General features: G+C 69.3%; 48 protein-coding genes and 1 pseudogene. 34 read left to right on the top strand and 15 right to left on the bottom strand.

The features are described from left to right. Positions 1 to 120: pseudogene (locus IEX49_RS16770) on the top strand (IS110 family transposase); the annotation flags it as partial. Between the two features lie 51 nt (positions 121 to 171). Here IEX49_RS16770 and IEX49_RS05610 read toward each other — a convergent pair. The 4 genes from IEX49_RS05610 to IEX49_RS05625 form a co-directional block, all read right to left on the bottom strand. Next, positions 172 to 1,206 carry an ABC transporter substrate-binding protein gene (locus tag IEX49_RS05610; RefSeq protein WP_229672298.1) on the bottom strand — a complete coding sequence of 345 codons (1,035 nt, stop codon included), beginning with the start codon at positions 1,204 to 1,206 and terminating at the stop codon, positions 172 to 174. Positions 1,207 to 1,208: 2 nt separating this feature from the next. Beyond that, a complete protein-coding gene (locus IEX49_RS05615) occupies positions 1,209 to 2,972 on the bottom strand; it encodes a thiamine pyrophosphate-binding protein (protein WP_229672299.1) in 1,764 nt (587 codons plus the stop codon). After that, positions 2,969 to 4,066, bottom strand: a complete 1,098-nt coding sequence (locus IEX49_RS05620; protein WP_188805091.1) for an ABC transporter substrate-binding protein — start codon at positions 4,064 to 4,066, stop codon at positions 2,969 to 2,971. Before IEX49_RS05620 ends, IEX49_RS05615 begins: the two co-directional genes overlap by 4 nt. Positions 4,067 to 4,134: 68 nt before the next feature. Then, positions 4,135 to 5,043: a LysR family transcriptional regulator gene (locus IEX49_RS05625; RefSeq protein WP_188805093.1), complete on the bottom strand. Its 909-nt coding sequence runs from the start codon at positions 5,041 to 5,043 to the stop codon at positions 4,135 to 4,137. A gap of 529 nt (positions 5,044 to 5,572) precedes the next feature. Here IEX49_RS05625 and IEX49_RS05630 point away from each other — a divergent pair. The 3 genes from IEX49_RS05630 to IEX49_RS05640 all read left to right on the top strand — a co-directional run bounded on the left by IEX49_RS05630 (position 5,573) and on the right by IEX49_RS05640 (position 8,209). Beyond that, positions 5,573 to 6,319 (top strand): ABC transporter permease, encoded by a 747-nt coding sequence (locus IEX49_RS05630; RefSeq protein WP_373286692.1) that lies wholly within the window; start codon positions 5,573 to 5,575, stop codon positions 6,317 to 6,319. A 140-nt stretch (positions 6,320 to 6,459) separates the two neighbouring features. Next, on the top strand, positions 6,460 to 7,227 hold the full coding sequence (locus IEX49_RS05635) for an ABC transporter permease (protein WP_188805515.1): 768 nt from the start codon (positions 6,460 to 6,462) through the stop codon (positions 7,225 to 7,227). A 169-nt stretch (positions 7,228 to 7,396) separates the two neighbouring features. After that, complete coding sequence (locus tag IEX49_RS05640; protein WP_373286693.1) at positions 7,397 to 8,209, top strand: ABC transporter ATP-binding protein; 813 nt, start codon at positions 7,397 to 7,399, stop codon at positions 8,207 to 8,209. Between the two features lie 87 nt (positions 8,210 to 8,296). Here IEX49_RS05640 and IEX49_RS05645 read toward each other — a convergent pair whose 3' ends face one another. Beyond that, a complete protein-coding gene (locus IEX49_RS05645) occupies positions 8,297 to 9,172 on the bottom strand; it encodes a hypothetical protein (protein WP_188805097.1) in 876 nt (291 codons plus the stop codon). 510 nt (positions 9,173 to 9,682) lie between these two features. Between IEX49_RS05645 and IEX49_RS05650 the strand changes: the two genes are divergently transcribed. The 15 genes from IEX49_RS05650 to IEX49_RS05720 all read left to right on the top strand — a co-directional run bounded on the left by IEX49_RS05650 (position 9,683) and on the right by IEX49_RS05720 (position 27,894). Continuing rightward, positions 9,683 to 13,786, top strand: a complete 4,104-nt coding sequence (locus IEX49_RS05650) for a Pls/PosA family non-ribosomal peptide synthetase (RefSeq protein ID WP_229672302.1) — start codon at positions 9,683 to 9,685, stop codon at positions 13,784 to 13,786. Beyond that, entirely contained in the window at positions 13,783 to 14,805 is a 1,023-nt protein-coding gene (gene dapA / locus IEX49_RS05655; protein WP_229672304.1) for a 4-hydroxy-tetrahydrodipicolinate synthase, read from the top strand. The genes IEX49_RS05650 and dapA overlap by 4 nt, the downstream gene beginning before the upstream one ends. 47 nt (positions 14,806 to 14,852) lie before the next feature. Next, positions 14,853 to 16,034, top strand: coding sequence for a heparan-alpha-glucosaminide N-acetyltransferase domain-containing protein (locus tag IEX49_RS05660; protein WP_188805100.1), 1,182 nt, complete (start codon positions 14,853 to 14,855; stop codon positions 16,032 to 16,034). A 34-nt stretch (positions 16,035 to 16,068) separates the two neighbouring features. Then, positions 16,069 to 16,338, top strand: coding sequence for a hypothetical protein (locus tag IEX49_RS05665; protein WP_188805102.1), 270 nt, complete (start codon positions 16,069 to 16,071; stop codon positions 16,336 to 16,338). 30 nt (positions 16,339 to 16,368) lie between these two features. Further along, the gene (locus IEX49_RS05670) at positions 16,369 to 17,250 is read left to right on the top strand and encodes an IclR family transcriptional regulator (protein ID WP_188805104.1); all 882 of its coding nucleotides are present in this window, start codon (positions 16,369 to 16,371) and stop codon (positions 17,248 to 17,250) included. Between the two features lie 169 nt (positions 17,251 to 17,419). Further along, complete coding sequence (locus IEX49_RS05675) at positions 17,420 to 18,670, top strand: 4-hydroxybenzoate 3-monooxygenase (protein ID WP_188805105.1); 1,251 nt, start codon at positions 17,420 to 17,422, stop codon at positions 18,668 to 18,670. A 206-nt stretch (positions 18,671 to 18,876) separates the two neighbouring features. Next, positions 18,877 to 19,641, top strand: coding sequence for a protocatechuate 3,4-dioxygenase subunit beta (gene pcaH, locus IEX49_RS05680; protein WP_159555139.1), 765 nt, complete (start codon positions 18,877 to 18,879; stop codon positions 19,639 to 19,641). Further along, positions 19,631 to 20,272 carry a protocatechuate 3,4-dioxygenase subunit alpha gene (gene pcaG, locus IEX49_RS05685; RefSeq protein WP_188805107.1) on the top strand — a complete coding sequence of 214 codons (642 nt, stop codon included), beginning with the start codon at positions 19,631 to 19,633 and terminating at the stop codon, positions 20,270 to 20,272. Before pcaH ends, pcaG begins: the two co-directional genes overlap by 11 nt. 160 nt (positions 20,273 to 20,432) lie before the next feature. Further along, positions 20,433 to 22,037 carry a lyase family protein gene (locus IEX49_RS05690; RefSeq protein ID WP_188805109.1) on the top strand — a complete coding sequence of 535 codons (1,605 nt, stop codon included), beginning with the start codon at positions 20,433 to 20,435 and terminating at the stop codon, positions 22,035 to 22,037. Beyond that, positions 22,034 to 22,840, top strand: a complete 807-nt coding sequence (locus IEX49_RS05695) for an alpha/beta fold hydrolase (protein ID WP_188805111.1) — start codon at positions 22,034 to 22,036, stop codon at positions 22,838 to 22,840. Before IEX49_RS05690 ends, IEX49_RS05695 begins: the two co-directional genes overlap by 4 nt. Beyond that, the gene (gene pcaC / locus IEX49_RS05700) at positions 22,837 to 23,286 is read left to right on the top strand and encodes a 4-carboxymuconolactone decarboxylase (protein WP_188805113.1); all 450 of its coding nucleotides are present in this window, start codon (positions 22,837 to 22,839) and stop codon (positions 23,284 to 23,286) included. Before IEX49_RS05695 ends, pcaC begins: the two co-directional genes overlap by 4 nt. An 11-nt stretch (positions 23,287 to 23,297) precedes the next feature. Further along, positions 23,298 to 24,566, top strand: coding sequence for a thiolase family protein (locus tag IEX49_RS05705; protein ID WP_188805115.1), 1,269 nt, complete (start codon positions 23,298 to 23,300; stop codon positions 24,564 to 24,566). A 109-nt stretch (positions 24,567 to 24,675) separates the two neighbouring features. Next, positions 24,676 to 25,437: a 3-oxoacid CoA-transferase subunit A gene (locus IEX49_RS05710; protein ID WP_188805118.1), complete on the top strand. Its 762-nt coding sequence runs from the start codon at positions 24,676 to 24,678 to the stop codon at positions 25,435 to 25,437. 2 nt (positions 25,438 to 25,439) lie between these two features. Further along, a complete protein-coding gene (locus IEX49_RS05715; protein ID WP_229672307.1) occupies positions 25,440 to 26,117 on the top strand; it encodes a 3-oxoacid CoA-transferase subunit B in 678 nt (225 codons plus the stop codon). A 337-nt stretch (positions 26,118 to 26,454) separates the two neighbouring features. After that, a complete protein-coding gene (locus IEX49_RS05720) occupies positions 26,455 to 27,894 on the top strand; it encodes a trimethylamine monooxygenase (RefSeq protein ID WP_188805120.1) in 1,440 nt (479 codons plus the stop codon). 138 nt (positions 27,895 to 28,032) lie between these two features. Here IEX49_RS05720 and IEX49_RS05725 read toward each other — a convergent pair whose 3' ends face one another. Both IEX49_RS05725 and IEX49_RS05730 read right to left on the bottom strand, forming a co-directional pair. Beyond that, positions 28,033 to 29,388 carry an MFS transporter gene (locus tag IEX49_RS05725; RefSeq protein ID WP_188805122.1) on the bottom strand — a complete coding sequence of 452 codons (1,356 nt, stop codon included), beginning with the start codon at positions 29,386 to 29,388 and terminating at the stop codon, positions 28,033 to 28,035. A gap of 237 nt (positions 29,389 to 29,625) precedes the next feature. Beyond that, the gene (locus IEX49_RS05730) at positions 29,626 to 30,192 is read right to left on the bottom strand and encodes a MarR family winged helix-turn-helix transcriptional regulator (protein ID WP_188805123.1); all 567 of its coding nucleotides are present in this window, start codon (positions 30,190 to 30,192) and stop codon (positions 29,626 to 29,628) included. Between the two features lie 222 nt (positions 30,193 to 30,414). On the opposite strand from IEX49_RS05730, the gene IEX49_RS05735 reads away from it, so the two are divergent. From IEX49_RS05735 to IEX49_RS05755, 5 genes are all read left to right on the top strand, one after another. Continuing rightward, positions 30,415 to 31,344, top strand: coding sequence for an SDR family NAD(P)-dependent oxidoreductase (locus IEX49_RS05735; RefSeq protein ID WP_188805125.1), 930 nt, complete (start codon positions 30,415 to 30,417; stop codon positions 31,342 to 31,344). An 8-nt stretch (positions 31,345 to 31,352) separates the two neighbouring features. Continuing rightward, complete coding sequence (locus IEX49_RS05740) at positions 31,353 to 32,330, top strand: amidohydrolase family protein (protein WP_188805126.1); 978 nt, start codon at positions 31,353 to 31,355, stop codon at positions 32,328 to 32,330. Next, positions 32,323 to 33,516, top strand: a complete 1,194-nt coding sequence (locus IEX49_RS05745; RefSeq protein WP_188805128.1) for an acyl-CoA dehydrogenase family protein — start codon at positions 32,323 to 32,325, stop codon at positions 33,514 to 33,516. Before IEX49_RS05740 ends, IEX49_RS05745 begins: the two co-directional genes overlap by 8 nt. Before the next feature lie 107 nt (positions 33,517 to 33,623). After that, entirely contained in the window at positions 33,624 to 34,097 is a 474-nt protein-coding gene (locus tag IEX49_RS05750) for a MaoC family dehydratase (protein WP_188805130.1), read from the top strand. 63 nt (positions 34,098 to 34,160) lie between these two features. Continuing rightward, positions 34,161 to 35,168 carry an ABC transporter substrate-binding protein gene (locus tag IEX49_RS05755; RefSeq protein ID WP_188805132.1) on the top strand — a complete coding sequence of 336 codons (1,008 nt, stop codon included), beginning with the start codon at positions 34,161 to 34,163 and terminating at the stop codon, positions 35,166 to 35,168. Positions 35,169 to 35,273: 105 nt separating this feature from the next. On the opposite strand, the gene IEX49_RS05760 is transcribed toward IEX49_RS05755, so the two are convergent. After that, positions 35,274 to 35,723, bottom strand: coding sequence for a MarR family winged helix-turn-helix transcriptional regulator (locus IEX49_RS05760; RefSeq protein ID WP_188805134.1), 450 nt, complete (start codon positions 35,721 to 35,723; stop codon positions 35,274 to 35,276). Positions 35,724 to 35,891: 168 nt separating this feature from the next. On the opposite strand from IEX49_RS05760, the gene IEX49_RS05765 reads away from it, so the two are divergent. The 3 genes from IEX49_RS05765 to IEX49_RS05775 all read left to right on the top strand — a co-directional run bounded on the left by IEX49_RS05765 (position 35,892) and on the right by IEX49_RS05775 (position 39,753). Continuing rightward, entirely contained in the window at positions 35,892 to 36,893 is a 1,002-nt protein-coding gene (locus tag IEX49_RS05765; RefSeq protein ID WP_188805135.1) for an ABC transporter substrate-binding protein, read from the top strand. Between the two features lie 78 nt (positions 36,894 to 36,971). After that, positions 36,972 to 37,991: an ABC transporter substrate-binding protein gene (locus IEX49_RS05770; protein ID WP_188805137.1), complete on the top strand. Its 1,020-nt coding sequence runs from the start codon at positions 36,972 to 36,974 to the stop codon at positions 37,989 to 37,991. A 205-nt stretch (positions 37,992 to 38,196) separates the two neighbouring features. Further along, positions 38,197 to 39,753 (top strand): acyl-CoA synthetase, encoded by a 1,557-nt coding sequence (locus tag IEX49_RS05775; RefSeq protein WP_188805139.1) that lies wholly within the window; start codon positions 38,197 to 38,199, stop codon positions 39,751 to 39,753. A gap of 97 nt (positions 39,754 to 39,850) precedes the next feature. On the opposite strand, the gene IEX49_RS05780 is transcribed toward IEX49_RS05775, so the two are convergent. Beyond that, positions 39,851 to 40,879, bottom strand: a complete 1,029-nt coding sequence (locus tag IEX49_RS05780; RefSeq protein ID WP_188805141.1) for an ABC transporter substrate-binding protein — start codon at positions 40,877 to 40,879, stop codon at positions 39,851 to 39,853. Positions 40,880 to 41,111: 232 nt separating this feature from the next. On the opposite strand from IEX49_RS05780, the gene IEX49_RS05785 reads away from it, so the two are divergent. Further along, complete coding sequence (locus IEX49_RS05785) at positions 41,112 to 42,494, top strand: aminomethyl transferase family protein (protein WP_188805143.1); 1,383 nt, start codon at positions 41,112 to 41,114, stop codon at positions 42,492 to 42,494. Between the two features lie 2 nt (positions 42,495 to 42,496). On the opposite strand, the gene IEX49_RS05790 is transcribed toward IEX49_RS05785, so the two are convergent. The 4 genes from IEX49_RS05790 to IEX49_RS05805 form a co-directional block, all read right to left on the bottom strand. Beyond that, positions 42,497 to 43,123 (bottom strand): PadR family transcriptional regulator, encoded by a 627-nt coding sequence (locus tag IEX49_RS05790; RefSeq protein WP_188805145.1) that lies wholly within the window; start codon positions 43,121 to 43,123, stop codon positions 42,497 to 42,499. 206 nt (positions 43,124 to 43,329) lie between these two features. After that, positions 43,330 to 44,544 (bottom strand): aminotransferase-like domain-containing protein, encoded by a 1,215-nt coding sequence (locus IEX49_RS05795; protein ID WP_188805147.1) that lies wholly within the window; start codon positions 44,542 to 44,544, stop codon positions 43,330 to 43,332. Positions 44,545 to 44,664: 120 nt separating this feature from the next. Then, entirely contained in the window at positions 44,665 to 45,432 is a 768-nt protein-coding gene (locus IEX49_RS05800) for a GerMN domain-containing protein (RefSeq protein WP_188805149.1), read from the bottom strand. Between the two features lie 20 nt (positions 45,433 to 45,452). Next, complete coding sequence (locus IEX49_RS05805; RefSeq protein WP_188805151.1) at positions 45,453 to 45,947, bottom strand: helix-turn-helix domain-containing protein; 495 nt, start codon at positions 45,945 to 45,947, stop codon at positions 45,453 to 45,455. Positions 45,948 to 46,005: 58 nt separating this feature from the next. Between IEX49_RS05805 and IEX49_RS05810 the strand changes: the two genes are divergently transcribed. From IEX49_RS05810 to IEX49_RS05825, 4 genes are all read left to right on the top strand, one after another. Further along, positions 46,006 to 46,851 carry an HpcH/HpaI aldolase/citrate lyase family protein gene (locus IEX49_RS05810; protein WP_188805153.1) on the top strand — a complete coding sequence of 282 codons (846 nt, stop codon included), beginning with the start codon at positions 46,006 to 46,008 and terminating at the stop codon, positions 46,849 to 46,851. 139 nt (positions 46,852 to 46,990) lie between these two features. Continuing rightward, entirely contained in the window at positions 46,991 to 47,983 is a 993-nt protein-coding gene (gene pdxS, locus IEX49_RS05815; RefSeq protein ID WP_268237703.1) for a pyridoxal 5'-phosphate synthase lyase subunit PdxS, read from the top strand. Between the two features lie 49 nt (positions 47,984 to 48,032). Beyond that, positions 48,033 to 48,671, top strand: a complete 639-nt coding sequence (gene pdxT, locus IEX49_RS05820) for a pyridoxal 5'-phosphate synthase glutaminase subunit PdxT (protein WP_188805154.1) — start codon at positions 48,033 to 48,035, stop codon at positions 48,669 to 48,671. Between the two features lie 87 nt (positions 48,672 to 48,758). Further along, entirely contained in the window at positions 48,759 to 51,008 is a 2,250-nt protein-coding gene (locus IEX49_RS05825; RefSeq protein WP_188805157.1) for an acyltransferase family protein, read from the top strand. Between the two features lie 19 nt (positions 51,009 to 51,027). On the opposite strand, the gene IEX49_RS05830 is transcribed toward IEX49_RS05825, so the two are convergent. Beyond that, entirely contained in the window at positions 51,028 to 51,741 is a 714-nt protein-coding gene (locus tag IEX49_RS05830) for a GerMN domain-containing protein (protein ID WP_188805159.1), read from the bottom strand. A gap of 40 nt (positions 51,742 to 51,781) precedes the next feature. Between IEX49_RS05830 and IEX49_RS05835 the strand changes: the two genes are divergently transcribed. Then, positions 51,782 to 52,327, top strand: a complete 546-nt coding sequence (locus tag IEX49_RS05835) for a DedA family protein (RefSeq protein ID WP_188805161.1) — start codon at positions 51,782 to 51,784, stop codon at positions 52,325 to 52,327. Here IEX49_RS05835 and ald read toward each other — a convergent pair. Further along, on the bottom strand, positions 52,294 to 53,433 hold the full coding sequence (ald, locus tag IEX49_RS05840; RefSeq protein ID WP_188805163.1) for an alanine dehydrogenase: 1,140 nt from the start codon (positions 53,431 to 53,433) through the stop codon (positions 52,294 to 52,296). The genes IEX49_RS05835 and ald overlap by 34 nt on opposite strands. A 63-nt stretch (positions 53,434 to 53,496) precedes the next feature. On the opposite strand from ald, the gene IEX49_RS05845 reads away from it, so the two are divergent. After that, positions 53,497 to 53,997: a DUF456 domain-containing protein gene (locus IEX49_RS05845; RefSeq protein ID WP_188805165.1), complete on the top strand. Its 501-nt coding sequence runs from the start codon at positions 53,497 to 53,499 to the stop codon at positions 53,995 to 53,997. Positions 53,998 to 54,030: the final 33 nt, after the last annotated feature.

Raw genomic sequence — 54,030 nt, forward strand, 5'->3', positions numbered from 1 at the left:
GAGAAACGACGGAACGAGCAACGCACCGACAAGGAAATCCGCCGCTGCATCAAACGCTACCTAGCCCGCCGCGTCTACCGGACCCTCAACACCTCAGCCACAGTCCCGACCGCGGCTTGACAGACATAGAAGAGTCCCGAACTCGACTGAAAGCGGGAGACCGGGCGTGCCTCAGAGTTCGGCGAACATGTCCGGCACGGACAGCTCCCCGGTGACCGTCCCGTAGGTGCGGGCGGTCTCGGCCAGCTCCTCCTGGGCCGCCAGGTTGAACTCGGGCCGGAACCGGGGCAGCTTCATCTTCTCCAGCACCTCCGGCGGGGTCTGGGTGTAGGTGCCGGTGATCCGGCGGACCTCGTCCGGGTTCTGCTGGGCATACTCCAGTCCGCGGACCAAGGCCTCCCGGAAGGACCGCACCAGGTCCGGATCGTTCTCGAGGGTCTCCTCGCTCGCGAAGTACCCACCGGTGTCGAGTTCGGGGTTGGCCTCCGCATACGGCCAGGAGACGGCCACCATGCCGGCTTCCAATGCAGGGGTGACGAAGGGTTCCACCACGACTCCGGCGTCGAGCTGCCCGTTCTCCAACGCCGCCTGGACGTCCGGGAAGGCCATCTCCATGAACTCCAGGGACCCGCCGTCTCCGCCGGCCTTGTCCATGACCTGACGGCACGCCGTGTCCCCGATGTTCGCCAGCTGGTTCGAGGACAGCGTCTTGCCCGCCAGATCGCGGATGCTCTCGAATCCGGAGTCCGGGGCCGCGATGAGCGCCACGTTGTCCTGGCCGGGTTCGCCCGTGGTGGTGCTGCCGGAGCAGAAGAACTTCAGGCCGATGCCCTGCGAACGGGCCACCATCATGGACACCACGTTGCCGAAGGCGAAGTCGAACTGGCCCGAGGAGACCCCCGGGAAGGAGATGGCGCCACCGGAGGTCGACTCGATCGTGACGTCCAGGCCGGCCTCCTCGAAGAAGCCCTGCTCCTTGGCCAGGTGCAGGGGCGCGACGTCGACGATCGGGATCGCCCCGACCGTCACCGCGCGCAGGTCTCCGGAACCGCCAGCCGATCCGCCAGCTGATGTGGCGTCTCCACCGGTGTCACCACCGCCAGAGGGATCACCCTGCCCGCAGGCGGCGGCGGTCCCGGCCACCAGGGCCGCCGTCCCCACGGCGAGCAACCCCCGCCGGGTCAGTCGGGTGTTTCGCGTGTCCACGGTCATTCTCCTTCCGCGAAGCTGTGGGCCAGCACCCAGGAGGGGAAGTCGGCGATCTTCGCGTCGATGAGGATCGGCCGGTCCCGCGGACCGTCCAGCCACTCCTGCACGGCACCCAGGTCGGATTCCTGCCGCACGGTCACCGACGAGCAGCCGAAGCCGGCAGCGATGGCCGCGATGTCCGTCGGCGGGAACTGCACCGTGTCCAGGCGGTCGGTCTCGTGGACGAAGTGGTGCACCTCGGCCCCGTAGGCCGCGTCGTTGTAGACCACCACCATCAGCGGCATCTTCAACCGCACGGCGGTCTCCAGCTCCACGAGGGACATCAGCAGCCCGCCGTCACCCACGCCGGCAATGGCGATCCGGTCCGGGGAGGCCAGTTGGGATCCCATGGCGCTGGACAGGGCCAGACCGATCGACTGGAACGCCAGGGGCACGCAGTAGCCGGTGTTGTCCGGCACCCGGAAGTGCATGGCCGGGTAGGCGTTGAAGTTGCCGCCGTCCGGGACCACTATCCGTTCCATCGGGACCATCTCGTCCAGCCGGTTGGTCAGCAGCCGCGGATCGATCCGCCCGCTGTCCGGATCACCCGCGATCACAGGCTCGGAGACGTCCTCGAAGGGCTGATCGCGCCAGTGCAGCGACTCCGCCACCCGGGCACGGGTCTCCTCGGTCCGGTAGCCCGTCTGCGCGCCCCCGGTGGAAGCCAGCCGTTCACCCAAGGCGACGGCGGCAGCGGAGGCGGTGAGGCCGGCGTCGCCCAACACCTCCAGGTCCACCGGGTAGTGGAGGCCGAACGCGCGCGGGGTGTCGTCCACCTGGATGACGGTCTTGCCGCGCAGGTGCGTGCCGTCCCGGGTGGTCCACCGGTTCAGGGCCGCGCCGAACACGAGCATCACGTCGGCCTGGCGCACCAGCTCGGCGGCCCCGTCCGTGGAGAAGCCGCCCATCACGTCCAGGTGCCACGGGTCCTCGTGGAAGAGCCCGCGCCCCACCGCCGAGGTGGTCAGCAGCGCTCCGGCGCGCTCGGCCAGGGCACGGATGGGCCCGACGCCGGCCGCGGCACCCCGGCCGCCCACGATCACCGGACGCTCGGCGCCGGCCAGCAGCTCGGCGATTCGCTCGACCGCCTCCGGCGCGGCGCCGGCGGGCGTGGGCGGTACGGGCGGGGCCACCGATTCCACCAGGGAGCGCTGGCCCTCCGGGATGGTGCCCTCCTGGACGTCCAGGGGCATGGACAGCACCACGGTGCGCCGGTCGTTGACGGCCCGGGTCACGGCGCGGATGGTGTCTGCCACGGCCGAGGCGGGGGAGTGCAGCCGCTCGGCCACCGCGCCCATGCCCTCGACCACCTTGTCCTGGTCGATGTAGAAGTTCGAACCGTACTGACCACCCGGGGTGTCCCCGGAGATCACGAGCACGGGGGTGCGGGACTTGGCGGCCTCACCGATGCCGGTGAGGGCGTTGGACAGCCCGCAGCCCTGGTGGACGGTGACCACGGAGAGCCGGCCGGTGGAGCGGGAGTAGGCGTCGGCCATGCAGGCGGCGCCCATCTCATGCCGGGCCGCGGTGAAGGGGATCCCATCCGGACGCTGGTCGCTCGGGGCGATCAGCGCGTTGGTGGCCCGGAAGTTGCCGGAGCCGACCACGCCGAACACGTGTGCGGCGCCCATACGGGCGATGATCCGCCCGACGGCCTCACTGACCTTCAGGGCTGCCGGGGGTGTGGGCGTCATGGTCTCGTGCTGCGGTGCCGTGGTGGTCATTCGGTTCCCTCCGGCAGCAGGGCGTCCAGATCCGGGGCCTCGTCGATGACGCCGTACTTCACGGCGGCCTCGCCGAGGGCGGTCATGGCCTCGCGGGAGAAGTCCGCCTTGAAGCGCGGCAGGGTGATGCGCTCCAGGATCTCCGGGTCCGTCTCGGTGTACTCGCCGATCACCTCGCGGACCACGTCCGGGTTCTCCTGGCTGTACTCCATGGACTTGCGCATGGCGCGGGTGAACGCCTCGACGTCCTCCGGCCGCTGCTCGATGACCTCCTCCGTGGTGAAGTAGCCACCGATGTCCAGGTCCGGGTGGGCCTCGGCGTAGGGCCAGGACACGGCCTTCAGGCCGGCGTCGAGGGACTGGGTCAGGTACGGCTCCAGGACGAGGGCCGCCTCCACCTGGCCGTTCTGCACGGCGGCCGCGGCATCGCCGAAGGCCAGCTCGATGAAGTCCATGTCCGCGCCATCACCGCCCGCGTTGTCCACCGCGAGGCGGATCGAGGTGTCACCGATGTTCATCAGGTTGTTCGAGGAGGCGGTCTGGCCCTGCAGGTCCGCGGTGGTCTCCAGCTCGGAGTCCTCCAGGGCGATGACGGCCGCGAAGTCCTTGCCCTCCTCGCCCGTGGTGGTGGTGCCGTTGGCGACGTACTGCAGCGGCAGGCCCTGGTCCCGGGCCACCATGAGGGAGACGGTGTTGCCGAAGGCGAAGTCATAGTCACCGGCCACCACGCCGGGCACGGCGATGGCACCGCCGGAGGTGTTCACCACCTCGACGTCCAGGCCCTCCTCCTCGAAGAAGCCCTCCTTCACGCCCACGTGGATCGGGGCGACGTCACCGATGGGGATGGCCCCGACCCGGATGGGGGTCAGGTCCTCCGAGCCGCTGCCGGTCTCGGTGCCGGCCGACGTCGCCTCCTCTCCGCCGGACGGCGCGCCGGAACCGCAGGCGGCCAGCCCCAGGGTGACGGTGAGGCTGACGGTGAGGATGCCGACGCCGGACGCGAGCGACCGGAGGCGTCCGCGGCGCGCGTGGGGTCGGCTGAGGTCTCGGTTGAGGGGTGGTGTCGGTGACGGTGTCAGTGATGGAGGGGTCATAGAGGCACCGTATGATGCGGATCACACGCGGTCCAATGATCGTTCTGTGTGTCAAACATAGATCTGATCTATAGGTTCGGGCCCTCGGTGGAGTGTCTCGTTGTGCCGAGGTCCCGGAGCTGGTCGACGGCCCAGGGGACGAACCAGGCCGTGGCCGAGGTTGGCGGCCGGGGTGCCGCGTAGGCGTGCACGGTCACGTCGGTATCCTCATAGGGCAGGGGCCATTGCTCGATGTCCCAGGCGTGGAACCACTCCGCGAGGAGGATCTCCGGCACGAAGGCGAGCAGGTCCGTGCCGGCCACCAGGGCGGGGATGGCGGAGAAGCTGGAGACGGCCACGGACCCGCCGGCCGGTGGCGGCATGCGGTCCTCGATGAGCGTGTGACCGGTGGAGCCGCGGATGACCACCCGGGCGGCGCGGGAGATGTCCTCGGCCGTCGGGCGCCCCGGTCCGAGGCGGCCGCGGCGGGCGATGCAGACGTAGCGGTCACGGCGCAGGGGCAGGGCGTGGACCTCACCGCGGGGACGGGCGGAGGCGATCGCCAGGTCGAGGACCCCGGCCGTCAGCAGGTCCGCGGCGGTGGTGGTGTCCAGCTGGACCACGTCCAGGCTGCAGCCGGGCGCGGTGGCGGCGAGGGCGGGGACCAACCGGGGCAGGAACACCAGCTGACCGAGGTCGGTGACGGCGATCCGGAAGGTGGCGGCGGCGTGGGCGGGTTCGAAATCTGCGAGGCTGGCCACCGCAGCGTCAGCCGCGGCGGGCATGGTGGCCACCTCCGCGTAGAGCTGGCGGGCAGCCCGGGTCGGCACCACCCCGCGGCCCGAGCGGGCGAACAGCTCATCGCCCGTGGCGCGCCGAAGACGGTTGACGGAATGCGTGACGGACGGCTGGGTGAGGTTCAAGCGCGCCGCAGCGGCAGTCAGGGTGCCCTCCTCCATGACCGCGACGAAGACCCGGATGAGGTTCAGGTCGAGCATGCGTGCCTCCTGGGCGCTGGCAGACCGCCGGGTGGGACGGCTTCTCCTGGGCGGTAATTCACTTGACAGTCAATATTGTTGAACTCTTGAACTAAGTCTCACTCGTGTCTAGTCTGGTTACAGCCTGTGGGACGGGTCACAATATTGTTGACGAAAATGTCAGCATAGCCGTCCCCAACGACCACCCCCTGTCGCGAGCGGAGCACCTCGATCGATGACTGAACCAACCCCGTCCACCGGCGCGCCGGGCCAGCATGGCCCGGGCGGGTCCGGAGACATCCACCGTGAATCGGAGGTCGAGCGGTTGCACCGTCTCGAGTCCTCCAGTGGTTCCGACCGCCGCCGGGGAGATACCCGGCGGCACACCGATGCGGCCACCGTGGCCGGCCTCGATATCCCCACGCGGCCGGATCCGGCGGCTCCGCGCACCTCGGTGGCGCAGTCCGGGGTGACCGGACGGCCGACGTCGTCCGGTCCGTCCCGGGCCACGCGCAAGCCGCGCCGCGATTGGGGGACCAAGTCCCTCGGGCTGGTGGGCCTGCTGGGCTTCCTGGTGATCTGGGAGGTGCTGCCGCGCACCGGGATCGTGAATCCGACGTTCCTGCCCCCGGCCTCGGAGGCCATCGCGGATCTGTTCCGGAACGTCGGGCTGACCGCGTTCTGGCAGGCCGTCGGGGACACGATGTGGCAGTGGCTGCTGGGCATGCTGATCGCGTGTATCGCGGCGACTGTGCTGGGCTTTCTGATCGGCTCGTCCACGTTCCTGCGCCGGTTCACGAACTCGACCATCGAGTTCATGCGACCGGTGCCGTCGGTGGCGTTGATCCCGCTGGCGGTGCTGCTGTTCGGTGTGGAGATCGAGTCGGCCCTGCTGCTGATCGTGTACGCCTCCTTCTGGCAGGTGCTGATCCAGGTCCTGTACGGGGTGGCCGATGTGGACAACGTGGCCATGAACACGGCACGGTCCTACGGGCTCGGTCCGCTGGCGCGGCTGCGCTACGTCATCTTCCCCACGGCGTTGCCGTACCTGATGACGGGGGTGCGCCTGGCCTCGGCGGTGGCCCTGATCCTGGCGATCACCGCCCAGCTGATCATCGGCAACCCGGGACTGGGCGCCGAGATCGCCAAGGCCCAGTCCGGTGGCTCCTACGTGGCGATGTACGCCCTCATCCTGGCGACCGGCCTGCTCGGCGTCATCATCAACCTGGTCATGCGCATGATCGAGCGCAAGGTGCTGTCCTGGCACTCCTCGGTCCGAACGGAGGTCGCCAAGTGAGCGCCGAAATCCCCCTCGCCTCGCACACCAACCTGCCGGACAGCTCCACCGGGGCCGCCCAGGCCAACCGGGCCGTCTCCCCGAAAGGCCCCTCGGGGCCCCGGCAGCCCCGCCCTGCCTCCAAGCGCGCCACCGGGGCGCTGAAGGGGTTGTTCTTCATCGCGGCCCTGCCCGTGATCCTGGTGCTGATCTGGTACATCTCCACCGCCGTGGGGGAGAAGAACTTCTTCGTGCCCACCCCGGCACTGCTGGTGGAGACGTTCTTCGCCACCTGGACCGGGGACCGGATCACCACGGATGTCATCCCCTCGCTGACCCGCCTGCTGATCGGGATCGCCGGCTCGATCATCATCGGCATCGTGGCGGGGCTGCTCATCGGCTCCGTGCGCTGGCTGCGCGCCCTGACCGAACCCACGCTGGAGTTCTTCCGCGCGATCCCGCCGACCGTGCTGATCCCGGTACTGATGCTGCTGATCGGCATCGGCGATGACATGAAGGTCGCCGTCATCATCTCCGGAGCCGTCTGGCCGATCCTGCTGAACACGATCGAGGGCGTGCGCTCGATGGACGAGGTCCTCTCGGACACCACGCACACCTACGGGATCAAGGGCTTCAACCGCGTCCGCTATCTCATTCTCCCCTCGGCCATGCCGCAGATCATGGCCGGCATCCGCCAGTCCCTGTCGATCGCGCTGATCCTGATGGTCATCTCCGAGATGTTCGCCGCCTCCTCCGGGCTGGGCTTCACCATCGTGCAGTTCCAGCGGTCCTTCGCGATCCCGGAGATGTGGTCCGGCATCGTGCTGCTGGGCATCATCGGCGTGATCATGTCCTTCATCTTCCAGCTCATCGAGCGCAACGTACTGCGCTGGTACCACGGCCTGAGGGAGATCGAGAATGCGGCCTGAGCCCACCGAATCCGTCAGCCCCCATCCAGTGCACGCCGATTCATCCCCCGAGTCTCACACCGAAAAGGAAGCCACCATGACTTCTGACCAGACCTCCACCGCAGGCACCGTCATCTCCCAGGGCGGCGTGGCCGAGACCCCGGACGGACTGATCACCGTCGGCAAGACCATGCCGGACGGTCAGGCCATGCTCTCCGTGCGGAACATGAAGAAGGTGTACCACACCGACGGCGGCGACATCGAAGCCGTCCGCAACCTCACCTTCGACCTGCCCCAGGGCCAGCTGGCCTGCCTGGTCGGGCCCTCCGGATCCGGCAAGACCACGCTGCTGAAGTGCATCGCGGGGCTGCTGGCCCCCAGCGCCGGGGAGGTCACCCTGCATGGCAAGAAGGTCACCGGTCCGCCGAAGTCCATGGCCGTGGTCTTCCAGGAGTACGGCCGCTCCTTGTTCCCCTGGATGCGGGTGCGGGACAACGTGGAACTGCCCCTGAAGAACGCCGGGATGGACAAGGCCAAGCGGGACGAGCTCGTGGACAACGCCCTCGAGGCCGTGGGCCTGGCCCACGTGCCCAAGTCCTACCCCTGGCAGCTCTCCGGCGGCATGCAGCAGCGCGTGGCCATCGCCCGCGCCGTGGCCTACCAGCCCCAGGTGCTGCTCATGGACGAGCCCTTCGCCGCCGTGGACGCCCAGACCCGCGCCGACCTGGAAGACCTCGTCCGCAGCGTCTGGAAGAAGCTCGGCGTCTCCGTCCTGTTCGTCACCCATGACATCGACGAGTCCGTCTACCTCGGCGAACGCGTCATCATCCTGTCCTCCTCACCGACCGTGATCCAGGAAGATGTCCTGATCGACCTGCCGGACGAGCGCGATCAGCTCGAGACCCGCTCCTCCCAGCGTTTCTCCGAACTCCGCCACCACGTCTACGAACAGATCCAGCTCGCCAAGAAGGGCTTCCGCCCCGAGGACGCCATCGCCCGGTAGGGCAACGCCGACCACGCCAACCGGGACAGTGTGCCCCGGCGGCCGCGAAGTACGACGGTGCTGCGGTTGCCGGGGCGCGCTGCGTGGTCAATCAATCTGGACAGCGGCTCCGCCGTCGGACCGTCCGTCAGCCGGCGTCGTGCTGCCGCCGGTGAAGACGTCTCCTTCGGCACCCAGGACGAACCGGTCGCCGGGCACGGCGTTGCGGAGGACTTGTACGACGGTGTCCGCATCTGTGGACACGCAACCCCACGACTCCGCCATGCCAGCGTGCAGGAAGATCGCGAACGAGAGTCCGGGCCGGGCCTCGGTGTCCGGAGGCCGGTTGAAGTTGACCACGACGGCCTGCTCGTAGAGCCCATCCTCCATCAACTCCCACAGACCTTCGTCCGGCCACTGGCCCTCACCCTCGAAGTACTGGTTGAAGTGCGGTCCCGGCCGCCCGCCCCAATGGCTGTCGGGCGACAGCTCGTGGTATTCCAGGTCCGTCCCCGGGTCCACTCGTCCGAACCCCTCGGTCATCGTGTAGGAACCCGTCGGGGTCTGCAGGGTATTGACCTCGGTCGTGTCCACGGGGCCGAACCCACCGGAGCCGATCCTGGCCGGCCGGACCCATTCTTCCGCGTATCCGCCTTGCACTCGATGGCAGCTCGTCAAGGTCGCCTCGGTGGTCTCCCGCTGCTCTCCGAGGGCGAACACCACGCGTTGGGCGTCCCCGGTATCGAAGCGGACTTCCCCGTCCGAGAGGCGGTGGCACGGCCCCGAGGTGGCCGGCGCCGCCTCCATCGGCTCCGGCGGCTCTGTCGATGCCGTCGCCGTGGGCCCGCCCGACGCCCCACCGCCCGGCGGAGGCGCCACCATGCAACCGGTCACGGTCGCGGCGATGGCCACAGCGATCATCACGACTGCGGTCGGCGCCGTGACCGATGCGGTGCGCCGGTTCCGGCGCAGGGGGCCCTTCATTCCTCCATTATGGTCCGCCCTGATGCCACTCGACGCCGCCCGATACTGCTCCGATGCCACCCGGGACTGCTCGACGCCGCCCGGGTGTCACCCGACGACGCCGCGGTTCCGGCCCCGGCCGCCTCGACACCGTCTCGAGCCCCAGGAGCCACCTTCGCGCCCGCGCGGGGCCGTCCCACGCGTCGTCCGTCCACATTCCATCTGACAGGGGTGTTCAGGTCCAGGTTGAGGAATTCGACTCATCGGTTCGAGGGTTACCCGCCAGTAGATCACGGGAGTCCACGTGGAGATCGGGTACCGGACAGGTGAAGAACCAGTAGGCCGTATGCCTACGGTCTTAGAGGGCAGTACGTGCCCACCGGTCGCTATCCCGTAACGCCCCTGTTACCGGCCGGTGGGTACGGACATGCGGGGCACGGGTCTGCATGCCTCCGGACCGTCGAGCGGTCCCACGACAGGCCAAAGAGACCGGGGATGAGGAATCACCCCGTACCGACTCATGGGGGAAAATTGCCGCAGGACCACCGAAATGCCACGGCGAACGATGAACGGACCCCGACGACCTCGGGTGGGGGACGCGGCAACGCAGTCCTGACGGCCGAAACCGAGCACGGTCGTACGCAGGAGCCGTCCCTCACGGAGGAACTGGCCCTGTACTCCGGTGGACCGGCCGCCACGCCACGGACCCTCGTGGACATCCTGCGGGAGACCATCGCCAGCTACCCGGGGGCCCAGGCCGTGGACGACGGCACCACCGCCCTCAGCTACGCCGAGTTCGGTGAGCGGGTGGACGAGATGGCCCGGCGCCTGTGGTCCATGGACATCGGCGCGGGGGACCGCGTGGGAATCCGTGTGCCCTCCGGCAGTATCGACCTCTACGTGGCGATCCTCGGGACCCTCACAGCCGGTGCTGCCTACGTGCCCGTCGACGCGGACGAGCCGGACGAGCGCGCCGGCACGGTCTGGGCCGAGGCCGGGGTGTGCGCCGTCGTGACCGAGGGCCTGACGATCTCGGCCCGGCCGGGCGTGGCCACGGTGGGCGGGGCCCCCGAGCCGCATCCGGAGGACGACGCGTGGATCATCTTCACGTCCGGCTCCACGGGCAAGCCCAAGGGCGTGGCCATCACCCATCGGTCCGCTGCGGCCTGGGCGGACGCCGAGGCGCAGATGTTCCTCCAGGCCGAGCCGCTGACGCGGGGTGACCGGGTGCTGGCCGGACTGTCGGTGGCCTTCGACGCCTCCTGTGAGGAGATGTGGCTGGCCTGGCGCAACGGTGCCTGCCTGGTGCCGGCGCCACGCTCACTCGTCCGTTCCGGTGAGGATCTCGGCCCCTGGCTGGCCGAACGGCGCATCACCGCTGTCTCCACTGTGCCCACCCTGGCGGCCATGTGGCCGCAGGAGGCCCTGGACAACATCCGTCTGCTGATCTTCGGCGGCGAGGCCCTGCCGGGTGAACTCGTGACGAGGCTGGCCGGCCCGGGGCGGGAACTGTGGAACACCTATGGCCCGACGGAGGCAACCGTCATCGCCTGCGGCGCCGCGCTGGACGGGGACGGCCCCGTGTCGATCGGGCTGCCGCTGCGGGGATGGGAACTGGCCGTCGTCGACCCCCAAGGCGATCCGGTCCGGTGGGGCGAGACCGGTGAGCTCATCATCGGCGGCGTCGGGCTGGGACGGTACCTGGACGCGGCCAAGGACGCCGAGAAGTACGCCCCGATGCCCTCCCTGGGTTGGGAGCGCGCCTACCGCAGCGGCGACCTCGTGGTCGCCGAACCCGACGGGCTGTTGTTCGCCGGGCGGGTGGACGATCAGATCAAGCTCGGCGGCCGCCGCGTGGAACTGGGTGAGATCGATGACACCCTGAGCCGCCTGCCCGGCGTGGCCGCCGGGGCGGCCGCCGTCCAGTCCACCCCGAGCGGGAACAAGGTCCTGGCCGGCTACCTGTTGCCTGAGCCCGGAACCACCCTGGACCTGAGCGCCCTGCGGCGCCGCCTGGCCGAGCAGCTTCCGGCCCCCTTGGTGCCGGCGCTGGCCGTCATGGACGAATTGCCGCTGAAGACCTCCGGCAAGGTGGACCGGAAGGCCCTGCCCTGGCCGGTGCAGCAGGCCGACGGCTCCGGGCACCAGTTGAGCGGGACCGAGGGCTGGATCGCCGACCTGTGGACCGAGCTGCTCGGCCCGCTCCCGCTGGACGGGGACAGCGACTTCTTCGCCTCGGGAGGGGCCAGCCTGGCGGCGGCCCATCTTGTCGGGAAGCTGCGAAGCCAGTACCCGGACGTGTCCATCGCGGACATCTACGCCCATCCCACCCTGGGAGCGCTCGCTGCGCACCTGGAAGGCCTGGAGTCCGGCGAGGACGAGGAACGCGAGCGTGAACCCACCCCGTGGTGGACGGGGCTGGTCCAGCTCCCCGTGATCCTGGGTCTCTACGGGATCACGGGTCTGCGGTACCTGACCGGCATCGGCATCGTGTGCTGGTTCCTGTTCAACGTGGCACCCTTCCCGACCCTGTGGGTGCCGAATCCGCCGGTGTGGATCCTGATCACCGCCTGGGCCGTGCTGTTCAGCCTGCCCTCGCGGATCGTGTTCGCCGCGGCGGCATCGCGGCTGCTGACCGCCGGGATCGCGCCCGGGACCTATCCGCGGGGCGGAGCGGTCCACCTGAGGATCTGGGCCGCCGAACGGATCGTGACCTTCGGCAAGCTGGAACCGATCATGGGGACCTCTTGGGGCATCGCCTACGCCCGTCTGCTCGGCAACCGGATCGGCCGGGACGTCCACCTGGATGCCATGCCGCCGGTCACCGGCCTGATGAGCGTCGGTGCCTGCGCGTCGATCGAGTACGAGGTCGACCTGGGCGGGCATTGGCTGGACGGCGATCACCTCCACGTCGGCGCGCTGGAGATCGGCACGGGGGCCCGCGTGGGCACCCGATCCGTGCTCATGGACGGCGCCTGCCTGGGGGAGAACGCCGAGGTCGATCCCGGGACCGTGGTCTCTGGCCCGGTTCCGGCCGGTGAACGCTGGGCCGGCTCGCAGATGGAGTACGTCGGCCAGGCCGGTGACGAGTGGCCGGTGTCCGAGCGGCCCCATCACGGGCGCCGTGGGGTCCAGCTGCTCTTCCCGCTGTCCCTGTTCGGCCTGGGCCTGCTGCCGGTGGTGTCGGTGGTGCCGGGAACCCTCGTGGTGATGTGGACCGTTCAGTTCCAGCAACTGGCACTGCTCTCCGACGTGCTGTGGGCCCTGGCCGCGCTGGTCCCCGTGTTCGCCGTGCTCACAGTGCTGACCTTCCTGTCCCTGATCGCAGGGGCGGTCCGATTGCTGGCCCGGCTGATCGTCCCAGGGCTGCATCCGTTGCATTCGGCCGCCGGCTGGGCGGTATGGCTCAGCAACCTGTTGCTCGCCAGGACCCTCATCGCGGTCTATCCGATCTACGCCAGCGTCCTGACCCCGCTGTGGTTCCGACTCCTCGGTGCCCGGGTGGGGCGCCACGTGGAGATCTCGACGCTGGAGTCGATCCCGCACCTGACCGTCCTGGGTGATCGGTCCTTCATGGCCGACCACTCGATGGGCACCTCGGCTCGGGTGCGCCGGGGGTGGATGCACGTGGGCCCGACCTCCGTGGGAAGCCGGTCCTTCGTCGGCAACTCGGCCGTCGTCGGTCCGGACCGCCACGTGCCGGACCGCTCCCTCGTGGCCGTGCTCTCCTCGGCGCCGCGGGACATGCCGGAGGCCTCCAACTTCTTCGGCCGCCCCGCCGTCGAGCTGCCCCGGCCGGTGGACGGCGCAGACTCCGGACTGACCTATGACCCTCCCACGCAGCTCGTCGCCGCCCGTGCGGCCGTGGAGGCCTTCCGCCTCCTGCCCTTCATGATCGCCGCCTGGCTGGCCCTGGCCACCGTCTGGGTCATCTCCGAGATCTTGGACAACGGCGGGTTCTGGGCCGCGGTGGCACTGTCCGGATTGGTGATGCTCGCCAGCAGCACCGTGGCCTGCACCATTGCCCTGGTGGCCAAGTGGGCCCTGGTCGGACGGTTCAAACCCGGCCGGCATGCCCTGTGGACGAGCTTCGTCTGGCGGAACGAGCTCGCGGACGTGTTCTCCGAGTCCCTGGCGGTGCCCGGGCTGGTCAGGATGAGCCTGGGCACACCGATGCTCAACATCTGGCTGCGGCTCATGGGGGCGAAGGTCGGCCGCCGCGTGTGGTGCGAGACCTGGTGGCTGCCGGAGTTCGACGTCATCGAGATCGGCCACGGGGTCAGCATCAATCGGGGCACCGTGCTCCAGACCCACCTCTTTCACGACCGCATCATGCGGATCGATCCCGTCCGGATGGAGGATCGATCCACCCTGGGTCCGAACAGCGTGCTGCTGCCCGGCAGCGTCGTCGAAGACGGCGCGACCGTGGGCCCCGGCTCGTTGGTCATGGCCCAGGAGACCGTTCCGGCCCACGGGCGCTGGGCCGGCAATCCGATCAGCCGCTGGGATCGGAAGTGGACCACGTCAGCCGGCCCGTCCGTGGCCGTGCCCGCCTCCTCGGGCCCTGTCCCGTCCGGCTCCCTGCGCACCGATCCGATCAACCGCACCATCACGACTGAAGGGCAAGCACGATGAGTATGGTTCCCGACAGGCTCGACACCGACTCGACCACTGCCAACGCCCCGAATGCGGCCTCCGCTGCGTTCGGCCGGGTCATCACCGCCATGGTGACGCCGTTCGACCACGCCGGCCGGCTGGACGAACGGGGCACGGAACGGCTGGCTGCCTGGCTGACCCGCGATGGCTGGAACGATTCCGTGGTGGTCAACGGCACCACCGGTGAGTCGATCTCCACCACTGACCGGGAGAAGTCCCGGGCCATCCGCGCCGCCAAGCTGGGTGCCGCAGCCCATGGCGGCAAAGTGATCGCGGGCGTCGGGGCCGGGAGCACGGCCCACAGCATCAAGCTGGCCAAGGAGGCGGCCTCGTCCGGTGCTGACGGGCTGCTCGTCGTGGCACCGTATTATTCCTGCCCCGGCCAGGCCGGACTGCTGAAGCACCTGCTGGCCGTGGCCGACGCCACCAAGCTTCCCGTGATGATCTACGACATCCCCAAGCGCACCGGCATCGCGATCGAGACCGAGACGGTCCTGGCCGCCGCACGGCACCCACGCATCCTGGCCGTCAAGGAGGCCAAGGGCGATCTTGAGGGGGCCACCGAGGTCATGGGACAGACACACCTGGCGTACTACTCGGGCGACGATGCGCTGAACCTGCCCTGGCTGTCCGTGGGGGCCACCGGCTTCGTGTCGGTGGTCGGCCACGTGGTGGGTGACCAGCTCACCCAGCTGGTGCAGCATCACGTCCACGGCCGGAACGCGGAGGCCCTGGCGCTGCACCGCCACCTCATGCCGCTCTTCCGCGGGATGTTCTGGGCCCCCGGTGCCGCGTCGGCCAAGGCCGCGCTGGGTGACCTGGGACTACCCGGCGGACCAGTGCGCCTGCCACTGGTCGATCTGACCGAGGGGCAGCGGCGCGAGCTGCGCCACGTCCTGGCCGGGACGGTGACCGAGATGGGCGCGCCGGCGGATCCCGCCCGGGTGCCCACCGGCTGGCTTCCCGCAGAGGCCGCGGTCGGACGGGTCGGCCGGTGACCTCGACGGACGGACCAGCGGATCGCCTCGGCACCCAGGACGGAGCCGTGGTTGCCGTGCCACGCCGGTCGAGGCGGATCGTCGGCCTCGATGCCGCCCGCGGGCTCGCGCTGATCGGCATGATCGCCATCCACGTCCTGCCCGAGGTGACCGAGACCGGCGAGACCACCCTGATCTGGGACCTCGGCTCGGGCATCTCGGCCGCCTTGTTCACGTTCCTGGCTGGCGTCTCCCTGGCGCTGATGACCGGAGGCAACAAACCGGCGACCGGCGAGGCGCTGGCGGCCAAGCGGGTCGGCATCGCCGTCCGGGCCGTGGTGCTCATCGTCATCGGGCTGATGCTGGCGATCCTCAATCCGCCGGCCGGGATCATCCTGACCTACTACGGTGTCATGTTCCTCATGGCCATACCGCTGCTCGGGGCGCCCGCGCCGATGATCGCCACCGTGGCCGGAGTGTTCGCGCTGGCGGGGTCGCTGTTCATCCACCTCGTCGGCAACGCGATGCCGAACCTGGACGGTTATGACCCGTCGCTCGGCTCCCTCGTCGCCGAGCCGGACGCCACGATCGCCGCACTGCTGGTCACCGGCACCTACCCCGTCCTGGCGTGGTCTGCCTTCCTCTGCGCCGGCCTCACCGTCGGACGGTTCAACCTGACCCTGCGGGACACCCACCTCAGGCTGATGGTGGTGGGCCTGACCATGGCACTGGTCACCTGGCTCGTCTCGTGGCTGTCCATCGAGGTCCTCGGCGGGTTCGACCGGGTCCTCGCGACCACGCCCGGGCTGACGGAGGACGAGCTGGTGCGGTCACTGACCTGGGGCCTGGAGTTCACCACCCCGGACATCACCTCGGGCTGGTGGCTGCTGATGCTGTCACCGTATTCCGAGACCCCCGTGGAGGTCCTCAATGCCCTGGGCTGGGCCTTGGCCTGCCTGGGGGCCATGCTCTGGCTGGGTCAGCGGATCGGGACGTGGCTCCGGCCGCTGGCCCTGGTCGGCTCCATGACGCTCACGCTCTACGTGGTCCACCTGATCTTCCTGGCGACCGGACTGCTGCAGGAGTCCCCGTACATCTCGTTCTGGCTGCAGGTGGGCCTGGCCCTGCTGTTCGTGGTGCTCTGGCGCAATGTCACGGAGCGGTCCCAGGGCCCGCTGGAATGGATGACCACCACGGCCTCGTCCGCGGGGCAGCGGTGGTACCGGAGTCGAAAGTCCGGACGGTCCTGAGCGGAGAACCGGCGCCAGGGGCTAAAATCGGGATGTGACCATTGATCTCGCAGCCCGGGAGCAGGCCGGCCGTGCGCTCTACGAGCAGCGGATGGCGTTGCTGCCCGGACTGGGCCAGCCGCCAGCGCCGGCCTGGGAGGACCTGTCGGACGGCGAACGCGAACGCTGGTGCCGCCACACCGACGGTCCGGTGCCGGGCCTCGGCCCGACGCGCACCCGGCCCGTGACACGCACCCCGGGTGCCAGGGCCGACGGCGTGGACGGTGCCCCTGTGGACGACGCGACGCGGGCCCGCAGAGCGTAGGGCGGACGCCGATCTCGGTAGGCTCACACCATGACGGAGAGCCCAGGAACCAGGCGGTCGGCAGGGGACAGCACCCTGGACCGGCTGATCCGGATCCTCGGCGCCTTCGACGCCGACCGGCCCGCCCTCTCGATCGCCGCCCTTGCCCGCCGGGCCGCCATCCCGCTGCCCACCGCCTACCGGTGGGTGGACCGGCTCACCGAAGCCGGTCTCCTGGAACGATCGGACGGTGACGTCCGGCCGGGAATGAAGCTGTGGGAGCTGGCCTCGCGCTCCTCACCGGGAACCTCACTGCGCCAGGCGGCCATGCCGTACATGGACGACGTCCAGGCGGTGCTGCGACAACACACGCAGATCGCGGTGCTGGACACGCACGGAGTGCTGGTCCTCGAGCGGCTCTCCGCGCGCGGGGCCGTGCCCAATCAGGCCACCATCGCCGGCCGCATGCCCACGTTCACCACCTCGCTCGGGCTCGTGCTGCTGGCGTTCGCCCGGCGCCACGTCACCGCATCCTTCCTCGCAGACCACGCCGCGGAGCTCGGAGCGCCAGTGGCTGGTCCGGGGCACGACGCCGGCCCCGGCAACGCCCGCGGGGTGGTCAACCCCACCGAGACCGAGCTGCGCCAGCAACTGGCCGAGATCCGCCGCCAGGGGTGGGCCTCGGTCGACGGGCAGATCGACTCGGAAGCCACCGGCGTCGCCGTGCCGGTCCTCTCGCCGGAGGGCCAGGCCGTCGCGGCTCTCGGCGTGGTGGTGCCCCGATCCTCGGAATTCCGGCCCGGACTGGCACCGATGCTGCTCGCCGCGGCCCGGGGTATCAGCCGCGCGCTGGGCCCTCAGGTGGCCATGCCGGCGTCGGACACGGTGTTCCCGCAGCACCAGCCCGTAGTGCTGCCGGACCCCGGGGAGTGACCCGCATCGCGGTCATCTTCTCGCTCAGTGAGAATCGATCCGTCAATCGCCTGTACGCTCCATCACACTGGTGGCAGAAGGCCCGGCCCTGCAGCCCGCGGCCTTGACGACATCCCCGCGCGGTGAGGCCCCGTCCGCCCGCGGAGCCCGGCACAACGAAGGAGTTGGAATGGCCGCCAGCACAGCCAACGCAGACAACGCGGACAGAGCAGATACGCCCCAGGTCACCCGGACGCAGGTGGGCATCGTCGGGGGCGGCCCGGCCGGGCTGCTGCTCTCCCACCTGCTGGCGAAGCAGGGCATCGAGAACGTGGTCATCGAACTGCGGGACCACGAGACCATCAAGAACACCCACCGCGCGGGAATCCTGGAACAGCAGGCCGTGAAGATGCTGACGGAGTCCGGCGTGGACGGTCGCGTGCTGACCCACGGTGACGAGCACGAGGGCATCGACCTGCGCTTCAACGGGGAGTCCCACCCGCTGAACTTCCCGGACCTCGTGGACGCCACGGTCACCCTGTACGCCCAGAACGAGGTGTTCATCGACCTGGCCGCGGCCCGGAAGCGGGACGGCGGTGACATCCGCTACGAGTCCGAGGTCATCGAGGTGGCGGACCTGAAGTCGGACACCCCGAAGATCCGCTACAAGGACGTCTCCGCCGGTGCCGACCCGGACGCCGTCCACGAGGTCCACTGCGACATCCTCGTGGGCGCTGACGGCTCCCGCTCCTTCTGCCGCCGCGCCGTGGGCCAGGAACAAGGCCACCAGGACTTCAAGATCGAGTACCCCTTCGCCTGGTTCGGCATCCTCACCGAGGCCCCGAAGTCCTCGCCGGAACTGATCTACGCGAACTCCCCGCACGGCTTCGCCCTGATCTCCCAGCGCTCCGCGAACGTCCAGCGGATGTACTTCCAGTGCGATCCGGCGGAGAAGACCGAGGACTGGTCGGACGACCGGATCTGGTCCGAGCTGCAGAAGCGCGTGGACGGCCCTGACGGCTTCCAGCTCAAGACCGGCCCGATCTTCGACAAGACGGTGCTCGGCTTCCGCTCCTTCGTCCGCGAGCCCATGAGCCACGGCAACATGTTCCTGGCCGGGGACGCCGCGCACACCGTCCCGCCGACCGGAGCCAAGGGCCTGAACCTGGCGTTCGCGGACATCAAGGTGTTGTTCGAGGCCCTGGACTCGTTCTACGCCACCGGCTCCCGCGAGCTGCTGGACGATTACTCCGAGACCGCCCTGAAGCGCGTCTGGAAGGCGCAGAACTTCTCCTACTGGATGACGTCCATGCTCCACACCCGCAAGGACGCCCACCCGTTCGAGACCAAGCGCGCCCTCGGCGAGCTCGAGACCGTCACCTCCTCGCGCTACGGCCAGCAGTACCTGGCCGAGTCGTACACCGGCTGGCCGCACGCCTGACCGGTGCCCGACGCCGGCCCGCGGGCCGGCGCTGGAGGGGACCGGCCGACGTCGGGCCCGGTCTCCTCACCGCACCACCGCACCACCATCCTCCAATCCGCCCACTGCAGAACCAGAACCGTAGAAAGGAGCAGCCCGTGAGCAATGACATCACCGAGAACACCGGACCCGTCGTCGAGGACGACGAGACCTTTGACAACAGCCACGTGCTCGACCCCGCCGCGACGCAGGACTCCCAGGAGACCATCAGCGCCGAGATCAAGGACATCCACGACTCGGCGTCCGGGGAGACCCAGCCGCGCGTGAACTTCCCGCCGTACCGCAGCTCCCTGCTGCGCCACCCCACCAAGGACATGCACCACACCGACCCGGAGACCATCGAGCTGTGGTCCCCGGCCTTCGGCCACCGGGACGTCCACACCCTGGAGTCCGACCTGACCGTCCAGGGCAACGGCGAGCCGCTGGGCGAGCGCATGGTCGTCCGCGGCCGCGTGCTGGACGGCGACGGCCGCCCGGTGCGCAACCAGCTGGTGGAGATCTGGCAGGCGAACGCCTCCGGCCGCTACGTGCACAAGCGCGATCAGCACCCGGCGCCGCTGGACCCCAACTTCACCGGTGTGGGCCGCACCATCACCGATGACAAGGGCTTCTACGAGTTCACCACCATCAAGCCGGCCCCGTACCCGTGGAAGAACCACCACAACGCGTGGCGTCCGGCGCACATCCACTTCTCGCTGTTCGGCACGGACTTCACCCAGCGCATGATCACCCAGATGTACTTCCCGGGCGATCCGCTGTTCAGCCTGGACCCGATCTACCAGTCGATCACGGACCAGAAGGCCCGCGACCGCCTGGTCGCTACGTACGATCACAACGTCTCCACGCACGAGTGGAACACCGGCTACTACTGGGACATCGTCCTGACCGGCAGCAACCGCACCTGGATGGAGGGCGACACCGATGCGCATTGATCAGAACCAGTTGGCCGCGGCACGCGACGGGAGCGAGAAGCTGGTGCCGACCCCGGGCCAGACCATCGGCCCGTTCTTCGGCTACGCCTCCGGATACGAGAACGTGCACATTCCCTTCCGGGACGGCCAGCACCTCGTGAACCCTGCCAGCCCGAAGGCCGTGCGCCTGACCGGCACCGTCTACGACGGCGCCGGGGACCCGATCCCGGACGCCATGATCGAGATCTGGCAGGCCGACGAGAACGGGCAGATCCCGCAGGAGACCGGCTCCCTCGTCCGCGACGGCTGGACCTTCACCGGCTGGGGACGGGCCACCGCGGACAACGTGGGCACCTACACCTTCTCCACCGTCAACCCGGGGCCCACGGAAGAGGGCAAGGCGCCGTTCATCCACGTGGTGGTCTTCGCCCGCGGCCTGATGAACAAGCTGCACACCCGGATCTACCTGCCGGAGGACACCGTCGCCCTCGAGAAGGACGCGCTGCTCTCCTCCGTGGAGGCGGACCGCCGCCAGACGCTGATCGCCGAGCGTGAGGCCGATGGCACCCTGCGGTTCGACATCCACCTGCAGGGCGAGCAGGAGACCGTCTTCCTGCAGTTCCCCGGCATCGAGTACCCGGTGCACGACTGATCCGGTTCCGAAGGATGAGTGCCGGCACCACCCGGCACGCCGCCGCCTGATGGCCCGGCGGGACCTGCGCCTCCGTGACGAGAACGGACGCAAAGGCCCGCCGGGCCATCGGTGCGGATAGCCTAGAAACAACCCCACCATCCCAGGAGAGCGCCCACCGATGTCCACGCCCGCGTCGCCGTCAGAACACCAGGCCACCGCGTCCGGTTCGGCCGGCCCAGCCGGTTCAGTTGGTTTGGACGGGTTGGCTGGTTTGCCCGGAGTGTCCGGACTGACGGCGTTGGCCGTGGAGGCCGACGCCGGCCTGCTGGACCCGCTGTCCTCCGGCACCACCGCGGTGCTCCAGTCCTCGGACGCGAACTACCTGCTCCACCTGCTGCAGGTCGAAGCCGCGTGGACCGCCGTCCTCGCCGAGCACGGGATGGTCACCGCCGTCCAGGCCGAGGCCGCCGCCGAGGCCGCCGACCCTCGCCACCTCGCGGACTACGACCTGATCGGGCTCGCCCACGCCGGCCAGAACGGCGGGAACGTCCTCATCCCGGCGCTGAAGGCCATGCGGGCCCGGGCCGCGCAGGCCGCACCGACTGAGTCAGCCGTGTCCTCCGCCATCCACGTGGGGGCCACCAGCCAGGACATCATGGACACCGCCATGCTGCGGATGGCCGCCCAGGTCGCCGCGACGATCCTGGGGGACCTGCGCGCCGCCGTCGGATCCCTGGCCGCGATGGCCACCGAGCACCGGGCCACCCCGATGGTGGCCCGCTCCCTCGCGCAGCACTCCCTGCCCTCCACCTTCGGCCTGCGTGCCGCCGGCTGGATGTCCGGACTGGCCCAGGCCGGCCGCCGGCTCGAGGACGCCACCGCGGACCTGCCGATCCAGTGGGGCGGCGCCGCGGGCACCATGGCCGCCCTATCCGGCCGCGTGGCCAGGGCCCGGGCCGCCGGGACGCTGGATGCCGGCACTGATGCCTTCACCCTCGTCGAGGACCTGGCGCAGCGACTGGGCCTGACGGCCCCCGCCGGACCATGGCAGACCAACCGCATGCCCATCACCGGGCTGGCCGCAGCGCTGGCCGATGTGGTCGCGGCCTGCGGGAAGATCGCCAATGACGTGCTGATCTCCGCCCGGATCGAGAACGGCGAACTCGGCGAACCGCTGGTGGCGGGCCGCGGGGGATCCTCCGCGATGCCGCACAAGCAGAACCCCGTGCTGTCCGTGATGATCCACGCCGGCGCCCTCGGTGCCCCCGGCACCCTCGCACAGGTCCTCACCGCCGCCGGCGCCGCCAACGAGGAACGCCCGGACGGGGCCTGGCACGCCGAGTGGCCCGCCCTGCGCCAGCTGATGCGCACCGCCGGGGGAGCCGCCGCCCGGACGGCGGAACTCGTCTCCGGCCTGCGTGTCAACACGGACCGCATGGCCGAGAACCTGAACCGAGTGGGGCCCCTGCTGGTCTCCGAGCGGCTCATGGCCGAACTCGCCCCGCTCCTCGAGCAGCAGGCCGGCGGCGAGCCCGGCTCCGGCCCGGCACGTTCCGGCAAGGAGCGATTGCAGGAGATCGTGGACCGCAGCCTGGAGTCGCAGCACAGCCAGCAACCGGGGAACGACTTCCGGAGCCTGCTGCGCGCCGCCCTACCGGACACCGTCTCGGACGCCGAGCTGGACGGCCTGCTCGACCCCGCCAACTACACCGGCGAGGCCACCACCCTGGTGGACCGTCTGGTGGCCGAGTACCGCAATTTCGCAGAATGGAGCACCACGTGAGCACACCCGAGATCACCGCCATCCGCCTCTCCGGCGAGGGCGAGGCCGCCCCGGACAAGGACGTCCTGTTCGTCGGGGCCGGCCTGGGCACCGGCGTCCAGGCCCTCTGGGCGGAGGCCGCCAATGAGCTGGCGGACCGCTTCCAGGTCATCGGCTGGGACCTGCCCGGCCACGGCCAGTCGCCGGCCCACAACGAGCCGATCGCCATCGGGGACCTGGCCAACGCCGTGGCCGACCTGGTGAAGGCCCAGCATGCGGCCGGGACCATCCCGGCCGGGGCCAAGGTCTACTACGCCGGCGTGTCCATCAACGGGGCGGTCGCCCTGCAGCTCGGCCTGGACCACGGGGAGCTGTTCGACGGCATCGCCGTGATCTGCTCCGCCGCAAAGATCGGCCAGACCGAGGCCTGGCAGGAGCGCGCCACCTTCGTGGAGGCCGCCGGCACCCCGTCCATGGTGGCCGGCTCCGCCGAGAAGTGGTTCGCCCCGGGATTCATCGAGCAGCACGCCGAGCGCACCACCCGCCTGCTGCACACCCTGCAGGAGGCCGACCGCTTCTCCTACGCCCGGCTGTGCGAGGCCCTCGGCGGCTTCGACGTGCGCGAGCGCCTGGGAGAGATCACCGTCCCGATCGTGGCTCTCCACGGCGCCGAGGACGGGGTCTGCCCGCCGGCCGACGGCGAGGCGATCGCGGCCGGCGTCGCCTCCGGTCAGGCCCATGTGCTGGAGAACGTGGCGCACCAGGCGCCGATCGAGAAGCCCGCCGAGACCGCAGCCATCCTGAAGGAGGCCTTCACCGCATGAGTGAGAACCAGACCGGCCAGCCCGTGGGACACCAGATGGACCGCACCTCCCAGGAGGTCTACGACGCCGGCATGGCCGTGCGCCGCGAGGTCCTCGGCACCGCCCACGTGGACCGGGCCGAGTCCAACAAGGACGAGACCACCGAGGACTTCCAAAACCTCATCACGCGCTACGCCTGGGGAACCATCTGGACCCGGCCGGGCCTGGACCGCAAGATGCGTTCGGCCGTCACCATCTCCGCGATGGTCTCAGGCGGATACTGGGACGAAGCCGCCATGCACCTCCGCGCGGCCCTGCGGAACGGCCTGACCCGGGATGAGATCAAGGAGATCCTGCTCCAGACCGCCGTCTACTCCTCCGTCCCCGCCGCCAACATCGCCTTCAAGCTGGCCCAGGAGGTCTTCGCCCAAGTGGACGAGGACCTGGCCGCCGGCAAGGACCTCTGAAAGGAACCGCCATGAGCACCCCCTCCGCCCAGAACACCCTTCAGGACGCCTATCTCTACGATGCCGTCCGCACCCCCTTCGGCAAGGTCGGAGGTGCCCTCGCCAAGACCCGTCCGGACGACCTCGCCGCCGTCGTCGTCCGCGAGTCCGTGAAGCGGGCCCCGAAGCTGGCAGGCCTGCTGCCCGACGCCCCGGACACCGAGGGCACGGGCCTGGACGGCGACCTGGCCAGCATCGACGAGGTCGTCTTCGGCAACGCCAACGGCGCCGGCGAGGAGAACCGCAATGTCGCGCGCATGGCCACCCTGCTGGCCGGACTGCCCACCTCGATTCCCGGCACCACCGTGAACCGCCTGTGCGGCTCCTCGCTGGACGCCGCCATCATCGCCTCCCGCCAGATCAACGTGGGCGAGGCCGACGTCATGCTCATCGGCGGCGTGGAGTCCATGTCCCGCGCTCCCTGGGTGCTGCCCAAGACCGAGCGCCCGTTCCCCATGCACAACCTCGAGCTGGCCAACACCACCCTCGGCTGGCGCCTGATCAACAAGAACATGCCGAAGGAATGGACCGTCTCCCTCGGTGAGGCCACCGAGCAGCTGCGGGAGAAGTACGGCATCACCCGTGAGCGCATGGACGAGTTCGCCGCCAACTCCCACCAGCTGGCCGCGAAGGCCTGGGACGAGGGCAAGTATGACAACCTGACCGTGCAGGTCCCGGACGTGGACCTGACCCGGGACGAGACCATCCGGCCCGACTCCACCGCCGAGTCCCTGTCCGACCTGCGCACCGTGTTCCGCAAGGAGAACGGCATGGTCACTGCCGGCAACGCCTCCCCGATGAACGACGGTGCCTCCGCAGCCTGGCTGGGCTCGGAGAAGGCCTCGGACATCCTCGGCCTGCAGCCGCTCGCCCGCATCGCCGGCCGCGCCGCCGCCGCCAACCAGCCGCAGTACTTCGGCTACGCCCCGGTGGACGCCGTCAACCAGGCCATCGCGCGCGCGGGTATCACCTGGGACGACATCGCGGCGGTGGAGCTCAACGAGGCCTTCGCCGCCCAGTCGCTGGCCTGCACGGACGCCTGGGGCGTGGACCTGGACATCGTGAACACGTGGGGCGGGGCCATCGCCATCGGCCACCCGCTCGGAGCCTCCGGCGCCCGCGTGCTCGGCACCCTGGCCCGCCGCCTCGAGGCCTCCGGCGACCGCTGGGGCGTCGCCGCCCTGTGCATCGGCGTGGGCCAGGGCCTCGCCGTGGTCCTCGAGAACGTCAACGCCCGCTGACCCCACCCCCTCGCGTTTTCAGGCGACGTGGGGTGGGTCTGGGAGCCCAACACCCACCCCAAATCGACTGAAAACCAGACCCCTCTCATCCCCGCTACAAGGAGGAACGATGCTTGAGTTCGTGGACTCGGCCGCCCAGGCCGTCTCCCGGATCACCGACGGCGCCACGGTGCTGATCGGTGGATTCGGCAATGCCGGCCAGCCGATGGAGCTGATCGACGCCCTGATGGATTCCGGCGCCACCGGACTGACCGTGGTGAACAACAACGCCGGTCAGGCCGACGCCGGCCTGGCCCTGCTGATCAAGGAGCGGCGGGTCGCCAAGATCATCTGCTCGTTCCCGCGCCAGTCCGATTCCTGGCACTTCGACGAGGCCTACCGTGCCGGTGAGATCGAGCTTGAACTCGTCCCGCAGGGCAACCTGGCCGAGCGCATGCGCGCCGCCGGGGCCGGCATCGGCGGCTTCTTCAGCCCCACCGGCTACGGCACCCAGCTGGCCGAGGGCAAGGAGGTCCGCGAGATCGACGGCAGGCACTACGTGCTGGAGTCCCCGATCCGCGGCGACTTCGCCCTGATCAAGGCCTACGCGGCGGACCCGGCCGGCAACCTCGTGTACCGCAAGACCGCCCGCAACTTCGGCCCCGTGATGGCCACCGCCGCCGCCCACACGATCGTGCAGGTGGACGAGGTCCTCGAGGAGTCGCTGAACCCGGAGCACGTGGTGACCCCGGGCATCTACGTGGACACCGTCGTCGGGATCCCGACCGAGTCCGGCGTGAAGGAGCGCGAGGAGCGCGCAGCCCTCGCCGCCGGCCAGCCCAAGCCCTGCCTGGCCACCAAGACCGCGGCCGAGCTGGCCGCCGAGAAGTGAGGATGAGCGAGATGAGCGAGTTCCGCAGCACCGACGCCCCGTTGACCCAGGACGAACTGGCCCAGGTCATCGCCGAGGACATCCAGCCCGGGTCCTTCGTGAACCTCGGCATCGGCCAGCCGACCACCGTGTCCAACTACCTCTCCCCGGAGAAGAAGGTCACGCTGCACACCGAGAACGGCATGCTCGGCTTCGGTCCGCAGGCCACCGGGGACCAGATCGACGGGGACCTGATCAACGCCGGCAAGATCCCCGTGACCGAGCTGCCGGGGGCGAGCTACTTCCACCACGCCGACTCCTTCGCCATGATGCGCGGCGGCCACCTGGACGTCTGTGTGCTGGGTGCCTACCAGGTCTCCGCCCAGGGCGACCTGGCCAACTGGTCCACCGGCAAGCCCGGCGCCATCCCCGCCGTGGGCGGCGCCATGGACCTGGCGATCGGCGCCAAGGACACCTACGTGATGATGGACCTCTTCACCAAGAAGGGAGACGTCAAGCTGCTGCCCGAGTGCACCTTCCCCCTGACCGGGGTGGGCTGCGTGTCCCGCATCTACTCGGACAGGGCCGTGCTGCTGCTGGACTCCTCCGGCATCGTCAAGGTCCGCGAGCTCCACGGCATCACCCTCGAGGAGCTCCGCGAGGCGCACCCCGAGGTCACCTTCGAGACGGTCGGGGCCTGATCCGCCACCACTGCTCCCGCTCGACCTGAGCCCGCCGGGGTCTCCCCGGCCCCACTGCACGACGCCGGCTGCGCACCCTGGGTGCGTGGCCGGCGTCGTGCTGTGGTCCGGGCCTGTTTGCTAAAGTAAGCAACTTGAGTGCGCCCAGCCTGGGCGCCGCACCCTGGGTGGTGGGTCAGTGAAGGCCGGCGCGGAACGTCGGTGCGGCTGCTGCCCGGGTGGATGTGAGGATCCGGTGTTGAGGCCGAGGCGCGCCCACGTGGCGCCCGTGTTCGACGTGCTTCCGCCGGCTCCCGTCGAGGAATGAGCAAGGCCGTCGCCGGCCGGAAGGGAAGCTGTGGCTAGACAGCGCATCGCGATCATTGGAGCTGGACCGAGCGGCATCGCCGCACTGCGGGCCTTCGAGTCCGCTGAACGGGCGGGGGAGGAGATCCCGGAGGTCGTCGCCTACGAGAAGCAGGATGACTGGGGCGGTCAGTGGAACTATGACTGGCGTTCGGGCATCGACCAGTACGGCGAGCCCGTGCACTCCTCGATGTACCGCAATCTGTGGTCGAACGGCCCGAAGGAGGCGCTCGAGTTCGCCGAGTACACCTTCGACGAGCACTTCGGCCGCCCGATCTCCTCCTACCCGCCGCGTGAGGTCCTGTGGGACTACATCGACGGCCGGGTCCGGACGACGAACGTCAAGGACAAGGTCCGGTTCTCCACGGCGGTCCGCTGGGTCGAGCACCATGAGGACCGGGACATCTTCACCGTCACCGTGGAGGACCTGAAGAACCACCGGACCACCTCCTCCGAGTTCGACCGCGTCATCGTGGCCACCGGGCACTTCTCCTTCCCGCATGTCCCGGAGTTCCAGGGCATCGAGACGTTCCCCGGCACCCTGCATCACGCTCATGACTTCCGCGGCGCCGAGAAGCTGGCGGACCAGCGCGTGCTGCTGATCGGTGCGTCCTACTCGGCCGAGGACATCGGCGTGCAGGCGTTCAAGATGGGCGCCCGCTCGGTGACCATGTCCTACCGGTCCGGCCCCATGGGCTACGACTGGCCGGAGGGCATGGAGGAGCTGCCGCTCCTCGAGCGCTTCGAGGGGACCACGGCGCACTTCTCCAACGGCGAGACCCGCGAGTTCGACGCGGTGATCCTGTGCACGGGTTACCTGCACAAGTACCCGTTCCTGCCCTCGAACCTCGCCCTGCAGTCCGGCAACAACATCTACCCGGCGGGGCTGTACCGGGGAGTGGTGTGGCAGGGGAACCCGAAGGTCTACTACCTGGGCGCCCAGGACCAGTGGTTCACCTTCAACATGTTCGACGCGCAGGCCTGGTATGTCCGTGACCTCATCATGGGCCGTGCCGAGCTGCCCACCGCGGCGGAGCGCGCCGAGCACCTGCAGGACTGGCACCGGCGTTTCCAGGGGGTCGGTGGCGACGCGGATGCCGTGCGCTTCCAGGCCGAGTACATCCGGGACCTGATCGAGGCCACCGACTACCCGATGTTCGACCTGGACGAGGTGGTGCGGATCTTCCTGGCCTGGAAGGACGACAAGAAGAAGAACATCCTGACCTACCGGGACAAGCCCTACCGCTCTGTGATGACCGGTTCCCTGGCCGCCGAGCACCACACCACCTGGCTGCAGGAACTGGATGACTCCCTCGAGCGCTACCTCTCGACCCCGGCGGAGACGGACGTCGAGAAGGCGGTCCGCGGCGCCGGCATGCCTGAGGTCCCGGGGCCGGGGGACGTCCGGGGTGAGGAAACTCCGACCGCCTGACCCGGACCGGATCGCTCGGTTCGACTCCGATCTCCGGCCAGAGGGCCGGCTTCAGGCCCAGCGCACAGCACGACGCCGGCTGCGCACCTTGGGTGCGCAGCCGGCGTCGTGCTGTTCCTCTCTGCCCTCGAAACGGGATCAGTGCTCGTGGGTGGTGAGGTCGTGGTCTTTGGACTCGCGGGTCAGCACGAGGGCGACGATGGAGACCACGGCCATGGCGCCGAGGAACACGGCCACCGGCACGATCGAGGTGCCGCCTCCCGGCCCGGCGTACAGGGTGGCCAGGATGGTGGGCGTGAAGCCGGCGCCGAGCAGGGTGGCCAGCTGGTAGCCCAGGGAGGCGCCGGTGTAGCGCGATCCGGTGCCGAACTGTTCGGCGATGAAGGCGGCCAGCGGGCCGTAGATCATGCCGTGCAGGCCCAGGGCGATGGTGAAGGCCAGCAGCAGCACGATCCAGTTCGTGGAGGTGAGCATGCCGAACAGCGGGAACAGGAAGCCGACGAACAGGATCAGTCCGGCGATCATGACCGGGCGGCGGCCGAAGCGGTCGGAGAGGTGCCCGAACCAGACCACGAAGAAGATCGAGAAGATCGAGGCCAGGGCGAAGGCGTAGAGCACCGAGGAGCGCTCGGTACCGGCATCCGTGGAGTACTGGACGGCGAAGGTGGACAGCAGCACCTGCAGCCCGAACCCGCTGGCGCCGGCGAACATGGTCAGCAGCAGGGCCTTGGGGCGGCGCAGGACCTCCCAGATCGGCAGCTTCCGCCTTTCGCCGGAGGCTTCGGCCTGGGCGGCGGCGGCCTCGAAGATCGGGGACTCGCTGATCTTGGCGCGGATGACCATGCCGACGATCAGCAGGGCGAAGGACAGCAGGAACGGCACCCGCCAGCCCCAGGACAGGAACTCCTCCTGTGGGAGGACGGCGGAGAACGTGCCAAGGATGAAGGTGCCCAGGGCGGCGCCGGTGGGGGCGCCGGCGTTGGTGAAGGAGGCTGCGAAGCCACGCTTGCCGCCCTCGGAGTGCTCCAGGGCCATCAGGGCGGCGCCACCCCATTCACCGCCGACCGCGATGCCCTGACAGACGCGCAGGAAGACCAGCATGACCGCGCCCCAGCCGCCGATCGTCGCGGCGCCGGGCACCAGGCCGATCAGGGTGGAGGCCACACCCATGATGAGCATGGACAGCACCAGCATCTTCTTGCGGCCGAGCTTGTCCCCGAAGTGGCCGAAGATCGCCCCGCCGAGTGGGCGGGCGAGGTAGCCGGCGGCGAAGGTGCCGTAGGAGGCGATGGCGCCGGCCAACGGATCCAGGCCGGTGAAGAAGACCGTGGGGAACACCAGCGCCGAGGCGGAGGCGTACAGCAGGAAGTCGTAGAACTCGATCGTCGAGCCGAGATAGCTCGAGAGGATGACGCGGCGGGACTCTCGGCGCTTGGTGGCCGGGTCGAGCGACGCCAGGTCCGGCGCGGCGGCCGTGGTGGTGTCGGTGGACAAGAAGTGCTCCAGTCTGGACGGGGAAGTGCGGTTCGTGCTGGGCGGTGTCCCGACCCTGCTGTGACCTGTAACACGATACGTATATGAAACACATTTCTCTTGAGAAAGTCAACCATTGAGTTGTTCACGTCTGAGGAGCGATGGTCGTGTCCGGGCGCGCTAAAACGACGCCGGCCACGCGCCCGGGCTGTGAGCCCCGGGGTGCGTGGCCGACGTCGTGAGAGGCGGGGTGCGGTGCTAGAAGGCGATCTTGAGCAACAGGGAGCGCAGCTGCTTGCGCTCGCGCGGGGACAGTGTGGAGAGGGTGTAGTCCTCCGAGTCCTCCAGGATCTTCAGGGCCCGGGCGTGGAGGTCGCGGCCGGCGTCCGTGGCGACGATGATCTTGGAGCGCCGATCCCGAGGGTCGGTCTCCCGCAGGACGGCGCCGCGCTGCTCCAGGTTGTCCACGAGGGCGACGATCTGGCTGGGGTCCAGGGCCAGGAACACGCCCATCTCGCGCTGGGAGGGGTTCTGCCCGCTGGCTGCGAGGGACAACACGGAGAACTGGCGGACCTTCAGGTCCATCCCCTCCAGCTGGTGGTTGGCGTGGCTGATGCCGCGGCCGCGGGCGCGCGAGGTCAGGAAGTGGATCTGCTCGGCGACGTTGGAGCACAGGAAACGCTCGATTCCGTCCGTCACCTCGCCGGCAGTGTCGCCGGCACCACTGGTGCCCGCCGGTGCCGGTGCCGTGGGGGCGGAGGTTGCGGCCGCGGCGCTAGCCGTGGCGGCAGAGCCGTGGGGGGCCTTGTCGGTGGAAGTAGACATGCGTTTCTCGCAACCGTTCGTCACATCGTTGATTTGTTCAAGTGTAGCCGCGCAACCCCTGGGGCGGCCGGACTCAGAGTGTTGTTAGTGAATGTACATCATTGACTTTCTCAACGGTATGGGCTGTCATGGACTCCAGAAGCGCCGACGGGCGCTTGCACCGAAGCACTCGAGCATCGTTCCGATCCACCGATCTGAACCCCCACCACGCAAGGAGAACCCATGTCCCTGAACGGCAAGGTAGCCATCGTCACCGGATCCGGAGCAGGCCTCGGCCTCGCCTACGCACAGGAACTGGCTCGCCAGGGCGCCTCGGTCATCATCAATGACGTGAACCAGGAGATCGCCGACTCCGCCGTCGCCTCCATCACCGAGGCCGGAGGTAAGGCTGCAGCTGTGGTGGCCCCCGTCGGCTCCTCCGAGACCGCCGACCTGCTGGTCAAGACCGCCGTGGAGACCTTCGGTGGCCTGGACATCCTGGTCACCAACGCCGGCATCCTGCGGGACAAGTCCCTGCTGAAGATGACCGACGAGGACTTCGACCTGGTCTTCACCGTGCACGTCAAGGGCACCTTCACGTGCGTCCGCTCCGCCTACGCCTACTTCAAGGAGAACGGTGTCGCCGGCCGGATCGTCACGATCGGCTCCCCGACCGGCCAGCGCGGCAACTTCGGTCAGACCAACTACGCCGCCGCCAAGGCCGGGATCGTGGGCATGGTCCGCACCTGGGCGATGGAGATGAAGAAGGCCGGCGTCTCCGTCAACGCCGTCATCCCGGTGGCGGCCACCGCCATGACCAAGACCATCCCGTTCTTCAAGGCGGCCGTGGAGGCGGACGAGCGCGGCGAGGCCATGCCGGAGTTCTTCCGCAAGGAGCTTGGCTTCGGGCCGGCCCAGGACGTGGCCGGCGTCATCGCCTTCCTGTCCTCGGAGGAGGCTGCCGGCATCACGGGCCAGGCCATCGGCGTCGGCGGCGACCGCCTGCAGGTCTGGTCCCACCCGGAGCCCGTGGCCACCAAGTTCCACGATGGCGGATGGGACTACGCGACCATGCTCGCCGAGGGCAAGGCACTCCTCGAGTCCAACCTGCAGTCCGTGGGTGAGAAGATGCCGGAGCTGCCGGCCGAGCTGCAGCCCGAGACGGCCAAGTGAGCGCGGGCATGAGCGCCAACACCGGGAGCGCCGGGAGCTCAGGGAGCACTGAGGGCACGGGAGGCGCCGTCCGGTACGAATGCCGGGTGGACGTCGAGGCGGTGACCGCCATCGACATGCACGTGCACCTGGAAGTGGACGACTGCGGCCACGTGTCCATGCCGGAGGACGTCATGGAGGCTTCCTCGAAGTACTTCAAGGCCGAGGAGCGCACCCCGTCGATCGACCGGATCGGTGAGATCTACCGCGAGCAGAAGATGGCCGCGGTGGTCTTCACCGTGGATGCCAGCACCCAGATGAATCACGCGCCGAACTCCATCGACGACCTGGTGGCCGGCTGCGCCCGGAACAATGACGTGCTGATCCCGTTCGGCTCCGTGGACCCCCGGAAGGGCCCGGCGGCGCTGATCGAGGCCCGCCGCCAGGCCGACGTGCTGGGGGTGCGCGGCTTCAAGTTCCACCCCTCCGTCCAGGGGTTCGACCCCTCGGATGAGCAGTTCCGCCCCCTGTGGGCCGAGCTCGAGCAGATCGGGCTGCCGTGCATCTTCCACACCGGACAGAACGGCATGGGTGCCGGGCTGCCGGGAGGCCGCGGCATCAAGCTCAAGTACTCGAATCCGCTGCTGCTGGACGAGGTGGCGGCGGACCATCCGAACCTGCCGATCATCATGGCCCACCCCTCGGTGCCGTGGCAGGACGAGGCCAACTCGATCGCCACCCACAAGGCGAACGTGTACATCGACCTCTCCGGCTGGTCGCCGAAGTACTTCCCGGAGTCGCTCGTGCGCCAGTCCAACAACGTGCTGTCCCGCAAGGTGCTGTTCGGTACCGACTTCCCGCTCATCACGGCGGAGAAGTGGATGCGGGCCTTCGCGGACCTGCCCCTGAAGGACGAGGTCCGGCCGCTGATCCTCAAGGACAACGCGGTCCGGCTGCTCGGCCTGGGCTCCACCGGACGCTCCACCTCAGGGGCCCGGGATGCGTGAACCCGTGAGCGGGACGGTGACCCCGTCTGACCTGTACGGCTTCGCCGAGCGCCTCACCGAGGCCGAGCGGTCCGTGCTGTCAGAGTTGGTCACCGTCCTCGACGAGCAGGTCAAGCCACACCTCAACGAGCACTGGGATGCGGCGACGTTCCCGGACGAGATCCGCCAGCCCCTGCGTGACCTGCAGCTGATGGACCCGCCGGCACTGAAGGCTGCCGGCGAGCCCCTCCGGGACATCCTCACGGGCTTCCGGAACTTCGAGCTCGCGCGGACCGACCTGAATGTCTGCACCTATTTCAACGCGCAGGCCGGGCTGTTCCGCACCGCGGTGCGCCTGGGTGGCTCCGAGGAGCAGGTGGCGGAGCTGGATCCGAAGATCGTGGACTACTCCCTGACCGGTGTCTTCGCCCTGACTGAGCCGGACCACGGCTCGGATGTGGCCGGCGGACTGGCCACGTCGGCGCGGCGCCAGCAGGACGGGTCGTGGCTGATCAACGGCGCCAAGCGCTGGATCGGCGGGGCCTTCGAGTCGGACGTGCTGGCGACCTTCGCCCGGGACGAGGCGGACGGTGAGGTCAAGTGCTTCCTCGTCCCGCGTGAGGCCGAGGGCGTGACGCTGGAACTGATCCGGAACAAGGCCAGCCTGCGCATCATGCAGAACGCGCACATCACCTACACGGACGTGCGGGTGGAGGAGGCGGACCGGCTCCAGGGGATCAACTCCTTCAAGGACGTCAGCCGGTGCCTGCGCAGCATGCGCTCGGATGTCGCCTGGATGGCCACCGGCGCCCAGGCCGGCGCCTTCGAGGCCGCCCTGCGCTACGTCCGCTCGCGGGAGCAGTTCGGCCGGCCGATCGCCGGGTTCCAGCTGATCCAGGAGAAGCTGGCGACGATGCTCGGCAACCTCACCGCCTCGCTGGGCATGGTGGTGCAGTTGACCGAACAGCAGGCGGCCGGCACCTTCAAGGATGAGAACTCGGCGCTGGCCAAGATGTTCACCGCCCTGCGGCTGCGGGAGACCGTGGCGCTGGCCCGTGAGGTCTGCGGCGGCAACGGCATCACCCTGGACACCGACGTCGCTCGTTTCCATGCGGATGCGGAGGCCGTCTATTCCTACGAGGGCACCCACGAGGTCAATGCCCTGATCGTCGGGCGGGCCATCACCGGGGTCGGGGCCTTCGTCTAGAACCCTCCCTCTCGAGCGCAGGGTCACGAATTCATCACCGATGGACCGAGACCATTGCACTTTCCAACTATTGTGATGTAGAACACAGTTCCAAGGAGAAAAACACCATGAGCGAAACCACCACTGCCAAGACCGTCGTCCCCTTCGACGAGGTTAAGAACCTTGCCGGGACGGACCTGGGTGTCACCGAGTGGCGCGAGGTCACCCAGCAGATGATCGACACCTTCGCCGATGCCACCGATGACCACCAGTGGATCCACACCGATCCCGAGCGCGCCAAGGACGGTCCCTTCGGAGCACCCATCGCGCACGGCTTCCTCACCCTGTCCCTGATCATCCCGTTCTGGTCCGAGCTGTTCGACGTCACGGGCGTCAAGACCAAGGTCAACTACGGCCTCGACAAGGTCCGCTTCACCTCCCCGGTGACGGTCGGCTCCCGCATCCGCATGCAGATCACGGTCAAGGAGGTCTCCGAGGTCAAGGGCAACGGCCTGCACCTGGTGGCTGACGGCACCATCGAGATCGAGGGCCAGGAGCGTCCCGCGGTCGTCGCGACGTTCCTGTCCCGCTTCTACGCCTGAGGCACCCGCGCTCAGGCTCTCGCAGCCCGGCACCCCCGCCGGGCACGAACCCAGGAGAAATCCATGAACAAGAAGTTCGCATCCCTCATGGCCACCGTCGCCGTGGCGGGCCTGGCCCTCACCGGCTGTGGTTCGGGCTCGCCGACCGGTGAGGGCGGCGGCTCGACGTCGGCCGGCGCTTCCGAAGGCGGCGGCACCTCCGGGGAGCTCACCCCGGTGACTGTCGGCGTGCTGCCGATCGCCCCCTCGGTGGGTGTCCAGTACGGCATCGAGAACGGCATCTTCGAGGAGCACGGCTTCGAGGTCGAACTCTCGACCCAGAACGCCGGCGCCGCCATGCTGCCCGCCGTCTCCAACCAGCAGATCACGTTCGGCGTGGGTAACCCGTTGTCCGTGATGACCGCGGTGGACCAGGGCCTGGACATGCGCATCGCGGCCGGGTACTCCAACTCGCTGGCCGAGGGTGATGACATCGCCGGCGTGGTGACCAAGGCGGACAGTGGCATCGAGGGCTATGCGGACCTGGAGGGCAAGGTCACCTCGCTCAACGCCCTGCGCACGCTCGGCGACCTGACCATCATGGCCGACGCCGAGGAGGCCGGTGCGGATCCGCAGGCCCTGGAGTTCACCGAGATGCCCTTCCCGGACATGCCCGCCCAGCTGGAGCAGGGCAACGTGGACGCGATCTGGGTGCCCGAGCCGTTCCTGAGCAGCGTGCTGGCGGACGAGGCCAACCAGCTGGTCGGCTACTCCTTCCAGGACGCCATCCCCGGCATGCCCACCATGGTGACCTTCACCTCCGGGGCCTACGCCGAGGAGAACCCGGAGGTCGTGTCCGACTTCGCCGCGGCGATGACGGAGGCACTGGCGGCCTCGGAAGAGGACCCGGAGGGCACTCGGGCCCTGCTGCCGGACTTCATCGACCTGCCGGAGGAGGTCGCTCAGAACCTCAAGATGGAGGAGCTCAGCGGCGAGATCCGCACCGACCAGCTCAACAAGACGGCCGAGCTGGCCGTGAAGTACGGCTTCATCGACGAGGCTCCGGATCCAGCGAAGCTGTTCATCCAGTAACACCGGTGGCGGGCCCGACGCCGGCCCTTCGCCTTCGCAGCGCAGCGCCCCGGATCTCGTGGTCCGGGGCGCTGCGCCGTGCTGTGAGGTTCGGCCCGGTCCGACTCAGGCGGAGTGCTCGGCGAGGACGCGCTCCAGCAGGCCCATCAACTGGTCGCTCTCGGCCTCGGTCAGCGGCGTGAAGAGCCGGCGGTTGACCTCTAGGGCCGGCCCGTACATCTCCTGGAGCAGGTCATGCCCGGACTCGGTCAGGGTGGCCACGCGGCGGCGGCCGTCCCGGGCATCCCGGTGCACGCTGACCAGTCCGCGGGAGGCCATGCGGCTGACGAGCTCGGTCAGGGACGCCTTGTCCACGGCGAGCTGGGCGGCGATCTCGGTCTGGCTGAGGCCGGACTCCGAGCGGCCGAGGCAGAGCAGGAGCCCGAACTGGATGCTCGTGTTCTCGGTGGAGACGTGCTCGGTCCAGAGCTGGCCGTGCAGGCTCAGCAGGCGGCGGACCGCGAGGCTGCGGAAGACCTGGGGAGGGGCCAGTTCGGTCTCGGTTCCGTTCATCATCGAGCCTCCTGACACGCCACGATCTGGGTGACAAACAATATTGTTGACAAAATCATGAGAATCTCTTGTCTGCCGGGATCACGGCTGACTAGGCTGTGTCTCACATTACAGGCATCCGTCCACCCCCGGCCGGTGCCATCTCGCACTTTGCCCTCCAGGAGCACCATCATGATGAGGAAACTTCGCGTGGCCGCCGTCAGTGCAGCCGCCCTACTCGCCCTGACCGCCTGCGGTTCGGGGTCGCCGACGGAGGGTGGCACCACCACCGCCCCTGCCGAGGGATCCGAGCCGGCCGCCTCCGGCGAGCTGACCCCCATCGAGGTCGGCGTCATCCCGATCGTCGATGTCGCCCCGATCTACCTGGGCGTGGAGGAGGGGATCTTCGAGGAGCACGGTCTCGACGTCACCCTGACCCTGGCCCAGGGTGGAGCGGCGATCGTGCCGGCCGTCCAGTCCGGGCAGATGGACTTCGGCTTCTCCAACGTCACCTCCCTGATCATCGGGCGCGACGCCGGCCTGCCGCTGAAGATCGTGGCCACCGGCCCGCAGACCACCGGTGACGGTGAGGACGACTTCGCCCATGTCATGGTCCCGGCGGACTCCGATGCGACCAGCCTGGCCGATCTCGAGGGCAAGCGGATCGCCGTGAACACGCTGAACAACATCAACGATTCCGTGATCTCCGAGGGCATGAAGCAGGAGGGTGGGGACCCGGAGTCCATCGAGTATGTCGAGATGGCCTTCCCGGACATGGTCGCCCAGCTGGAGGCCGGCAACGTGGACGCCATCGGCGCCGTGGAGCCGTTCGTGACCCTGGCCGAGGCCGCCGGCGCCAAGCGCGTCTACGGTCAGTACGCCGAGCCCGTGCCGGACCTCTCGATCGCCGCCTACTTCACCACGGACCAGAAGATCGAGCAGGATCCGGAGCTGGTGGACTCCTTCACCGCCGCGATGAAGGAGTCCCAGCAGTTCGCCACGGACAATCCGGACATGGCCAAGGCAGTGCTGCCCAGCTACACCTCGCTGGAGCAGGACGTGATCGACGAGCTGACGATGCCGCGCTTCCCGCAGGAGCATGACATCGCCTCCCTCGAGAAGATCGCCGAGCTGTCCCTGGAGTCCGGTCTGATCGACGCCATCCCGGCGACCGAGGACCTGATCGTCCAGTAACGGCTGTCCACCACCGCACCGGCCGGGTCTCCGCGGTGGGCCCGGCCGGTTCGCTGTTCGCACAGGAGAAGACTCGCCATGTTCACCAGAAGACTACGTACCGTAGCGGTCACTGCGGCAGCCCTGTTCGCCCTGACCGGCTGCGGTTCCGGCTCCCCCTCGGATGAGGCCGGAGACGGATCCGCTCCCGCCACCGACGGCGGATCCGGGGGCGCCGGCGAGCTGACCCCCATCGAGGTCGGGGTCATCCCGATCGTCGACGTCGCCTCCATCTACCTCGGTGTGGACGAGGGCATCTTCGAGAAGCACGGCTTGGATGTCACGCTGACCCTGGCCCAGGGTGGTGCGGCGATCGTGCCGGCGGTGCAGTCGGGGCAGATGGACTTCGGCTTCTCCAATGTCGCATCGCTGATCATCGGGCGCGACGCCGGCCTGCCGCTGAAGATCGTGGCCACCGGCCCGCAGTCCACCGGCAACGGCGAAGACGACGCGGCCGGAATCATGGTCCCGGCGGACTCCGACATCCAGGGGGTGGAGGACCTGGAGGGAAAGCGCGTCGCCGTGAACACGCTCAACAACATCAATCACGCCACCACCTACGAGGGCATCAAGCAGGCCGGCGGCAATGTGGAGAACGTGGATTTCGTTGAGGTGGGTTTCCCGGACATGCAGGCCCAGCTCGAGGCCGGCAACGTGGACGCCATCACTGCCGTTGAACCCTTCGTGACCATGGCTGAGCAGGGCGGCGCCCGGAACATCTATGGTTTCTTCGCCGAGCCGGTGAAGGACTTGTCCGTCTCCGGCTATTTCACCACGGACCAGATGATGGAGCAGGAGCCCGAGCTGGTGGAGCAGTTCACCGAGGCCATGAAGGAGTCCCAGCAGTACGCCACGGACCACCCGGACGAGGCCAAGGCCATCCTGTCCAGCTACACCTCGATTGACCCCGAGATCGTGGAGGAGCTGACCATGCCGCTGTTCCCGCAACTGCACAACATCGCCTCCCTGGAGCGCATGGCTGAGATCCTCCAGGAGATGGGCTTGATCGAGGAGATCCCCGCGACCGGTGACCTCATGGTGGACGGCGCGGGCCAGTAACCCCATCCCCACCGCATGCGCACCCTGCGACGCCGGCCCCTCCCGTTCTCCGGGCGGGGCCGGCGTCGTTCGCGGAGGCGGGAGGCGCGTGCCACGAATGTTCTCCACAATCGTTGAAATACTCAATGGAATGGCGCACAATGAGGGTGAGTGTGGTCCGCCGCACAACAGCCGTACGCCATACCGCCGCTAGGAGTAGGAACGCATGAACAACCGTGGAATCGGGGACTGGATCCACCGCCGCCGCATCAAGTCCGCAGGGCGGGTCGCCGTCATCAGTGCCGCCGGCGAGCTGACCTATGACGACTGGGCCGTTCGCATCGACCGCCTGGCGGACGCCCTATCCCGGCGCGGCGTGAAGCAGGGCGACCGCGTGGCCTACCTCGGTGAGAACCACCCCTCGTTCCTCGAGGCCCTGTTCGCCGTGGGCTCCCTCGGTGCGGTGTTCGTGCCCCTCAACACCCGCTTGGCACCGCCGGAGATCGCTTTCGCCCTCGATGACTCGGGCTCCACCGTGCTCCTGGCGTCGGCCACCATGGAGCCGTTGGCGGTCTCGGGAAGCCGGGGGACCGGCGTCGGGCTCCTGGCCCTGGTCCAGGACGGCACGCCGGTGCCGGCCGAGCGGCAGGAGGGGGACCTGCCGGCCCTGGAGTATGAGGACCTGCTGCTCTCCGGTGAGCCGGTCCACCCAGACGTGGCCGTGGACCTGGAGGACCTGGCGATCATCCTCTATACCTCCGGCACCACGGGAAAGCCGAAGGGCGCCATGCTGACGCACGGCAACCTGACCTGGAACTCCTTCAACGTCATCACGGACTTCGACATCATGTCCGACTCGGTGGCCCTGATGATCGCCCCGATGTTCCACGTCGCCTCCCTCGGGATGGGTGCGCTGCCGACCCTGCTCAAGGGCGGCACCCTGGTGCTGGAACCGCGGTTCGAGCCCGGGCGCGTGCTCGAGCTGATCGAGAAGCACCAGGCCACCTTCATCTCGGGGGTGCCGACCACGTATCAGCTGCTGGCCGAGCACCCGAACTGGGAGTCGGCGGACATCTCCTCATTGCGCCAGCTCACCTGCGGCGGCTCCGCCGTGCCGCTGCGCGTGCTCGAGGCCTACGAGAAGAAGGGCCTGTCCTTCACCAACGGCTACGGCATGACCGAGACGTCGCCCGGGGCCACCACCCTGCCCGCCCGCTACTCGCGGCCCAAGCAGGGGTCCGCGGGCCTGCCGCAGTTCCACACCTTCGTGCGGATCGTCGACCCGATGGGGGAGGTCTGCGCGCCCGGGGAGGTCGGCGAGATCCAGGTTCAGGGCCCCAACGTCATCAAGGCCTACTGGAATCGCCCGGAGGCCACGGCGGAATCCTTCGTGGAGGCTGAGGACGGCAGCTGGCTCAAGACCGGGGACATGGGCTACCGGGACGAGGAGGGCTTCGTGTTCATCTCCGACCGCCTCAAGGACATGATCATCTCGGGTGGTGAGAACATCTACCCGGCGCAGGTGGAGCAGGAGATCTCCCAGCTGGACGGCGTGGCCGCCGTGGCCGTGATCGGCGTTCCGGACGAGAAGTGGGGCGAGGTCCCGCGCGCGGTGATCGTGGTCCGGGACGGTCATGAGCTGACCGAGGAACAGGTCATCGGGCATCTCAACGGCACGCTGGCCCGCTACAAGATCCCGAAGTCCGTGGTGTTCACCGAGGAGATGCCGCGCACCGCCTCCGGCAAGATCCGCAAGCCGGACCTGCGCCGGCAGTTCGGCTGACCGCCGCGGCCCCGGTCCGGCATCCTGCCGGACCGGGGCCGCATCCGTGAGCGTGTCTGCCGTCCCAGGACGGGTTCGTCCTGGGGTCGAGGATGGTTCAGTCCAGGATGGTCTGGTCCAGGTCGGGCTCGGAGTCCAGGAAGCCGAACTTGTGGGCGGTGGCGCTGAGGTCCTCGAGGATGGTGCGGTCGAGCTCCCCGGAGAGGTACTCCAGGTTGAGTGAGTCCACCACCGCGGCGTCCATGCCGGTGTAGTCGACGATGGCCTCCCGGAAGGCGTCCTCATCCGCCATGGCCAGTTCGGTGGATTCCGTGATGGCGTCCCGGAAGGCCGCCACCACCTCCGGGTTCGCCTCGGCGTAGTCGCCGTTCGTGAACGTCACCATCGAGTACAGGCCGTCGATGGCGCGCAGGGAATCGCCGATGAACTGGACGCCCTCCTGGGCGCGGCCCTGGCTGAGGAACGGCTCCGGGATCCAGGCGGCGTCGATGTTCCCCTGCTCGAGCTGGGCCAACTGGTCCGGGAACCCGATCTCCGTGAATTCCACCTGCTCAGGATCGCCGCCGTCCGCCTCCACGGACTGCATGATGGTCAGATGCCCCTGGGTGTTCAGCGTGTTGACGGCCACGCGTTTGCCCTCCAGGTCCGCCCAGGAGGAGATGCCGGACTCCTCGAGCGCGATGACTCCGCTGGGGGCCTGGTCCTCCGGGTCGTCGACGTTCTCGTAGCTGGTGGAATACCCGGCGATGATCCTGATGTCCAGGCCCTGGCTGTTGGCCAGCAGGATGGACTGGGGGTTTCCGACGGCGAACTCGACCGTTCCGCTGGACACGGCCGGCAGGAGGGCCGCGCCACCCTGGCCCTGCTGGATGGTCACGTCGAGTCCGTGCTTCTCGAAGATCCCCTCGTCGATCCCCAGGGGAACGGCGGCCGAGGTCGCGATGGGCAGCAGGCCGACGGTCACCGGCGTCAGTTCCTCCGTGCCAGCTGCGGCGTTCTCGGCTGGAGCCGAGGAGCTCGTGCCGCTCGGGCTGCCGCCGGAACAACCCGTCAGCAACAGTCCCGCGGTGGCGAGGGTGGTCAGGGTGGTGAGCGCGGTGCGGATGATACGGCGAGATATGGCCATGGGTGGCTCCTGGGCGGTGAACGGTCGGGGATGACGTCACCCCGTCCGGCTGGACAGTGTGATGGCGATCACTCTGACATCATCCGGCCGAAGCCGGGGACACTTTTCCTTTCAAGGGGAACGCCGGTTTCGCTGACCGGCCGTCCTGTCTAGGTTGGACGCACCGGCCTCGTGGATCCCCTGACGACTGTCCGTGGGATCGAGGCCCGTCCCGATCGGGAGGATCATCACGATGTCACAGACCGAAGCCACTGAATCACTCGCCCAGGCCATCGAACGGACCGGAAACCCCGTCGAGTTCCTGCGCAACCAGGACTGGCCGTCCATCACCTTCCCCATCACCCCGGAGTTCACCAACTGGCGCGACGAACAGCGGGCCTGGCGGACCACCGTGGCGCTGATGGACCAGTCCCACCACATGACCCAGCTGTTCCTGGGCGGGGCCGATCTCCTGCCGCTGCTGGCGTCCATCTCCCCGAACACGTTCGTCACCTTCCGCCCCGGGGTGGCCAAGCAGCTGATCTCCGTGAACCAGGACGGCTACCTGATCGGGGACGGCATCCTGTTCTACCACTCCGAGGAGCGCGAGGGCCTGGTGCTCGTGGGGCACCACATCCTCATCGACTGGGTGCGGTTCACCGTGGAGAAGGCGCAGGCCGCCGGCCGGGACGTGCACCACCGGCTGGACCCGAACTCGAACATGCGCTCCGGCCCGCCCACCCTCTACCGCTACGAACTCCAGGGCCCGGAGGCGGACCGGGTGATGGAGAAGGTGTTCGGCGGCCCCGTGCCGGAGGTCAAGTTCTTCCACATCGCCGAGGTGCAGATCGCCGGTCGCACGGTGAAGGCCCTGCGCCACGGGATGGCCGGCCAGCCCGGCTTCGAGTTCTACGGGCCCTGGGAGGACCATGAGGCCGTCCACGCGGCCTTGGTGGAGGCCGGTCAGGAGTTCGGTCTCCACCTCGTCGGGGCCAAGGCCTATTCGAGCTCGCCCCTGGAATCCGGCTGGATCCCCACGCCGTTCCCCGCGATCTTCGGTGAGGACTTCGCCGAATACCGGCAGTGGCTGCCCGCGGCCCGGGCCGGGTCGATCGGCGGCTCTCTCCACTCCGAGAATGTGGAGGACTACTACGCCACGCCCTACGATTTCGGGCTGGGTCGCTCGGTGCGGTTCGACCACGACTTCCACGGCCGCGAGGCCCTGGAGCGGCATGCCGAGAACCAGACCCGGCGCAAGGTCACACTGCTGTGGAACGCGGACGATGTGGCCGGCGTCGTGAGATCCCAGGTCGAGGAGGGGACCCCGGCCAAGTACCTGGACTTCCCGAAGGCACGGTACGGCTTCTATCAGATGGACGAGGTGGTGCGGGGCTCGCAGCGGGTGGGCATCTCCACGGATGCCGGCTACGTGGCCTTCCCCCAGCTGTACATGTCCCTGGCCACCCTGGACGCGACCATCGCGGACGGCGAAGAGGTCGAAGTCGTCTGGGGCGAGGACCCGGTCTCCCGCAAGCCCCAGGTGGACCAGGGCCACCGGCAGGTGAGGATCCGCGCCACCGTGGCCCCGGCCCCCTATCAGGAGTACGCGCGGACCCGGTACCGGGACAACGGCTGACGTTAGGCGTCCTGGGCGCTCAGGGCGCCCAGTTCGTCCTGCGCATCCAGGTCGTCCAACTCGTCCAGGAGCTTCAGCCCCCGCTCGGCCCAGGCGATCTCCACGTCCGCGCGGTCCACGAGTCCCTCGTAGGTGAACCTCTTGAAGGCAGTGGTGCGGCGGTGCTGGGAGGCGGGGACGGTCTCGAGCCGGCGGTTGAGGGTCTCCGAGGTGCCGGCGATGACCTCGTCGATCTGCTGCTGCCACTGCCCGCGGAGCTGCAGGATGTGCTCCCGGTAGGCCGCCAACTGGTCGCGGGCGCGGTCCGGGGTGGCGTATTCGAAGTAGGCAGCCCGCAGGTGCATGGGGTCTCGGTCCCGGGTCCACTGCAGGTCTGAGTCCATCCACTCGCCGAAGGCCACGCGGCCCTGCTCGGTGATGGTGTACTCGATCTTCCGTCCCTTGCGGCCCCAGGGGACCTCCTCGGACTCCAGGAGCCCGTCCTGCAGCATCCGGCGCAGCTCCGGGTAGATCTGGGAATCGGGGGCGTGCCACACGTTGCCCACGGAGGAGCCGAAGCGCTTGGCCAGGTCATAGCCGGTCATGGGCTCCACGGTGAGCAGGGCCAGCAGCGCATTGCGCAGGGACATGTGGTCATCCTTCCTGCCGGACGCCCGGCTGTGGTCTGCTGCCTCGGTCTACTGCCTTGGGCTGCTGCACCGGGCGAATCGGTGATCCGCACCACTGTAACGGGCCGCGACGCATATACCTATGCCCATAGGGCCTTTGGGTGCAACGTGACGCTCGGGCGTCACACCGGTGGGACCGGGATCTCGGTGCGCTCCAGGGCTGCCGATCACGGGGCGTCTGGCAGGGCCCCGTTGAGCACCGGCGCCAGCCGGCGGACGCCCTCGCGCAGCGTCTCCGGTGCCACGAAGGAGAACGCGAGCCGGAAGTGGGGGTGGGGGCCGGCGTCGGGGGTGAAGGCGCCGCCCGGGACGAACACGACTCCGGCCTCCGCCGCCGTGTGCATCAGGGGCAGCGTGTCCAGCCCGTCCGGCATCCGCGACCAGACGAAGAAGCCGCCGGCCGGCCGGGTCCAGGTCACGCGCGGGTCCAGGGACTGCTCCATCTCGTCCACCAGGGCGTCGCAGCGGCGGGCGTACTCGGCGGCGCAACGGGCCACGTGGGCCTGCCAGTCGAAGCGGGTGAGGAACGCCGTGGAGAGCATCTGGCTGAACACCGGCGGGCACACGAAGGCCGACTCCGCCGAGAGGTAGAACTCGCGCAGCAGCGCCGGCGGCACCAGCGCCCAGCCGATGCGGACGCCGGGGGAGAAGATCTTGGAGACGGTGCCGAGGTAGATGACCTGGTCGCGGTGGGCGGCGGCGATCGGAGCCACGGGGCCGTCCTCGAAGCCGAGCTGGCCGTAGGCGTTGTCCTCCACGATGAGGACGTCCTCCTCGCGGCAGATCCGGGCGACCTCCTCGCGCCGCTCGGCTGGCATGAGCGCCCCGGAGGGGTTCGCGTAGGAGGGGATCGTGTAGAGGAAGGCGACCCGGCGCCCGGCGGCGCGCAACTCCCGCAGGGTGGTGCGCAACATCGCCGGGATCAGCCCCTCGTCATCCGTGGGGGTGGTCACGGCGTCCAGCTCCCACGTGTTGAAGGTGTTCAGGGCGCCCACGAACGTGGGGTCCTCCATCACGACGACGTCCCCCGGGTTCCCGAGCATGCGCGCCGCGGTGTCGATGGCCGCCTGGGAGCCCGGCGTGATGACCACGTGCTCCGGATCCGCCCTCGCGATCCCGTCCGCGGCCATCACGGAGCAGACCGCGTCCCGCAGTTCGGGGGTGCCCTGGCCGGCGCCATACTGCAGGCTGAGGTGGCCCTGCCGGGCGACGAGTTCCTCGGCGATGATGCCGAGGTCGGCCAAGGGCAGGTCGTCCAGCCAGGGGTTGCCCCCGGCCAGCGAGATGACCCCGGGGGTCATGGCGAGGTCGAAGACATCCCGCACCGCCGACTGCTTCACGCCGCGTGCGCGGTCTGAAAGGAACGCTGAAGGGCCGGCCATGAGGCCGATGCTAACAACGGGCCGAGTCGCGGCGGAAGGGGTGGCGGCAGGCCGGAGCGGGACTCGCGCCGTGCTGGATCAGCACAGGTTCAGCCCCGGAACAGCTCAGATCAGTCCCGATCAGCCCTGAGCGCCGTTGAGTTGGTTGGGGTCGCCGATCTCATCCAGCTCGTCGGAATCGCCGGTCCCGTCCTCGGGCGCGGCACCCTCCGTGTCCTCCGTGCCGAGCGATCCCTCATCGGGCGCCGGCTCGCCCGCCGGAGTGGTGAACTCCTCGCCCAGCTCCAGCTCGGGCAGGCCGAGGATCTCCTCGATCCGGACGCCGTTCACCAAGATCTCCGCGTTCTCCACCCCGGCCGCCGCTGCCGCGGTGCGGTTGAGCTGAGCCCGGATGCGGAACGACTCGCACTGACTGCGGGTCACCACGTCCCCGGTCAGCTCCACCGTCACGGTGTCACCCTCCACGCGGCTGGAGGAGTAGAGCAGGCCGTCCTCGGACGGGTCCAGGGAGTTGGTGATGGCCGGGTCGCCGTGGCTGTACTGCTCGTCGTCGATCAGGAAGCCGACCGCGGTACCCACCCGGTCCTCGGTCTTGACCGGCACGGACGAGGCGCGGACCAGCAGGTCCTGGCAGGCGACGTCCCGGCCCGTGGTCGCCGGGGGGAAGTCCCCGCTCAGCGCCACGAAGTACAGCGGCAGTTCCGCATAGCCGTTCGCGTTCGCCTCGGGGAGGGCCGTGCCGTCCTGGTCGGTCGGTGTCTCGTTGGAGGAAGGGAAGATCGAGCACCCGGCAAGCACGACGGCGGCCAGTGCGGCTGTCAGTCCCGCGGCGGTCCGGCGCAGGGCCGGGTGGCCGGACGCGTGGTCCGGTCGGCGTCGCGAGGTCATGGAACTCCTGAACGGCAGGGTTACGGCGGGGAATCCTGACTATCGTACTCCGCCCTCCCCGCCTCGCCGCTGCCGCGTTGCCGCACCCACGCGAGGACGTCATCGGGGTGGATCCGCCGGTGCGTCCCCCGGTATGTCACCGGGATCTCGCCGCGGTCCGCCAGTTGACGCAGGTAGGTGTTGGAGACCCCGGCCAGCCGTGCCGCCTGTGAGGTGTTCAGCCACCGGTCCTGCTCGGACACCGTCACCGCCGCGCCCGAGGCGAGCCGGCCGAGCAGCTCGAGCACCGCCGCGGTGGCCACCGGCCCGAGCCGCACCGTGGTGCCGTCCAACACCACGGTGGCGTCCGGCGTCGTGCTCGGCTGTCCGGCGGGTGCAGGGGAGCTGGCGGGCGCAGGGGTGCCGACCGCCGCGAGGCCGGGGAGGCCGCGGAGACCGGTTAAGGTCTTCCGCTCGGCCTCGTCGAGCGGCCCGACGGTCGAGCTGCGGGTGAGGATGGGGATCTCTTCGGCCATGGGCCCAACCCTAGTCAGGCTTACCCGGGGCGTCCGGTGCGCGGGTAGGCTGGGATCCATGCCCTTGCGTAACCGTCGTGCCGCCGCCCTGCCCGCCAAGTTGAGCCGTTCCTGGCTGCTGGTGAACGCGGCGAAGCCGGAGGATTTCGCCCCGGGGCTCGCCTCCGAGGCGGACTCGGTGCTGTTCGACATGGAGGCCGCGGTCCCGGCCGATCAGAAGGACGCCGCGCGCGCCAACGTGGTGGAGGCTCTCAACGGCGGCATGTCCGCGTGGGTCAGGATCAACGGGATCGACACCGATGACTGGCAGCAGGACCTGGAGGCCCTGTCCGGAGCGGATGGGCTGCGCGGTGTCATGCTGGCCCTGGCGGAGGAGCCCGAGCAGGTCACGCTGACCGCCATGCGGCTGCGCGCCGGCACCCCGGTGATCGCCCTGATCGAGACGGCCGTCGGGCTGGACAACGCCACCGCCGTGGCCAAGGCCCCCGGGACGTTCCGCCTGGCCTTCGGCACCAATGACTTCCGCAAGGACACCGGCATCTCGGACGACCCGATGGCCATGGCCTACGCGCGCTCGCGGCTGGTCATCGCCTCCCGCGTGGGCAAGCTGCCCGGCGCGATCGACGGCCCTCCCGGCGCGGCGGACAACAACGCCACGGTGGTCGAGTCCTCCCGCACCACCCAGTCCATGGGCATGACCGGGCGACTGTGCCTCAACCGCGAGCAGGTCGAATCCATCAACCTGGCCCTGTCCCCGTCCGAGGACGAGGTCTCCTGGGCCGTGGACATGCTGCAGGCGCACCAGGCCGGGGCCTCCGTGGGCGATGGCTCCTACCTGCCCCGCCTGGCCCGCGCGCAGAAGATCGCCGACCTGGCCGATTCCTACGGGCTCTGGAACGCCTGAGACCTCAGTCGGGCGTCACGCTTCGTCACCGGCGAACACCGAACACGCCGCACCCGGTCCTGGTGCGGGTAGATTCTCTACCCGAGAGCACCGGTGTGATCCCCTCCACCCCGGCCGGCCGCACCCGCAAAGGAACACCATGAACAACACCCCTGAATCCACTGAGCCCACCGAGTCCGCCATCGGTTCCTACACCTCAGACGCCTCCACCCCGGCCCCGGGCTCCATCGCCGATTCCGGACAGGGCTCGCCCCGCACCGGCACCGCCCGGGTGAAGCGCGGCCTGGCGGACATGCTCAAGGGCGGCGTGATCATGGATGTGGTCACCGCCGAGCAGGCCAAGATCGCCGAGGACGCCGGCGCCGTGGCCGTCATGGCCCTCGAGCGCGTCCCCGCGGACATCCGCGCCCAGGGCGGTGTGGCCCGCATGTCCGATCCGGACCTGATCGACGGGATCGTCGAGGCCGTCTCCATCCCGGTCATGGCCAAGGCCCGCATCGGCCACTTCGTGGAGGCCCAGGTCCTGGAGGCGCTCAAGGTGGACTACATCGACGAGTCCGAGGTCCTCTCCCCGGCCGACTACATCAACCACATCGACAAGTGGGACTTCACCGTCCCCTTCGTCTGCGGCGCCACCAACCTCGGCGAGGCCCTGCGCCGCATCACCGAGGGCGCGGCCATGATCCGCTCCAAGGGCGAGGCCGGCACCGGGGACGTCTCCGAGGCCGTCAAGCACATCCGCACCATCCGCGGCGAGATCGCGAAGCTGTCCGCGCTGAGCAAGGACGAGCTGTACGTGGCCGCCAAGGAGCTCCAGGCGCCCTACGAGCTGGTGGCCGAGGTCGCCCGCGAGGGCAAGCTGCCCGTGGTGCTCTTCACCGCCGGCGGCGTGGCCACGCCCGCCGATGCCGCGCTGATGATGCAGCTCGGCGCGGACGGCGTCTTCGTGGGCTCGGGCATCTTCAAGTCTGGCAACCCCGCGGCCCGCGCCGCCGCGATCGTGCGCGCCACGGCCCAGTACAACGACGCCGGCGCGGTCGCCGAGGCCTCGCGCGGTCTCGGTGAGGCGATGGTCGGCATCAACGTCGGCGACCTGCCCGCCCCGCACCGCCTCGCCGACCGCGGTTGGTGAGCGCTCACCCTGCCGCGCGAGGCAGGACAGTGGGTCGGAGGATGCACCGGTGACGGGCGGGGACGGCACCGGGAGTCTCGTCGGGGTCTTCGCCCTCCAGGGGGACGTGGCCGAACACGTGCGGGTGCTGACCGCGCTCGGCGCCCGGGTTCGCCCGGTGCGTTCGGCAGCCGATGTGGCCGGGCTGGACGGCCTGGTCATCCCCGGCGGAGAGTCCTCCGTGATGGACAAGCTCTCCCGGTTGCTCGGCGTGGCTTCGGCCGTCCGGCAGGCGATCAGGGAGGGCCTGCCCGTCTACGGCACGTGCGCCGGGATGATCATGCTGGCCGAGACGATCGCCAACCCGATCGCGGGGCAGCAGAGTTTCGGCGGGCTGGACATCACCGTGCAGCGCAATGCCTTCGGCGGGCAGGTGGAGTCCTTCGAGACCGCCCTCGAGGTGCCGGAAGTCTCCGGGGACCCCGTGCACGCTGTCTTCATCAGGGCCCCCGCGGTGCTGCGCGCGGGACCGGACGTGCAGGTGCTGGCGAGCGTGCCGACGTCGCGACTGGAATCCGAACGGCCGGCAGAAGCCGGACCGGTCCCCGTGGCCGTGCTGCAGGAGAGCCTGCTGGCCACGAGCTTCCACCCGGAGGTCACCGGCGACTGGTCCTTCCACCGCTACTTCCTGGAACACGTGATCCGCTGACCGGAGCCCGCCCTTCGACGTCGGTTCAGTGTCGGTTCAGCGTCGGTCGGATAGAGTACTTCGCGTTCCAGCAGAGTCGGAGAAGTCGTGTCACCAGGTTCCACAGCGCCTCACCCAGGCACCCGGTTCCGGTCCGATATCCAGGGACTCCGTGCCCTGGCGGTGCTGCTCGTCCTCCTCTACCACGCTGGCCTGCCGTTCGCCCCCGGTGGGTACGTGGGCGTGGACATCTTCTTCGTCATCTCCGGTTACCTCATCACGTCCGGGCTGCTCGCCCGCATCCGGGAGCACGGCCGGCTGGACCTCGTGGACTTCTACGGGCGGCGTGTCCGGCGCATCCTCCCTGCGGCCCTGGTGGCCCTGACCGGCACGGTGCTGCTGACCCTGGCGATCCTGCCGCGCTCCCGCTGGGATGCGATCGCCACCGAGGCCACGGGCAGTGTGCTGTTCGTGGTCAACTGGATCCTCGGGCAGGGGTCCACGGACTACCTGCGCCAGGACGAGGCCGCCAGCCCGCTGCAGCACTACTGGTCGATCGCCGTGGAGGAGCAGTTCTACCTGCTCTGGCCCCTGGTGCTCATCCTCGTCCTGGTGATCGCCGGGTGGCGTCACGCCCGTCAGGACCGTCCCGACGGCGGCAGGTCCCGGCACCGTGCCGCGTCCAGTCTCGCGGTGCTCCAGCGCCAGTGGATCGTGGGGGCCGCGGTGGTCCTGTTCATCGGCTCACTGGTGCACTCCCTGCACCTCACGGCGGTGAATCCGGGGATGGCCTACTTCGCCACCACCACCCGCGTCCACGAGCTCGGGATGGGCGTGCTCCTGGCCCTGTTCGCCACCCGGTTGGCGAACCTGCCCCGGCGGTGGACCCTGTCCCTGGGCTGGGCCGGACTGGCCGCCATGATCGGGGCCGGCGTCTCCTTCAGCGGAGCGACGTCCTTCCCCGGCGTCGCGGCCCTGGTGCCAACCCTCGGTGCTGCGGCCGTCATCGTCTCCGGCCTGAATGCCCAGGAGCGCGTCGGCGTCGGCTCGCTGTTGTCCCTGCGTCCCGTGACCGTCGTCGGGGACCTCTCCTACTCGCTGTACCTGTGGCACTGGCCGCTGATCGTCATGGCCACGTTCCTCTTCGGCGGACTGCCCTGGTACATCGGGCTGATGACGGCGGCCCTGGCCTTCCTGCCGGCCTGGGCCAGCTACCGGTGGGTGGAGAAGCCGTTCCAGCGGTGGACCGTCGTGCGGCCCCCCGGAAAGGCGATCCAGGTCGGTCTCGCCGCCTCGCTGGCGGTCATCGTCGGGACGGCGTCCCTGGACATCGCCACATCCCGAACCGGCCCCCATGGCTGGCAGCCACCCACCTATGCGGAGGCGTTGGACCAGGCTGCAGCGGAGCAGTCGGAGCGGGGCGTAGAGGACCAGGCGGGCGAGCCGGACCAGCCGGTTCCGTCGGGCCAAGCCGCCGAAGGCGACCACGGCACCGAGGGCTCCGGGGTGGGACCGGCGCTGCTCGGGGGTGAGCTGCTGCAGGCGGATCCGGAAGCTGCCTTGGGCCGCACTCCGCTCGAGGCGCTGCTGCCCGGGGCGGACACCGTTGACCTCGACCTGCCGGAGGCCTACGCGCAGGACTGCGTGCAGAGTGATCGGGAGACCGATCCACGCGCCTGCACCTATGGCCCGGATGACGCGGAGTTCCGCGTGGCCCTGACCGGCGACTCCCATGCGGCCCAGTGGCAGGCCGCCGTGAATCGGCTGGCCGCGGAGAACGGCTGGCAGGTCCGCACCTACCTGAAGTCCTCCTGCCCACTCACCGGTGGCCAGGTGTTGCTGGAGGGAGACGTGTTCTCTGAGTGCGAGCAGTGGAACGCCGGGGTGATGGAGGAGTTGCGGGCCGGGGACTATGACCTCGTCCTGACGTCGTCCTTCACCTACGAGTCACCCGAGGACCAGAGGTCCGTGCCGGAGGGCCACGCCGCAGCGTGGAACGCGCTGGCGGAGAGCGGGATCCCGGTCGGCGTGATCATCGACCCGCCGATTCCCGGCTACAACATCCCGGAGTGCATCGAGACCCGCCCGGACACCTATGTCCAGGAGTGCGGCTTCGCCGAGAACGAGGCCGAGCCCTCGGGGTCAGAGCAGCAGCGGGAGGCTCTGGAGCGTGCCGCGTCCGCGGTTCCCCTGGACGTGGTCGGCGGCATCTGCCCGGACGGCACCTGCCCCGCGGTCATCGGAACGGTGGTGGTGTGGCGGGACAAGAACCACCTCACCTCAACGTATGCCGAGTCGATGGCCCCTTGGCTCGGTCAGGTCCTCGAGGGACAGGGCCTGGTTCCGGCACTCCGATAGGAGAAGGCCCCGCCCGCGGTCAGGAGCCCTTCTGGCTCATAGCCTCCTGGATCGGGGTGCCCTCGAGGAGGATCTCGGCGGTGTAGACGCCGGCATTGGCCAGGGCGGTGTTCTCCAGCTGGGCGATGATGCGCGGATCGTCGCAGGTGCCTGAGGAGATCGGGGTGCCGGACAGGTCCACGGTCACGGTGTCGCCGGAGATGGAGATCTCCGTGACCTCGAGATCGGACTGGTAGAGCGAGTTGGTCAGTCCGGAGCCGACCTCGTACTCGGTCTGGTCCATCAGCACCTGGAGGCCGGCCTCCACGAAGGATGGATCCCCGACGTCTCCGGCACCCGAGACCGGTGCGGTGGACTCCATCAGGCTGCTGTCCCCACACCCCGGGAATTCGATGCCCTCGAGGTTGTCCATCGCCACCCAGTACACGGTGGCCTCCGTGGCGCCCTGGGCGGTCTCGGATGCGGAGGCGGAACCTGAAGCTGAGGCCGAACCGGACGGGGTCGAACTGGCCGAGGGCGAGGCGGTGGCAGAATCGCTCGGCGACGCTGACTCCGTCGCCGGCATCGACTCAGTGGCCGACGCGCTGGCGCTGGCGGTGTCACTCGGGGAGGGGGTGGGACTCTCGGAGTCCTCGCTGCCGCTCGGTCCGCAGGCGGTCAGGCCGAGGGACAGCACGGCGGTCAGGGCCGCAGTGGCAAGGAGCGGGCGTCGGGCGGTTCGCGTCTGACTCATACCCCTGAGCCTAGACGAGGCTGGCGCCTAGACTTGCCCCATGATGGACTGGATCGCCTCCCTGCCGCTGGTCTGGGCCATCCTCCTGTTCTGGGGCGGCGCCATGTGCCGCTCCACCGCCACGTACGCCCTCGGCCGGGGAATCGCCGCCGGAGCCGAGCACACGGCCCTGCGCCGCTACATGTCCGGCCCGGTCTACCTGCGCGCCATGCGGTTCATCGACCGCTGGGGGCCCTGGGCCATCCCCTTCTGCTTCCTGACGGTCGGCATCCAGACCGCGGTCATCGGTACGGCCGGCGTGACCCGCATGAGTTGGCGCCGGTTCCTCCCCGCCGCCCTGCTCGGATCCCTGATCTGGGGCATCATCTACGGGACCATCGGCATGGCCGTCGTCTGGGCGGTCATCACCACGGCCCTGGCGAGCCCGGTGGCGCTGCTCGCGCTGGTCCTGGCGCTGGCCGGCGTCGTGGTGCTGATCCTGTGGCGTACGGGAGGCCTCGCCCGGTTGCGGGCCTCGCGTGCCCAGCGCCGGGCCCACCGGGCGGCCCGGATTCAGGCGGACACCACGTCCGACGCCGGCCGGTAGTCCAGCTGCGGGTCCAGCCCCAGCGGTCCGGCCACGGCGTCGGTGACCCCCTGATGGGTGAGGACGCCCTCGTGGGCGTTCAGCCCGGACAGCAACCCCTCGTCCGCGGCGAGTGCCTCACGCCAGCCGTGGTCGGCGATCCGCAGGATGTAGGGCAGCGTGGCGTTGGTGAGGGCCGCCGTCGAGGTCTGGGGGACGGCCCCGGGGATGTTGGCCACGCAGTAGTAGATCTGCTCACCCACCCGGAAGGTCGGTTCCTGGTGGGTGGTGGGCCGGGAGTTCTCGAAGCAGCCGCCCTGGTCGATCGCGATGTCCACGAGCACGGAGCCGGGGCGCATGGACGCCACCATGTCCGCGGTGACCAGCTTGGGGGCGGCCGCGCCGGGGATGAGCACCGAGCCGATCACCAGGTCGGCATCCGCCACGGTCTCGGCGATGTGCATCTTCGAGGAGGCCAGCGTGTGCAACCGCCCCTGGTGCGCGGTGTCCAGTTCGGTGAGGCGGTTGAGGTTGATGTCCAGGACGGTCACGTCGGCGCCCATGCCGGCGGCGACCACGGCGGCGGCCTCCCCGGCGACGCCGGCCCCGATCACCGCCACGCGGGCCCGCCGGGTTCCGGGCACGCCGCTCATGAGGATGCCGGAGCCTCCCTGGGCCTGGGTCAGGTGGTAGGCGCCGGCCAGGGGAGCGAGGCGTCCGGCGACCTGGCTCATGGGGGCCAGGAGTGGCAGTGCGCGCCCGCGGGTGACGGTCTCGTAGGCGATGGCCGTGGTGCCGGATTCGAGCACGGCGTGGGTGAGCTTCGGATCAGCGGCCAGGTGCAGGTAGGTGAACAGCGTCTGTCCCCGGCGCATCAGGTGCCATTCGGGGCCCACCGGCTCCTTGACCTTGAGCACCAGGTCGGCCTGGTCCCAGATCTCCTCGGCCGAGGGCACGATCCGCGCCCCGGCCTGCCGGTAGTCCTCGTCCGGGGTGCCTGAGCCGAGCCCGGCCCCGGACTGGACCATGACCTCGTGCTGGTGGTGGACGAGCTCCGTGACGCCGACGGGGGTGAGGCCGACGCGGAACTCGTTGTTCTTGATTTCAGTGGGGACGCCGATGAGCATGATTCGACGTTAGCCTGCCGGGCCCGTTTCGGGGAGGGGCGATGCCGGCACCATACTGGGCACGTGGACTACGAGATCATCACCACTGTCATCGCCGGGTTGCTGTTGGTGGTGGCCGTGCTCGGCACCATCATCCCGATCCTGCCCGGTTCCATCCTGACCGTCATTACGCTCATCGGCTGGGCCTGGGTCCTCGGCTCGCCCGCCGCCTGGACCGCCGCGATCATCGGCGCGGGCCTGGCCATCGCCGGCCTGAGCGCTTCAGCAGTACTGACCGGCCGGAAGATGAAACGCGAGCAGATTCCGAACGGCCCCGTCCTGGTGGGGGTGGTGTGCGCGATCGTGGGCATGTTCGTGATCCCCGTGGTCGGGCTTTTCGTCGGCTTCGCCGTGGGCCTGCTGGCGGCGGAGTTCGCCCGGCGCCGCGACTTCAAGGCCGCTGCGCGATCCTCCTGGGAGGCGCTGAAGTCCATGGGACTCGGCATCCTCGTGGAGTTCGGCTGCGCCTCGCTGGCCGCTTCGTCCTTCGCCATCGGCACTCTGGTGCACTTCCTCAACCGCTGAGACGCCAGAACAACGACGGCGGCGCGTCACCTT

Origin of the sequence: Citricoccus zhacaiensis, assembly GCF_014645315.1 — a bacterium.
GTDB lineage: Bacteria > Actinomycetota > Actinomycetes > Actinomycetales > Micrococcaceae > Citricoccus > Citricoccus zhacaiensis.

Coding starts and splice junctions, on each gene's coding strand:
- IEX49_RS05715 (WP_229672307.1), top strand. CDS start 25,440: ATGAGCGAGATGAGCGAGTTCCGCAGCACCGACGCCCCGTTGACCCAG.
- IEX49_RS05640 (WP_373286693.1), top strand. CDS start 7,397: ATGCCGGACGGTCAGGCCATGCTCTCCGTGCGGAACATGAAGAAGGTG.
- IEX49_RS05750 (WP_188805130.1), top strand. CDS start 33,624: ATGAGCGAAACCACCACTGCCAAGACCGTCGTCCCCTTCGACGAGGTT.
- IEX49_RS05645 (WP_188805097.1), bottom strand. CDS start 9,172: ATGAAGGGCCCCCTGCGCCGGAACCGGCGCACCGCATCGGTCACGGCG.
- pdxS (WP_268237703.1), top strand. CDS start 46,991: ATGAACAACACCCCTGAATCCACTGAGCCCACCGAGTCCGCCATCGGT.
- IEX49_RS05690 (WP_188805109.1), top strand. CDS start 20,433: ATGTCCACGCCCGCGTCGCCGTCAGAACACCAGGCCACCGCGTCCGGT.
- IEX49_RS05740 (WP_188805126.1), top strand. CDS start 31,353: ATGAGCGCCAACACCGGGAGCGCCGGGAGCTCAGGGAGCACTGAGGGC.
- IEX49_RS05620 (WP_188805091.1), bottom strand. CDS start 4,066: ATGACCCCTCCATCACTGACACCGTCACCGACACCACCCCTCAACCGA.
- IEX49_RS05675 (WP_188805105.1), top strand. CDS start 17,420: ATGGCCGCCAGCACAGCCAACGCAGACAACGCGGACAGAGCAGATACG.
- IEX49_RS05730 (WP_188805123.1), bottom strand. CDS start 30,192: ATGTCTACTTCCACCGACAAGGCCCCCCACGGCTCTGCCGCCACGGCT.
- IEX49_RS05625 (WP_188805093.1), bottom strand. CDS start 5,043: ATGCTCGACCTGAACCTCATCCGGGTCTTCGTCGCGGTCATGGAGGAG.
- IEX49_RS05775 (WP_188805139.1), top strand. CDS start 38,197: ATGAACAACCGTGGAATCGGGGACTGGATCCACCGCCGCCGCATCAAG.
- IEX49_RS05760 (WP_188805134.1), bottom strand. CDS start 35,723: ATGATGAACGGAACCGAGACCGAACTGGCCCCTCCCCAGGTCTTCCGC.
- ald (WP_188805163.1), bottom strand. CDS start 53,433: ATGCTCATCGGCGTCCCCACTGAAATCAAGAACAACGAGTTCCGCGTC.
- IEX49_RS05795 (WP_188805147.1), bottom strand. CDS start 44,544: ATGGCCGGCCCTTCAGCGTTCCTTTCAGACCGCGCACGCGGCGTGAAG.
- IEX49_RS05670 (WP_188805104.1), top strand. CDS start 16,369: ATGACGGAGAGCCCAGGAACCAGGCGGTCGGCAGGGGACAGCACCCTG.
- IEX49_RS05785 (WP_188805143.1), top strand. CDS start 41,112: ATGTCACAGACCGAAGCCACTGAATCACTCGCCCAGGCCATCGAACGG.
- IEX49_RS05770 (WP_188805137.1), top strand. CDS start 36,972: ATGTTCACCAGAAGACTACGTACCGTAGCGGTCACTGCGGCAGCCCTG.
- IEX49_RS05735 (WP_188805125.1), top strand. CDS start 30,415: ATGTCCCTGAACGGCAAGGTAGCCATCGTCACCGGATCCGGAGCAGGC.
- IEX49_RS05790 (WP_188805145.1), bottom strand. CDS start 43,123: ATGTCCCTGCGCAATGCGCTGCTGGCCCTGCTCACCGTGGAGCCCATG.
- pcaG (WP_188805107.1), top strand. CDS start 19,631: ATGCGCATTGATCAGAACCAGTTGGCCGCGGCACGCGACGGGAGCGAG.
- IEX49_RS05705 (WP_188805115.1), top strand. CDS start 23,298: ATGAGCACCCCCTCCGCCCAGAACACCCTTCAGGACGCCTATCTCTAC.
- IEX49_RS05780 (WP_188805141.1), bottom strand. CDS start 40,879: ATGGCCATATCTCGCCGTATCATCCGCACCGCGCTCACCACCCTGACC.
- IEX49_RS05805 (WP_188805151.1), bottom strand. CDS start 45,947: ATGGCCGAAGAGATCCCCATCCTCACCCGCAGCTCGACCGTCGGGCCG.
- IEX49_RS05745 (WP_188805128.1), top strand. CDS start 32,323: ATGCGTGAACCCGTGAGCGGGACGGTGACCCCGTCTGACCTGTACGGC.
- IEX49_RS05755 (WP_188805132.1), top strand. CDS start 34,161: ATGAACAAGAAGTTCGCATCCCTCATGGCCACCGTCGCCGTGGCGGGC.
- IEX49_RS05835 (WP_188805161.1), top strand. CDS start 51,782: ATGATGGACTGGATCGCCTCCCTGCCGCTGGTCTGGGCCATCCTCCTG.
- IEX49_RS05765 (WP_188805135.1), top strand. CDS start 35,892: ATGATGAGGAAACTTCGCGTGGCCGCCGTCAGTGCAGCCGCCCTACTC.
- pcaC (WP_188805113.1), top strand. CDS start 22,837: ATGAGTGAGAACCAGACCGGCCAGCCCGTGGGACACCAGATGGACCGC.
- IEX49_RS05810 (WP_188805153.1), top strand. CDS start 46,006: ATGCCCTTGCGTAACCGTCGTGCCGCCGCCCTGCCCGCCAAGTTGAGC.
- IEX49_RS05800 (WP_188805149.1), bottom strand. CDS start 45,432: ATGACCTCGCGACGCCGACCGGACCACGCGTCCGGCCACCCGGCCCTG.
- IEX49_RS05710 (WP_188805118.1), top strand. CDS start 24,676: ATGCTTGAGTTCGTGGACTCGGCCGCCCAGGCCGTCTCCCGGATCACC.
- IEX49_RS05830 (WP_188805159.1), bottom strand. CDS start 51,741: ATGAGTCAGACGCGAACCGCCCGACGCCCGCTCCTTGCCACTGCGGCC.
- IEX49_RS05615 (WP_229672299.1), bottom strand. CDS start 2,972: ATGACCACCACGGCACCGCAGCACGAGACCATGACGCCCACACCCCCG.
- dapA (WP_229672304.1), top strand. CDS start 13,783: ATGAGTATGGTTCCCGACAGGCTCGACACCGACTCGACCACTGCCAAC.